We start from the raw sequence: 43,781 nt of genomic DNA, 5'->3' as shown, positions 1-43,781 counted from the left end.
TTTTCATTCGTTATTCTGTGTTAAATTTTTTTCACTTTGCTGAGTTTCCCCTGGATATGTAAATTATGTAATATTAAAGAGACCAGATGTAATACATTTTGCTCTTCTTCTATCCACCTTTGTATTGGCGTGGATGAAAGACATCCAATATTTTGAATATATAAGTTCACTTTTAAAACGAAAACTATGAAAAATGTTCTGATGGGTGTGGCACTCCTGTTTCTTTTAACATCATGTGGTTCCACAATTAATTTTCCGATATCCAGTGTGATACCGTCAGCTGTAATCACAGCCAAAGTAAAACAGGACAAAAGCAATAATTATTCAATATTTGTTAAGGCAGAAAACCTGGCAAGTGCCGATAGGCTATCCCCTCCAAAGGCAGTTTATATCGTTTGGATTGCCACCAGCAGCAACGGGATAAAGAATATTGGACAATTAAAGAGTAAGAACGCTAAAACGGCTACATTGGAAACAGTTTCTTCGTTTGGTCCTACTGAAATAATCATAACTGCTGAGAATCAGTCTGATATATCCTATCCTTCAGGTACAGAGATTTCAAGGGTGGCAGTCAAATAAATGCACTATTGGCCTTTATTAAGATAGGTAAGAATCCTGTTCCTCTCCAGGGAATCCATCCTGACTTTGGTATTCATTTTATCTATCCAGTAGTGCCATTCGTCCTTCGTATATTTTTCAGGAAGAAATAAAGTGTGGCAACCACTGCATTTCTGAATGTACAGCTTTCTTCCAGCCTGTAAATCAGTAATACTGACAGATGCTGTTTCCTGATTCGCTGTAGGAACATATAGAGCAGATGTACATGCAATTGTTACTACTGTCAGGACAAGAATCATGATTGTGATCGTTACCTTAGAATACATAGGAGAAGAGCAATCGAACCTGAACTTTTTCATACTCATTTAAATTTAGGTTGTTATTTGATTCTCCCTTGAAAGATGCTATCTGAGGCATTACAGTTAAATTAACCCAGAAGTTATCATACACATATGAAAAACCAGGCCCGGTAAAAATCGCACTATGTTCAAGTTCATTGTCAACAAAAACATTCCTGTATGCATTTTCCAGGGTGAGTTGAAACTTAGGACTTAATGGATAAGCTAAAGCAAGATAGCCTTCAATCTTATTCTCCTGTTCCCATTTGAGATCATTGCTGATATACCCCGGAGCAAATTCCGCCTCATAAACTAAGTTCGCAGCAATGTTGAGGCTCCCGATTTTCTTATCTACGATAATTTTTCCTTCAAGTTCATATTCGTTGGTTGAAATGCCCACTTCGCCATACAATGCAAGCCCAACCGGGTGTGCAACCGGATCAAGAATTTTAAGTTTCCATTCATTTGAGAAACCAATTTCATTTTCTGTCGATAGCGATTTGACATCGTTTTCGGTAACTGTCTTAGTCTTAGAAGTGATGTTCAAATAAAAAGCAGTCTGTAAATTTTTACCTAATCCGATTTCATATTCTGTCCGGTTATCATACCTGGCATAGTAATCGTCCCTGCCTGTCCGTAATGTGTGCCATGATTCCAACTCACGCTGACCTTTGTTTAAAACTGTACTTTGATAGGTATAAGTAAATAACCTGTCTTGCGCCTGTACTGTATTTATACCCAGGAGAACTGCACCGACCAGGGCAACCTTCTTAAAAACGTGGTTTGCATTCATGTGATTTCTTTTTGATTAAAGTTTGAATGCAAAGGAAGGCGGATAAAAAGGATGCTACAATCCCAATAAGTAGGTATTTTGTCAGTGAAAATCGACCATATTATTTAAAGCTGCATATAGTGTTAAACCTGAAATACTCTTTATGCCCAGTTTGAAGGTAATATTCTTACGGTGTGTGATAGCGGTGTGAATACTAATAAAGAGTTTATCCGCAATCTGCTTATTACTAAGACCTTGTGCGACCATGGTGAGCACTTCTATCTCCCTGGCTGAAAGTTGATTATCGGATTTTATATCAGATATTTTGGTAACGTAATCATTGATCTTCTGTATAATTGATTCTGTTGATTCATAGATATCAATGAATTCATCAAAATAATATTTCAATTCCATGGTCCCAATACCCACCATATAATTACCATTCGTTCTTAGAAGTTTCGCATATCTTTCCAGTTCATCAGTATATTTAGTATCAATAATAAGCAGCAGGTGTTTCCATTCTTTTAATACTGCATAATCAGGAACTGATGCAACAATATCACTTATCCCAATATTCTTTGCTAACAGGATATTTTTCAAGCCCTGTTGAATGATTGGAGAAGCATTTATTATGACAGCGGAACCGTTTTGCTTTATCATAGTATTAGTTAGCTAATAACTTTAAAAGCTTAGGGATCAAAATCTTATCCTCAAACCTCGCATGGTCGAGTTGCTCTTTCTCAAAGTGGGATAAAGTGTGTAACAGATCGTGAATCAAATCCATATTCACATTTTGAGGAATATGCCTGAGAATGATAGTTTTAAGATCACTGATCTCATTCTCAACATTGGTATGTTGCCTGAATAACTTTTTTATGTTCACTGATTTCTCATTCACATAATCCACCTTATTAACTAAAGGGAATATGTCAAGTTCTTCAAAATCAATATGCTGAATAAGTTTTTCTATGTACTGATTTAGATATTTTTCAATGATCAATAACAACTTATCGCCAGGCATTTGATTTTTCAATTGATCAATAAAACCGTATAACCTGGGAATGGTTACCTGCTTGTGATAGGTATGTGTTTGGGTAAGAAATTCTATTAATGGATTTAGTTCAAGGTCTTCAGGTTTTGGGAAGTAAGTTGCTGAAGAATAAGTATTTAAAACAACCAATACGAACCTTACATCTTTGGCATTATCATCACAAACCTGGCGGATGTTTCTTTCTCCCATTTTTGAGCTTAATCCAAGCCTGTGAATAATTGGAAGCAAATCAATATTCCTTCCGACTACATCGGATAACTTGTCGTTTTCGGTTATCATGGGTGGGTATTTTAAACGGGTAAGTTGATTCTTTTTGTTTGAAATGCAAAATTCATAGATTAAACCCAGATTTCGGCATATTGTTAAAATGGAGATACCAGGAAATAATCATTTAGTGTTCATGCCTATGGTGCAGGTCAGGAAAGTGAGGGTGTTCATGTGCTAAGGGATGATGCTTATGCACATGAGAATGCCATTTACCTGCCGGTATTGATAGATCATCATGGTCATGATCGTGGTGTCCATCATTGTGTTGGTGGAAATGGAGGTGTTCCATTTCGATATGTGTGTGCTGATGTTTATGTTTTAACAGGTATATTACGGTAACTGCAAGAGCTAACAGGATCAAAGAGATGACATGAACCCATTGAAATGAATCGCGATAGATTATATAGGATAGAATTACTCCCCAAATTGGGGCAGTAGAGAATAATATTTGTCCGCGGGTTGCCCCAAGATTCTGAGCAGAAGTTACGTATAACATAATACTGAACCCGTAAGAAAATATACCAACCAATAATGCAGGGCCGACAATTCCTAATTTTAATGGTTCGCTTGAAATTAGACAACCAATAGTTAAATTGACTGATCCGGCCACTATTCCTTTTAAGAAGGTTACAGACTGGGGAGAAGCGCCATCAGTAAGGGAAGTAAGATGATTATCAATAGCCCAGCTAATGCAGGCTGCAGTAATAAAAAGAGCTGCAATGAAATTACCTGACCCCTCCCCAAGTGATGTAATTACCCCGGCAACTATTGTTAATATAACACCTATCCATGTATTTCTATCCAGGGTGTCTTTAAAAATCAACACTCCTAAAATAGCAGTCGCTGCAAGTTCCATATTTAACCAGATTGAAACAGATGCCGCATCAGCAGTTCTAAGTCCAAATAGCAAAAGTACAGGTCCAAGAAAACCTCCGAAAAGTATAATTCCGAGTGTTTTTATTTTGCTGCCAGGATGGAATAACATCGACAACCTGTTGTTTTTACGGAAAATAAAAGGAAACATTGCGATGGCAGCACCAAGATAAAGGATGCCTGCCAACTGGAATGAGTTTAAACTATTCAAAAGTAGTTTACTGAAGGGAGTAGCTACACCAAAAAGGAAACCTGAAAGGATGCCTGTAAAAATAGCGAAACGCTTCATATTGTATTATTTAGCTTCTTTCCGGAAAACGTACCATTTTAAGTCAGAAAATGGATAGTTTAGTGTTGAATGCCCTAGTTTTTCAGTAAAAAAATTGAATATTCTCTTTTTGCCAATAATGTCTGGTATCATTGAATCAATTAAAGAGATAGCATGTTTGAGGTTTATCTGTTTTTTAGGATACCCCTTATCAACAAAAAAAAGCTGATGTTGTCTGAAGAGTTCCCGGAGGGAATCGTCGGAGAACCAGTGAATCACTGATGGAGGTGAATATTCATGCCAGTATTTACCTAATAATCGTGCAATCCAGCTATTTCTGTCCCATGATTCGACTAAAACCATACCACCAGGTTTTAATAAGTTGAATACATTTTCAAGTGCCTGATCAATGTTATGGAAATGGCCTATCACTTGAATTAGGGTAATCAGATCATACTTATCATTACCATTGAATGATTCCAGGTTTCCAACCTCAATATTCAGGTCAAATTTTTTGTTACCAAATTCCGCCATTGATTTGTTTGGTTCTATCCCGGAGCATTCCCAACCCTGAAGCTTAAATCCGTTTAACGCAAAGCCAGCTGCACATCCAACATCCAGTATTTTACCCGGAATTTTAAATTTTGAGATCAGCTTTGCGTAACGGATCCCCTGATTTATTAAAATTTCTTCCTCATCCAGATAATTAGGATAGCCATCTTTGCCATCAAAGAAATAAGCATCGGAGTATGTTTTTGAGATATGTAACATAGTGTCATCACTGATCCTGGTATATCGGTGGCCACACTTCGAACATTCAAAAACAGTATATAGCCCTTTCGTGAACAAAGCGGTCTTCGGACTTAAACAATCATTAACAGAGCTACAATCTTTCATACACAGATCTTAGGTTCTTATATTTCAATCATAGGTAATATTGAATGACTTTTTAGATTTCATATTGAGCCAAAATGACAAAACTGTATTCAGTTCGTATTCAGATTTCAACAGCTTATCTATTGCCTGGTAGGTAAAAGACAGCTCCATCAGGTAATTGATCAGATTTATTTCGCCTTTATCCAGTGCTTTTTTCAAAAGCATAGGATTTTGAGAGGATTCAATCAATTGCCTGTATTCAACTGCCATTTTTTGAAGACTTGCCGCTTTATCGTGCTGAAGTTTTAACTGATTATAAAATTGCAATTTGCTGTCAAGCTCCATCCCTTGAAAGGCTATGGTCTGAGCACGGGCATATTTCAACTTGTTTTTGTTTTCCCACAATGGAATTGATACTCCAACAGTAACACCCTGGAAATGTTCACCGGAAAGGTTTTCGCTCATGTACCCGGCTGAAGCTTTAGGAAGGGACTGTGCCTGATTCAGTTTCTGCTGTTTCATACTTACTTCTACCTCCTGTTTCAACCATAGCAATTCTGGATTGATTTGTTCAACTCTGCTATACCACTGATCGAAATCGGTTGGTAGCACCCGGGATGGCAGGTAACTTTGTGTCAAATCAATGGTAATTCCTCCATTCAAAACAGAAAGTTGTTTCAACACAGCATTTCTTTCTATAGTAAGCATTTCAACTACCTTCCTGTAATTCAGCAGGTTAAGCTGAGCTTTATTATGTTCCAGAATGCTGACATCTCCCTTTTCATACAGTCGTTGAAATGCATCTGCGAGGTCTTGTGCGTGTGCCAAACGCTTTCCATTCTCTTCAATTTCAGCATTCGCGTAGATAAGATCAACAAAGATTAAACGGGCTCTAAGCAAAATATCCACCCGTTGCTTCTTATACTCAAGTTCTGCCTGAAGATTGCGTGAATCAGCAATTTGTCGGCGGTACCTATATGCCGTTGGAAAGTCGAATGATTGTTTGATGTTTATATCCGTCCGGTTACCTATGGCATCCCTTCCACCCCAGAGGTAATTATATCCTGCTTCCGGGTTTTGAAGGTAAAGCCCTGTCTGGTTTCCCAGTTTTTCAGCTTCCACACTTTTTCTCAAAGCAGAAAGGGTTGTGTTATTCCTTTCTACCATTGATAAAAGGCTGTCAACAGATATCTGCGCTGTTAATGAAACAGGCAAAATGAAAAGCAGGACACCTATTTTTATGTACTTCTTCATACGTTATCGTTTTTAATAATTCCACGATTGAATAAAATGCTGTACACGATTGGCACAATATAGATATTGAGTAAGGTTGATGTTAACAATCCACCTAAAATTACCTTTGCCATCGGGCTTTGTATCTCATTACCTGATAAATCACCCCTTAATGCGAGTGGAATAAGAGCAAGGGCGGCTGTGAGAGCGGTCATCAGGATGGCGTTTAATCGGTCGGATGAACCTCTTGTAACCGTTTCGTAAAGTCCGATTCCCTGGCTTTGTAGCCGCTGGTAATTGGTAATAAGCAGGATACCATTGCGGGTTGCAATACCAAAGAGTGTTATAAACCCAATAATTGCCGGGATACTCAATACGCCTGAGGTGAAATAGATTGCAAAGACACCACCAATTAATGCCAGAGGCAAGTTAAGTAATACAACGCCTGCCAGTTTGAAGTTTTTAAATTCCTGGAAAAGAAGCAGGAAAATGATAAGTATTGCGAGTATGGAAGTGATAAGCAATGTTTTTGAAGCTTTTTCTTCACTTTCGAACTGTCCACCATATTCAACGCGGTATCCTTCTGGAAATGTAATTTTATCATTTACATTTTTCTGTATTTCCTGAACAACACTGCGAATATCACGGCCTGAAACATTGGCAGAAACAACCACTTTACGCTGAACGTTTTCCCTGCTGATGCCACTTGGCCCGGAAACCGAAACAACGTCAGCAACCTGCTCCAGAGGGACTTTCTTACCATCATGTGTATCAATTAATGACGAACGGATTCCTTCAATGGATTCGGTATAGTCTTTATTAAGTCGTAAAACGAGGTCGAACCTTCGCTGTCCTTCATAAATATCAGATAATTTCTCACCACCAAAAGAGATGTCAACAAATTCATTGAATTGATCGATCGTAATGCCATACTGTGCCAGCATTTCACGATTGGCCCGAATCTGAATCTGTGGGATCTCTACCTGCTGATCCACATTAACATCTACTAATCCTTCAACATCAATAATGGCACTTTTTATTTCATTTCCGAGTGTAAACATCTTATTCAGGTCTGTTCCAAAAACCTTAATGGCGATATTGGCTCTTGTGCCGGAAATCATATGGTCGATACGGTGCCCCAATGGCTGTCCTATTGTTGCCGCTATTCCTGGAACTCCGGCTATCTTTGCCCGAACCTCTGACATAAATTCATCGCGACTACGGTCCTTAAGCTTAAAATTTACGTCTACTTCTGCACTGTTCACTGTTTGCGAATGTTCATCCAGTTCACCACGGCCGGTGCGCCGGGCTGTACTCACCACTTCAGGGATTGATAGTAATTCAGTTTCAACCAGGTTACCTAAACGATTGCTTTCGTCCAGGGATGTTCCCGGTTTGCTGACTACAGATAAGGTCAATGAGCCTTCGTTAAATTCGGGAAGGAAACTGCGGCCCATTGTTGAATACAGGATGAGAGAAACAATAAACAGCCCGAGTGATGAGAATACAACAGCCCGTTTGTGCTTCAAAGCCCAGCCCAGTGATTTATGGTATTGTTCAGTAAGTTTGCGGGTGAGCCATTTATCCTTTTCATTTTTCGCAAGGTATTTCTCATCCGAAAGCAGCATTTTACACAACAAAGGGGTGAGTGTCATTGCCACCACAAGTGAAAGGAACAAGGATACAATAAAAGCAATTCCAAGCGGTATTAGCATCCTGCCTTCCATACCCGAAAGGAAAAATAAAGGCAGAAAAGCCACAATAATGATAAGGGTTGCATTTATAATGGAGGCTCTTACCTCTTTGGAGGCTTCTAAAACTACTATAAAAGCATTCAACCGACTATGAACCGGGAGCTGTTGATTCATGCGGAGTCGTTTGTACACATTTTCCACATCTATAATGGCATCATCAACCAATACACCAATAGCAATGGCCATGCCGCCCAAACTCATGGTATTGATATTCAGGCCCAGGAGTTTCATTACTATGATTGATCCCAACAATGATATAGGAATGGCCAGCACCGAAATTATTGTAGTGCGAAAACTACCAAGGAAGAGAAAAAGAATAATAATAACGAATATTGCACCTTCAATTAAGGCGCTTTGAACATTCTTCACAGAGGTTTCAATAAAATCGGCCTGACGGAAAATTTTAGTATCCAGTTTAACATCGGGAGGCAATGATTGCTGCAGTGTAGATAAATTTTCTTCGATGCGGCGTGTTAAATCAAGGGTGTTAGCATTGGGCTGTTTTGAAACGGAAATGATAACCGCTGGTTTTGCGTTTTCGGCAGCATAGCCCATTTTTATTGCACTTCCTATCTTCACAACAGCCAGATCATTGATCTTTACAGGCCTGCCATTTACCGATTTAATATAGGAGTTGCCTAATGCATCTATATCCGCTGTTCGGGCGATCCCCCTGACAACATATTCGTTGCCATATTGGCGCAAAGCACCACCGGATGAATTTTGGCTTATGCCCTTACAAACTTCAGCCAGTTCGCTCATTGAAACATTGAAATAATTCATTCGCTGTGGATCGGCAAGTACTTGATATTGTTTGTAATCGCCTCCTATAATTGTAACCTGAGAAACCCCGCCAGTTGCCAGAAGCAATGGTTTAATGTTCCAGTCGGCTATAGTGCGCAGGTCCATCATGCTGGTGCTATCAGCCTGCAGACCCAGGAAAAACATTTCACCCATTACACTCGACTGCGGGGCAAGCAAAGGCTGTCCGACACCGAGTGGCATTTGCGTAGTAACGCTGATTAGTTTTTCGCTTACCACCTGGCGGGCTTTGAAAATATCTGTTCCCCAATCAAATTCAACCCAGACAAACGAGAATCCCTGTGATGAAGCCGAACGCACCCGGCGAACATCCGTAGCACCATTCATGGCTGTTTCGATAGGAAAAGTAACCAAACGCTCTACCTCTTCCGAAGCCATACCATGAGCATCAGTCATCACAACTACTGTAGGTGCGGTAAGGTCAGGGAACACATCAACATCCATATTTCTGGCTGTCTGTAACCCGATAACCACCACAACAACAGCACATAACAGTATAAAGTACTTATTGCTAAGTGAAAATTTTAAAATTGCATTTAACATTTTCGTCTCCTTTCTTAATGAACATGTCCTGAATGAGCATCCAAAGCACCTGAAGCCTGGGAAAGCTTAACCAGTGTGGCACCTCTGGTAACGATCCGGTCGTTCATGGAAATACCTTTTATCAGCTCTGTTCTTAAGCCATCAGTTGCTCCCGGAAAAACTTCACGTTTCTCGAAAAGTTCAGGATTTATCTGAACGTAAACGAAATAGTTGCCTTGTTCTTCCATTAAGGCTTCATTGGGGATCGTTAAAGCCTGGGTATTGGCAGTGGTTTTAAGATACATTTCAACGAACCCTCCTGAAATGAAGTTTCCTTTATTATCAATCTGTATACTTACTGGGATCAGATAATTGTCGCTATTTGTATTCCGCCCATACGACAATACTTTTCCATTCAACTGAGCCAATGTAAATGCCTGATCATTATTTGGTATGCGAATATTGGCATCAGATATATTACCCAATAAAGCCGCATATTTTTGCTGCACTTCCGCGAGTAACACCAGGGTTTTGTTTTGCGAAATACTTACAATTGGCTGACCAGCTTCTACATATTGACCGTTTTGGACAAAAAGTTGTTTAATGAATCCACTCATCGGACTACTTATATTTTGTCCCTTTGCACTGAAATTGGCTTTAAGATTGTCGAAAATTGCTTTAGAGTTTTCATATTGGTTTTTTGCCACTAAAAAATCTTTATCAGAAACTATTTTATCCTTTGCAAGCTCTGTCATCCGCTCAAAATCGGCTTTTGCCTTCTCATAATTATTGCGGGCTTCCACAAACCGGACTTCTGAATTATTCTCAGCCATGCTGCTTCCTGAAACAGTGCACAAAAGCTGACCGGATGAAACACTTTTGCCTTCCAGCACATTACTTGCAGAAAATGTTAATATTCCGCTGGTTTTTGCTGAAACCATAATTTCATCGCCCTGCGCTGATTGAACCTGGGCAATGGTTTTAATGACCTGTCCGAAAGGTTCAGAATGGGGCATTTCAGTGGCAAAATCAATTTTCCATGATTGTTCTTTTGTAAATACTGCCGAAAATGGCGAAGATTTCACCAAAGCCTGGGCAGCTTTTACAGCATCTTCTTCTTTAGAAAAAACCGTGATTCCTTCAACCACCAATTGTGATTTTCCTTTACTATTGGAAATATCATAGATAATCTGTCCTTTGCCTGGAGTATCGGGAATAAGGCTAAAGTCGTAGATTCCCTTGCGTGTAGGCTGATCAAGCTTTTGCTTTACCTCCTTATTCCCAATAATGAGCCGGATCGTTATACTTCCATCGATAACTGCTTTAAATTCAGGGATATGCGTAAAATGTGAAAGCACACGGGATTTCTCACCTGCAACAAAAGGTGCAGCTTCGGCAAAAACCTCATAGTCCGGATTATATGATGTTAATTTAAGACTAACCTCATCATGCGAGGCAGCTTCAGAAGCTTTTTTATCATCCTTCTGGTTCTGCGAACAGGCTGAAAGCAGTGTCGCAAGTATGGCAATGATGAAAATTCTTAGATTCATGAGACTAGTTTAATGGTTACAAATCTGTGCATTATGGTCATTCTACGGAATGAGTAAATAATCCTTATATGGGAATACACTCTTGACAAACAAAAGGAGGAAAAATGAAAGGATGGTTGGCTAACAAAACTGACAATACCTGCAAACGCAGGATATTCCTAAAAAAGAAAAAGAAAGCCGAAACCTAGGCAGCAGGAGGACCGCGGAATTGAATATCCCGACTCAAAAAGAAGATAGAAGGTTTCTGATGATCAGTTCGTCGGAATAGGGTGGATTCCGGAATTATATTCTGATGTATATATGGTAAAAAAGCAACTAATTGCTGGCTATGATCAAAATCCAAAAAAGAATCTGAAGCAAGAACTGGGGCTGATCGCAAGGCACCTGAGCGGAAAATGATGACCTGATCTAAAACAAACTTGCTTGTTTTGCCACCATCGTGCTCATGCGAATGACTAGCCGGTGACTCAGAATCGTTGTCATGGTGATGATTAATAATTTCTGCGACAAACTTGCTAACAGCAATATGATGGTGATGTGGAATAATGGCATGCCCAACCAGTATGCAACCGGCAAGAAATATAAAGAACGTCTTTATAGATTTCAAAACCATCATTCTTTCATGATAAAAAGCAAAAGTAAGTAATTGTTCTTCTGTTATTGAGAATGCTTACAGGTCGATTAACAATAAATTAACAAAAAAGAACCATAATTACTCTGATGCATCCATCACCGGCATCATTTTAATACACGGAATGCACCAGGGGGCATTAGACTTAATTAAATTAAAAAAACATTTCATTATCCTATTGGCATCCCTATTTACATATATTTGCATTAAATAATACCTGAAAGTATTAATTTATGTTTATCAGCAAAACATCTGAACACGCGCTTCGTATTCTCACTTATATGGCGCTCAATAGCGAAACAAAGTTTTCAGCCAAGAATCTGTTTGAAGAACTTCATATTCCCAAGCGCTATCTCATGCGTTTACTAACCGATTTATCCAAAAACGGATTTATTAAGGCTACCCGTGGTAGAAGCGGTGGTTACGTTTTTGCCAGGTCACTTGACACAATCTATTTTTCCGAAATTATCGATTCGGTGGAAGGACTTTTATCCTTTGAAGGTTGTGTATTGGGCAATACTGTATGCCCGGTTGATAAACCATGTGCATTACATCAAATTTGGGAAAAACCAAAACAGACCTTTCTCGAAACATTAAAGACAACGACACTTGCTGATTTGAGCCGCAGTAAACAAATCTGATTGCAACAATAATTAGAACCCGTTAATCATTAATCTAAAACGAGAAATTATGGTAGACTCGAACACTGTCCTTCAGGGACAAACATTAATTTACACTTTATATGTGCTTGCGATCCTGGCACTGATGGGATGGTTCGCCTATCGTGTAACCACTAAAGGTCCTTCTAAAGTGAAGCCGGCCTTCTTTTACACTTTTGTGGGATTTCTTATCCTGTTGGGTGTAACAATCCATATGGTTACCCTGCATACCATACCCTGGAAACCAATGGATATGAACAGGGAAAACATCAAAGCAGACAAGGTTTTTGACATCAGTGTTCAGAATCACAAATTTCAGCTACCGGCAGAGAAAATGGTGATTAAGACTAATGACAAGGTTTTATTTAATGTTAAATCAGCTGATCTGACCTATGGATTTGGATTGTTTCGTAACGACAATACCATGGTTTTCCAGATGCAGGTTTTACCCGGGCACAACAATGACATTTTATGGCAGTTCGACAGAGCAGGTGTTTACTCTATCCGTTCAACCGAGTACTCCGGTCCTGCCGGTGTGTTTATGATTGAAAAGGATGTTGTCGAAGTAACAGATTAATTTGAACACTTTAAATAAAAAAACTTGTTGATATGAGCTATATAAATACCTTAATGAATGGAGAACTGGGACTTTTCAAACACACCTCCCTCACTCCTATGCAGAAAATTACCCTTCGTTTTGTCGTTGTCGGTCTTCTTTATTACGGGCTGGTGGTGATCGAAGGGATGATCATGCGTATGTATGCTGTCACACCGATTGACGCAGTTACCACAAATCAATATTTTGCCATACTAACAGCACATCCCCTGGTTGGTATCTTTGGATCCACCTACTCCATTGTTTTTGGTGCATTTTTGTTTCTCGTTCCTTTTCTGATGAATAAACCCCTGTGGAGTATCAAAATGGCCAACTGGACGTTCTGGTGCATTGCCATCGGTACCTTTATTTTCTGGGCAGCCGGTTTTATATCACATTATGCACCGCTTTATACCCTATATTGGCCGCTGCCCGCCGATTTTACACAATTCAGTGTAGTAGGTGGTACCTTTTTTATTTTGGGAATTGCCATAGTCATGGTCGGAACAGTGTTGTTTGTTATAAATATTTTTAAAACCATTGTGTATACTCCTGATGGTTGGCAAAAACAACCTGTAGCTGCTTTAATGGGATCAGCGTTTGGGTACAGTGGATTAAAAAATCTCTTTAAGAAAAAGGAAGACCGGAAAGAACATCTTGTATCACTCCCTGTTGCTGCTATTGCAAGAGGTACAGTAGATGTTGCCCTGAATGCCGCAATTATACTTTTTACAGGTGTACTGATACTTGTTTATATGGTAGGGTCTTTACTCGGATTTGATCTGAAAGAAACAGCCGTTGATGCATTGCTTTACAAAAACTGGTTTTGGTGGGGACTTGACCTTATTGCTGATGGTTTGGTGCTGATATTTGTTGCCGGTACCTGGTACCTGCTTGCCACACTGATCACCGGAAAGAAACTTTTTATGGAAAACTGGGCTCGTGCTGCCTTGCTCCTCGAATTGATTGTATCCTGGACGGTTTGGTCACATCACCTAATGAGTGACCAGGGGCAACCCGGATGGCTAAAGGTTGTTTCAGGAGAAATGGTCACAGCTTTTGAACTAATTACTCAAGGTCTTGCATTTTTCATCACACTTGCTACTTTATGGAGTGCACGACCATTGAAAATGTCGAATCCGTTAAAATTCCTGTTAGGTGGTTTACTTGGATTTGCACTTGCGGTTCCGGCTGGTATCATGCAAGCCGATCTTGGACTCAACAGGATATTGCATAATACTCAATGGATCATCGGGCCACATGTGCATGTAGCTATTCTTGTTGGATTAAGCATGACTTTGTATTCAGCTATTTATTTCCTGTTGCCGATTCTAACAAATGGAGCCAAGCTCTATAGTGAGAAACTTACCAATATTCATTTCTGGTGTCATCTGCTTGGCGGTATCGGAATGGGAGCCTTTATGGGAATGGCCGGATTACATGGAATGCTGCGACGCACTTTATACATCAATGGTGAATTCATGCCATACATGGTGCTGGCTGCAATTTCCGGAGCGCTGCTTTTAATTGCTTTTATAGCTTTCCTATATAACATTATCATGACTGTAGGGATAAACGGATTGCTAGGTATTTTCAAAGCTCCAAAATTAAGAACAACTGATTTGCTGCCTAAAGCATAAGCCGATCACAGAAATTGTTTTTATATTTTCATGGTTTAATAGGAACGGATAAACGCCATCAGGTTTAAGCAGAATTGATAAGAAACTGTTAGAGCCCCTGATTGGATAGTTTATCCGTTCCATTTTCTGAAAAGTATTGCATTCTTCTAAATTCAACCATTCTTGAGTAATAAACCTTTAAGGTAAATCCATATTTTTACAGATCAGGGCAGCAATAGCTTTATAAAACAAGCCCGGTTACCGATAGTGCCAAAAACTATGTTTAAGGATACAGGGTTCAGAATGCAGAAAATTTTGAATCCGACGATAGCGAATTGTTTATAATTACAGAAGATAATAAGGTCTTCTAATATTAATAATTACAGGCTATTGTTTTATATTTAAGTATATTTGTACTTAATACCTTAATCAATATTCATAACCCAAAATTATTTCGTATGAGAAAATCAATTACATTCATTTTCGTTGGCTTTCTGGCCATTTCTTTGGTTATCAGCTCATGCAATTCCGGAGTAAAAGAAAGTAGTAATAACAGTTCAGCCCCTAAAACCACAACTGTTCCTCTTTCCGGACAATCCGGAGTTGAGGATGATGCATCACAAAAAGACGTTGTTAAAGTGGCTGTTGGTTCAGCAGATCACACAACACTGGTAGCCGCCCTGCAAGCTGCTGAATATGTTGATGTATTGTCGAACGCGGGTCCGTTTACAGTTTTTGCACCAACCAATGACGCTTTCAATAAGTTACCGAAGGGCACCGTTGAAGGACTTGTTAAGCCAGAGAAAAAAGCAGATTTGCGAAATATCCTCGAATATCATGTTTATGTTGGCAAACTTGATCAATCATTCTTTAAAGATGGACAAACGCTCGGTATGGTTAACGGGGGGAAAGTCACCATGGGTGTAAAAGACGGAGAAGTTACAGTGAACGGCGCAGGTATTGTTGCTTCAGTACCTTGCAGCAATGGAATAATTCATGTCATTGATGCGGTTCTGTTGCCACCGGCAAGATAGATTGTGAACCAACAACAAAAAAATCCCGGGTTGTATTGATGTTCAATCCGGGATTTTTTAATAGGATCAGCTACTTGTATCACAAATTTTTTCCTTTGAATATCCGTAAAGCGATTACAATAGGAACCAAAACCCAGGTAAGCATTACTGTAACCGCAAGCACTATACCAAAGGAAGATCCGAAAAACTGGTTGAAAATTGCACCAGTGTAACCCATCAATGCAGAAATATCCATCTTTAACAGCACCAGTATGCGAGCGAGATCAACAGGATTAAAGCAACTCATAAATATAGTTAATTTTTCCAATGGATAATCTGAAAAGGCAAACATCACCATCAGTATTATACCATCAAAGATTAACGTGAAATAAAACCATAGCAACACAGAGATTCCGATTCCTCGAGCTTTGTCGCGTGTAAGTACCGATGCCAAAAATGCAAGGGATACAAATACCATAGTTAGAAGAGTACCTGATAATAAGAAATACCAGCCCACAATAGTTGCATCGAAGATTAGTACCGGTAAACCTATCCCTAACCAGAATGCAAGCAGCAGTGAAAGTCCGACACCACAATAGACACCTAACAGAATATTACTGCGTTTCAAGGGTTGCGATACAAGCAATTCAATGAATTCGTAAGAATTAAAGAAGTATATGGTCGTGAATAGAATACTTACTAGGGGAACCACAATTAAAAGCACTGTAAGCAAGCTGCTAAGTCCTTTGGATACATCTTCATTCATCAAGAATAGACCAAAAGAACTTAAAGATAGCAGTACCACATATGCCACAAGTATACGATTTCTTAAAATGTCATGTAAAACATATTTACTAATTTTTCGCATAGCAGATTATTTTAGCAAATGGAACAACGCTTTTCCTAACCTCTCTTCTCCCGATTCGGATTTAATTTCAGCTATGCTTTTGTAAAATAATGCTTCCCCCTCAACAATATAGGCTATGCTGTCAGCAATTTCTTCGACTTCACTCATAATATGCGAAGTTACAATGAGGAGTTTGCCAGCTTCTCTTTCTTTATGAATCTTTTGTTTCAGGATTTCTGAAGCTAATGGGTCAAGACCGGCTGTGGGCTCATCGAGTATAATTACATCAGGATTGAACATGAATGCAAGTGCTGCACTTACTTTTTGCCTTGTACCTCCTGAAAGCACCCGCATTGGTTTGCCAAACATTTCTTCAAGATGAAAAGTAACTATCAGTTCTTCATCAAAGTTATCCTTCAGGCGGATTTTACCCAGGTCTTTCATCATACCGAATAAGTAGCCCATTAGCATGTTATCCGGATAACGGCCGATTTGGGGCATATAGCCTATTCTTTTTTTATACTGCACATCACCTTTAATATCTTTCCCATCGAACAGAATCCGGCCTTCATCAGGTATCACCATACCTAACAGACATTTAATTAAGGTAGTCTTACCGGAAGCATTCGGACCCACCAATGCTACAACCTGATCAAGATTAAAAGTGAGGTTGATTCCTTTCAGAGCCTTGACTTTTCCATACTTTTTATATAATCTTTCTATCTGGATCATTATCGAATTATGTGCATTGAAGGTTCAGTATCATATAAGTTTACATATGACAAGGATGGTAAGGCCTTTTCCGCTTCATCCAGCAATTCTGCCACAAAACTTCTGAGCAGGAAGACAGCTGAAGGAAGTTTCTCGATAATCTGCGAATAGAGGCTAACCGGCCTATAGGGCAGATCGCCCTTCCCGTCGCGATTCAAGTCGTAACCACTGTATTTATCCCAATAGTTACCCTTCAGATAATTGAGATTTTCACTTCCATTTGTTGTAAAATCAAAAGTATTTCCCAAAAAATTATTCAGAAGAAAGGTGTCTTTTTCACAGTTTGCCAACATCCTGACTGCCAGTCCATTATTTAAAAAATTATTACGTTCCACTTTAACTTCATTAGTCCCTTCCATGAAGATCCCTGAAGTATTTTTAGCAAATGTATTGTTTGAGATATAGCTTCGACTGATATCTTTCAACAATAATCCATAAGATGAACTTCCCCAGTTTCTTTCGAAAGTATTGTTAATCATCCTGATATGTTTAGTATACATAACAGCTACTCCACTCCCGTTGTTCCTAAAAATATTATATGCATAGTTGTCGTTATTAGAAAACATGAAATGAAGTCCGTACCGGTGATTGTTCTCACTCAGATTATGGCTGATTTCACAGAATGTTGCAAATTCGAAATAAATGCCATCACGTTGTCCGTATATTTTATTGTTATAAATATTGATATGGTTTGAGTACCATAGATGTATGCCGTTTCCTGACTGTATTACAGAGTTATTACCACGAATAATATTCCCACTGATTGTTCCCCCGTTAACTTTTGCTAAATAGATACCAAAACAGGTATTTTCAAGCAGGTTATTAAGAATTTTAACTCTATCACATTTTTCTACCCGTATCCCAGCCTTATCCTTTATGTTTGAAAACCCGCTATTGCGGATCACAAAGCCGTTAATGGTAACCTGGGGTGCTGAAATAATAATTACATTGCTTTTCTTTTGTCCGTCGAGCACAGGCTTGCCAATACCGATCAGACTGATTGATTTATCAATAAGGATATCTTCAACATAATAGGTTGATTCTGTCACTTTAATGATATCTCCGTTTTGGGCTGAATTCAGTGCTTTCTGAATAGTGTTGATCTTTGTGCCGGATTTAACAGTAATCTCGCGGGCAACAACACTGATGGAAAAAGAAGTAAGAAAAAAAATTATACTGCATGAAACAAAATAATGTAACATTATAGAGTGGAGGAAATTAAATGGTGGGCTTCCTTCATCGAATCGAATACTCAAGCGCTTAGTTATTAGTTTCATTATTATTTAATAAGATCCTTCCAGGACAAAATCTGTCCTCCAAGGCTCGTCTGAGCTACCTTTGCGGATGTCAGGTCCTTAAAAGAAGCGAGGTTACCACCCATAGGACTTTGAATACTATCACCATGCAGGTAAAAAGCAGTTGTTGCATCCACAAGACTTCCTGGTTTGTTATAGTCGCTCATGAAATATTGATCCTTTTCATTTACTCCATTTTTTTTAACATATCGCACAAGACATTCACCTGCATCAAAAGTATAAACCTTTCCTTTTGAAGTAAGCAATCCTGCGGCATACTGTGGATTCATTACTGTCATTCGACAAAGCTCACAATTATCCTTGCCATAATTTATTGGACGCATTTCGTTTTTACAGGAGCCAATAAGCATCAAAAGGATAAGGGGAAAGGAATATATGATTTTTACTCTGAGTTTCATCACAATGCAATTTGTTAATCAAACGTTTTCGGGATTTGCAGTCGGGCTGATTTCGAAGCACAAATTGTCAACCAGTGCTAAACTTGAATAGAAGCACAAAGCTTCTGGTGTGTAAGTCACCCCGCCTGACGCAAAACCAGTGTTAGTGGCGGTGTGCAATCTGATCACCATTCTCATAGTTTGGCTGGGATGTTCATTTAGATAAAACGACTTTCCCTGTCTTATCAATTATTAATTCTTGCTCAAGTCCAGTTTCAGTCAAACTAATCACACCTGCAAAACCATCAACAAATGGTGAAGCAACAGTATATTTTAATGGAATGACCAATTTACCTGTCGTATCAACATATCCACATTTTCCATCCTGACATACGACTGCGAGTCCTTCTGAGAATCCCTCTGCATAGTCATATATATCTTCTGATAATGGAACTCCCTTTTTGCCGATGAAGAAATACTTTTCTTCCTGATTTTGTATTAATAATAGTCCATTTCTAAAATAACCATATTCGGTTGGTTGTCCCCCTTTAAGAGCAAAAATTATTTTCCCGGATTTATCAATACATTTCCAATTGTTTACACCGTCATCATGTGCCATATAAACGACTAGTGCAAGCCCTTCCGAAAATTGATTTGCGATATCGAATTGATAATTAATAACGTTATTACCTTTTTTATCAATATAACCCCATCTACTAACTGATCTTACAGCGCATAAATCATCCGAAAAGTCACTTGCTTCTGCAAAGTAAGGAGGAACAACTTCTTCACCAAAATAATCAACAAACCCAATTTTACCACCTACTTCCATTTTTATTAACCCATCTGAAAAATAATAAGGGGTTGTTAATTTGTCGTACTTGAATTGGGTTAACTCCTTTCCGGCTTTATTTAGCAGAGCCCATTTACCAGATTTATTAACAGTTGTAATACCAATACTATTTTCAAAGGGATTAATATAAGTGTAAATAAAAGGAGTCAATTCGCAACCAGTTCTATCAATTATACCATACCCATTATTTTCTCCCTTTGCAACAACAGCTACACCATTATAAAATCTAGTTCTATCCAAGTACATCGAGTAATACTTCATTTCAATAACGAGTTTACCCGTCTTATCAACAAAACCAATTTTCCAGCCTGACTTTGTTTCTTGACTTACCGCTGCCAGACCTTCTGCGAAGTAATTGGCATCATGATATTTAAACGGAACAATGACCTTTCCATTAAAATCAATGAATCCTGTTTTATCATTTAAACGAGCCTTAATTAGGCCTTCATAGGGATAATCTAAATTCTGATACTTAGGTTCAACTAACACTTTTCCAGAACTAAGTATTTTTATGCCCCATTTTCCATTAGCATCTTCAAATGGAATAGTGTCAGTACTTTGAGAATGTAATTGTGATGACAGAAGGCAGATCAAAAATAGACCGATGATTATTCTCATAGTTTGTTATTTTTTTGTTTTTTAACAACCTGATTGTTTACAATGCTGCTAACACATGTGTAAATGCCAAAGTAAGTGTGTATTAAGGGCGAATGTCAGTATGAGGCCTGTTTGTGTTGTAAACCTGCTCATATAAGGCTACTCCAACAATAACAAGTGCTGCGCAAATCACGAGATATCCACCTATATCGGGAAAAGAGCCAGCAAGAAAGTTCAACAGTTGTTTATATCCAAGCATAGGTGGCTGATAACTCATTCCAGGGACTTTGATTGCCGCATGAGGGTCCAGGTTATGGCCATAATCATAAAGCCATTGATAAAAATCATAAAAGGCAATACCCGCAGCAACTATCAAAGATGTGATCCAGGCCCATAATAATTTTCGTTTGCGAAGGCCGGCCACTAACATGCCAAAAGCAATAAGCAAAGCCAGTACCCATGGCATAATTTTGAATTCCGGAAATTCATCCTTATGAATTAATTTCATGCCTATATAATGATTTAATCCATTTATTTTCTCCACATCACCAGTAATTTTGTTTAGCCAGATTTTCATCTCCAATCCTTCAGGATATTGGGGTGCTTCGAGAATAATTTTCCAAAATGGAAAGAAAAATGCCCCGATCATCAGAGTTGAGCAGATAAATATTATCAATCGTGAACTGTTTTTCATTATCCAATTTAACTTTAAGTGAAATCAAAGCAGAGAAGATCGATATTTAGCTTTCTCAGAAACAAATCTCAACCTTCCCTGCATGATTGTTTTTAATTAAGCCACGGGAGATGAATCATTTTTATTTAGCAGTAGCACCACCAGAGAATGTAAGCGGAACATTAGCCGAAGCTGGAGATACCCTGGCGTAACCTTGCATTTCCTGGTGCAAAGCTGAGCAAAAGTCGGTACAGTAAAAGGGGAACATACCTGTCCGGGCTGGAATCCATTTAAGGGTAGCTGTTTCCCCGGGCATTATTAACAGCTCTGCATTATTGGCACCTTTAATTGCAAACCCATGAGGCACATCCCAATCCTGTTCAAGGTTTGTAACATGGAAGTATACTTCATCGCCAAGTTTGATTCCTTCAATATTGTCAGGATTAAGATGTGAGCGGATAGCTATCATGTAAACATCAACTCTGTTACCATTGCGTACAACTTTCGCTTTAGCTTCCGATTTGGCAACAAAAGGATTACTGTTTTCTTCAATTTTAAAGAATTTTTTCGAATTTTTTACAATCTTATCGGCTGCAATAGCTTGGGCATAATGAGGTTCCCCAATGGTTGGGAAGTCGAGGAGTAAAGTCATCTTCTCTCCACTGATGTCAAAAAGCTGAGCAGATTGAGTTAATTCAGGTCCGGTAGGTAAGTAACGATCCTTTGTAATTTTATTTAATGCTATTACATACTTCCCGCTGGGTTTGCGTGAATCCCCCCCTGGTACACACAGATGTCCAATAGAATAATAAGTTGGAGCACGATCAACAACCACTCTCTTCTCCAGGTCCCATTTTACAATTTCCGATGAAACAAAAAATGAAGTATAGGCAACGCCTTTATCGTCGAATTCAGTATGTAAGGGCCCCTAGTCCTGTTTGTTGAACCTCACCGGCCAGTACCTGATCATATTTCAAAACCGGAATTCCAGAAACTTCTCCCTCTATTGCCTTACTTTCAATGGCTTTTATCATTTTCTCGAATGAGAATACAGGAATTGTAGCCGCTAATTTTCCACTGGCCACAATATATTTCCCATCAGGACTTACGTCACAACCATGAGGTGACTTTGGGCAAGGCATATAATACACCAGGCCTGGCATTTCTTCTGCCAGAATGACAGTTACTTCTTTTTCTTCTTTTGAAGTAGCAGAATGTGATTTTTCATCATACATATTATGCATGTAGCGAGCAGGAATTTTTTTACCTTTTCCCTGTGAAATCAATTCTTCCGCTTTTTTCCAGTTTATTGCCATAACAAAATCTTTGTCATTCTGGCTTGCATTTACTTCAAGGAGGTTATGTGCCTGTTCTGAATTATAACTGGTAAAAAACATCCAGTCATGTGAAACACCTTTGCCTGCATGTGCCAGGTCATAATTGAATCCGGGAACAATAATCTGAAAAGCAACGCTCATCTCTCCACTTTGAGGATCAACCTTTACAAAAGTAGCAGCTCCTTTAAAATTCTCCTTATATGTTTCAATAGGTACATCATCTTTCCCATCAACAGGAATTGAGAATCGGGAATTCCCAACAACATATTCAGTATTCTCTGTACAAAAAGGCGAAGCATGATTTCCACCGGCATTAGGTAATTCAATTATATCAACTGTACGAAATGTAGTGAGGTCAATACGTGCAATACGAGGTGTATTGTTTCCATTTATAAAAATCCAACGACCATCGTCTTCACCATTGGTTTTGCTTAGCTCCGGATGATGGCTGTCCTCCCACGGCACAAAACCAAATGATGTATTAAGCATTGGCCGGGTTTCTTCAGTATATCCCCAACCAGTAGTTGGATCCTGTGAAAACACCGGAATATTTTTCAGAAGACGGCCTGATGGAAGCCCGTAAACCCCGAGCTGGCCACTAAAACCACCTGATGTAAAGAGGTAGTATTCATCGAACTTGCCAGGTGCTACATACACTTTTTGTGCTGCATCTCCAGCCATCATGCTCCCAACTTTTTTAGGTTTACATGATGTGAATGAACCGCCAATCAAAGCGATAAGGGTCATTCCAACCAGTATTAGACTGAATATTTTCATAAGAGTCGATTAATGGGTTAGTACTTTATTGGAGGATTGAGATTCTTACTTATTGTCATTCTGACGAAGATATTCCAGAATATTTCTGGCGTCTTCATCACCAATATTCTGATTAGCCATTGGGGTGAGCATCTCCTCATACAACTTTTTGGCTACCGGATCGGATTTCATCATCAATTCAGGATTCGTTATCATGTTCATGATCCATTCAGGTGTTCTGCGTTGAGTGACACCTTCCAGCCCCGGACCAACGAACTTCTCGGCAGATAACTTATGGCATGTGGTGCATTTGGTGGAGAATACAACTTTACCCAAATCAGCCTTAGCAGGGTCAATTACTTCAAGTTTAACTTCGGTAAACTTTCCTACTCCTTTGCTATCATTATATGCCTTGGTGTCAATAACAACACTGGCAGCTTGAACCTGTGCTTTGTCTGGTGCGTTTGTTTTTGATCCACAGGCATTAAATAATAGGATCACTCCAATTAAGGTTAGACTTCGAAAAGTGAAATTGTAAATTAGATGTCTCATTTTGTAATTTATTGAATTTAGAACTAGGTTAGATGATATCTATTTGCTGAAAATTTAGTGCATCGTACTGGCTCATTTATTATATGAATCTTCAAGTTCATCGATTAGAGCAAGGAAATCGTTCGCTACTAAACCATTTGAGTGGTCAAGTTCAATTTTGTTAAACTCAAGCAATAACAATTCCTGATCGGCAAGTGAAAATACTTTGTCAGCCAAACGGAACAGCACGGTGTTCTCTTTAGCGATATGATTCCTTAGTAATTCAGTATAACCCAGCATATTGCTGATAATGGCATTTAATGCACCCGAATCACCTTGTTTAAACAGTGCAATATGATCCGCCATTCCTTTGACAAAATTCCGACCCTGCATATGATCGTGGAGCATGACGGCTACAGGACCTGATTCGTTCGAAAAACCTTTCTGAACCATCAACGGAAAAAGGAATTTTTCTTCTTTGGCATGATGAAGTCCATCGGCAAATCCACGGATCACTTTTACTATCGTTTCCATGTGTTCTGTATTTGGATCTGTGGATCCAGTGATTTGTTCCATAACTTCTATCAGACGAAGTATATGCACATGATCATTTTCAAGGTTCTCGGTTGCAGTTTTCATGAAAGGAATGCTTTACTCAGCTAGTTTAATTGCTTTTGGGTACAAAATATTATTTTCGAGATGCACATGAATATGAAGATCATTTTCGAATTGTTCCAGCATCTTTAGAGATATCCGGTATGTGTTACATGCATCCGAAGGAATATGATATCTATTTGTCAAAACAGCTATCTTATCCATCGCACCACCTGCAAACTCATGTTCACCCCGCAAACAATTAACTTCCGAAATGATGATTGTTTTAACCTCAGGAGTAGCTGAAACCTCGGCTTTTTTTATAGCAGGAAACACTATTTCTTCTTCTTTTATCAAATGCTGCAACAGCTCTTTCTGAATTTGAGCAAATAACTCAGCAACTTCCAATAACTCAGGATGGTGATCACCATGAACCTGGGCTATTTTCTGAGTATAAAAAGATAATTCAGGCAAGTTTCTTCGGACAAAATTATGATGAGTATTAATTATGTAGTCACTTAAGAAACCAAGTTCCCATTCATTAAAATTTATTGTTCCGCCTAAAGGCCGTTCAGTTAGAAGATTGAGTTGCTTAATTATTGCTGCTAAATCTGAACCCTTTTCCTTGCAGGCCTCAGAAAGAAATTTATACCCTCCACAGCAGAAATCGATACCAGCTTCCTTGAATAATTTTGCAGCACGGAAATCCTTGGCAACAATTTCGCCAATTGTTATTTCTATATTTGACTCAAACTTCATAGATTTAGATTTAAACTTCGGTGACAAATATATATATAAAAACGATTAAAATACAAAAAGGTCTTTTATTATTTAACAAAAATATTTTAATACCTTTGCATAGAATAATTTATCCTTCTAAAGGAAAAAAAATGTTTAATAAAGAAACTGAATATGCACTTAGGGGTTTAGTTTATATTCAGATGCAGAACTCTGATGGCAAAAGGCCTGGTATTGCTGAAATCTCTGAACAAATTGATGCACCTTATTTTTATACAGCTAAAATATTACAGCGATTAGTCAGACAAGGATTTGTTAAATCACAGAAAGGAAAAGGAGGCGGATTCTATTTTGATAGTAAACAGCCTGATTTATCCTTAAAAAAACTGATTATAGCTACAGAAGGAGACAAACTGTTCAATGGTTGTGGTTTTGGTTTGAAACAATGCGATGATAACAACCCCTGCCCTCTTCATGAAAAATATGCTCTAATAAGGGATGCTCTCATTAAATTGGTCACAGAGGAAAATGTACAAAGTCTGGCTCGCGACATACTAAGAAATGGAGAAAAGTATTCACCCAGGCTTAAATAATAAACTGGAATGTAGCCACAATGTCAGAAGAACTTATTCACTTTTCCGAGCATTACCTAAACCTTCAAAATTATAGCACTGGACTAATTGAAGGGAATAATGGTAAAAACCTGTATGAGAAATACAAAGCAGACATTGAAGCAGTTACTTCTTCAGAAACTATGCAATTATTAGACTTTTTGCTTCAGCAATATCCTTTCGAAACTGTCAAGAAGAATGTAGGTAAACTTATCAATATATTTTATAAATCGCTTAAACACCAGAAATGGCAAATGCCTTCCGAAGACCATTTTCTAAGCTATATGATGCAAGAGAACAGAGCTGTGGAAAAGATTATTGCCGTTCTACGTATTAATATAAAAACTTTCTTAAGTTGTTCGGATGAGAACAGAAGCTACAATGCATTACAAATACTGCAGGATATTAAAGATCTGAGAGCTTATGAACTTCACTATGTAAAAAAAGAAAATATTTTATTCCCATATATTGAAAGAACATTCCCTCAATATGGTTGTCTTAAACTGATGTGGTCATTTCACGATGATTATCGCAAATCACTAAATGACCTGGAGAGAATCCTTATAGATTCCCCAACTGAGCCGGCGCAGTTCAATAAAGAGTTAGGGCGCTTGTTTTTTGTGGTACTTCCTGTTATTTTCAGGGAAGAGCAAATAGTTTATCCGGTTGCATACAGGGCTATTCCGGAAAGTGCCTGGCAGGATATGCTTGTACAGGCACATGAAACAGGCTGGTGTTATATAAACCCGCCTAAAAAATCAGAGTTCAATAAAACAGAAAAAACTATTGCATCCGGGACGATTGACCTGGATACCGGAGTTTTAAAAAGGGAACAGATTATCCAACTTTTTGAGAACTTGCCGGTAGATATCACATTCGTTGACGAAGAAGATACCGTTCGTTATTTTTCCGGTGGCAAGCACAGGATATTCCCAAGGTCCAATGCAATTATAGGAAGGAAAGTACAAAACTGCCATCCACCGGAAAGCGTTCATATCGTCAACCAGATCGTTGAAGCGTTCAGGAACGGCAGTAAAAGCGAAGCCAATTTCTGGATAACTATGAAAGGGAAATTCATATACATCCGTTATATCGCTTTGCGTTCATCAACCGGTGAATACAAAGGAACCATCGAAGTGAGCCAGGATGTTACTGATATTAGGTCACTTGAAGGGGAAAGACGGTTGCTAAGCTGGGAGGAATAAAAATTATTGCGAATTGGGTTGTGAAGGTACGTTCATCACCACTTTCTTATTTCTTGTTTTCCTCCTATAAGGTATCCACCATGCAAAAAAATCCGGTAACCAATATCAGCAACGAAGCTAATCCGGTAAGTGGCACAATCAGAATATAAAACGGACCTAAAAGAAATTCCCATATACGACCTGTATGAATTTCCTGGGATGTATTCCAAAGTGAAATGGGGCTCTTTTTGATGACTTCGGCCGGCATTTGAGGGAAGATGCCCGATTCGCCAAGCCGGATCGCACCACCACCATAATCAAATACAAACTGGCTGCCATCTGTCATTCCGATAAAACCGGAAACGGAAATGGCTCCAAAAGGAGATCCATCCCGGCTGGCTTCGGTCAAAGGTAATTTCGTAAAATAATCAATAATGATGCCTTCGTTGGGAATCCATTGATAGATACCGGAAAAACTACCAACCAGGTATCCGCCTGTCGCCACCTTCTCAAATACATTGATTCCCATAACGCTAACAGGAGGCTGAACAGAATATCTCCGTAAAACGGAACCAAATTCATCATCGGAATAGTAAATCCCATCCGATGTTGCAACCACATACCGCTTCAAAACCTCATCATACATCAGATCACGAAACTTGTCGTCCCAGGTGTTAGGGTCATCCAGTTTGGAATATTTGATTTTAGACACTTCGGTATTTGCGATTGAAATAAGGAGAGGCGGACGCAGGAACATGCCAGTTATGCTTGTCAAAAGTAAAACAAGCACTGACCAGTAGCCCAGCCGGTTATGCCATTTCAGGGAAAAACGGTTAACTTTTTTAATTCTGCTTTTCGACGATTCCTTTACCCTCTTCAACAAATGCGGTGCCAGCCAATAAAAGATTCCAGACAGCGTGATGAAAATAAAAATCAGGCCAACCAGGTCGACAAGCAATTTACCCGCTATTCCATATATTTCACCACTATGAATAACCCATATGGTTCGAAATAAACCGACCTTATCGCCTGAATCTTCACCGGCTAAGACATTTATTTTACTGAAATTGAGTTTCTTGTCATTTATATTAGCGATCAACAAATAAGATCTTGTCATCACCAAAAGCGAATCATTTTTCTGAATAATTTTAACGATACGTTCTTCATTTACCGGAATATTGATCTTTTTCCATCCATTATCGTATTCAAAAAGTCCGAAAAGTGTGCCGGCAATCAAACGATGATTTTGAGTGTAAATCAGGGAATATATCTTACGGTTATCAATTCCTTCCGGGAATCCATTATTGAAATCCCTGAAAGAGTTGAAACTGCTGTCGGTTTTCCAGATGCCGATATTTCCAAAAACGAGCAGTGAATCATACGGTAATTTTACAGCAGATTTTACGGCTGCCATATTCCAGTTATTGTACTTGTAATTGCCAGGCAGCCATTTCCTGTTAACATCAACAGAAGAGAATATCCCCCTGTGATTCATTATTATTCCTGAAACCGCGAAGAGTAAAATGAAGAGGGCAAAGATCAAACCCGGCCATTTGTGGTATTTCCTGAACCACTTTAGCATACGGTCTTTCTTTGGTAGAATTTGTGAAGTCATAAATTTTCAGTAGAATTTATTCTGGTTTTTAGATTCAGGCCGCAAATGTAGGCCTTTTGGGAAAAGGTATAATTTGATTTGGACTTATTAAAACGCAAAAACATTGGTGTTTTCAAATGAAGAATCTTTGCTTATAGAATCTTACTTTTATTGTCGCAATTCTCTATTGGAAAATTTCTGTATTTGCGTAATTGCTAATGTTTTATCAAAATCAATAAATTCAAACCTTCTATTCGGTATGTGTTGTCACCGATAAAAAGCCACTCCAAACCCAAATTCAATAATGTCGCGAAACGGGATTGACGAATTCCCGATTTTGCTTTCAATGTAAAGGCCTCTTGTTCCCATACGGGCATAAAATGCGGTACCTGAGGCCGGTGTTTTATTGCTTAATAATTTAGTTTTGATTTCCCCACCAAGGAATATTCCGGCATTTCGGCCAGGCGACCACCAGTAATATTCGTCAGGATAATGCGGAGGTAATGTTATCCAGTATTCATTGCCAAAGGTATGATGGATAAACCAACCAACATTCAACGGTACTATTTCGATGTTTTTGTTGGCCTTAAATCGGAAAAACTTTGCGGTTATCTGCAAGCTGACACTATGTAAATCGTCAATAGAAATACCTTTTGGCACATACCCATAGAAATAGGATACTTCCAGCTTTTCCTTAAAAAAGGAATACCCGACACCAATTGATATCAATCCAATTCCACCGGCAAACTGTAGTTTCACATAATCGGGTAAAAAATTCGCATATTTTGCCGAATCGGTTTTTTGCGAATACTGGGCGCAGGTTTCAGTTGGATTAAACAGGTGAACCAGACTTATTATCAACGCTATTTTAAAATGCCACCGTTTCCACATCGAATTGATTGTTTACTATTGTTATCAGGTTAAATTTCATGTTTTCAACACCATAAACATTTACATAAGTAATGCTATCTTCGTAAGGTTTATATATCTCATGGCCATGTAAATGACCGTGCACTGTAAACAGTACATTGTTGTTGTGTGCCAATGATTTTTGAAATGCTTCTTCTAATGATGTATCAAAGTCGCGATCCATTGGAGGGATGTGAAAAATTACAACTGCTTTCGCAAAATCATTGTTTGGTCTGAGTTGGGCATCCAGCCATTGAACATCGGGCACTTCACCATTAAATTTAAATTCAAGGCCATTTGTGTTTATAAAAATAAATTTCAGGCTGTCGTAAATAAAGCTAAAGTTAAGGTTGCCAAACATTTCAGTATAGGCGATAAGGCCGTTGCCAACCAAATCGTGATTTCCCACAACAACAAAATACGGAACGTTTAATTTCAGCAAAAAAGAGTTACTCCAGGTATATTGTTTAGGCAATCCAAAATCGGCCATATCGCCAACATGAATTACAAAGTCAACAGCAGGATTTTGTTTCACTTTTTTCACAAACGCATCTGTTTGATCGAAAAAGCGGTGTGTGTCGCCGGTGAAGGCAATTGTAAGGGTGTCATCAGGTTGACGATGAAGCAGTTTATCGACATTTTTTTGATTTACATTCCTGTTTTCTTCGCTAAAATCAATCGCATAAGGCGAATAATCAAACATTTCGTCACAGGCGGTCAGCGTAATTAAAACCAAAGTGAGGATGAGCAGTTTATTTTTTATTATCATGATACGGAATTTCTGATTTTCCAGTCAGAACCGCGCAAAGCATAGGAAAGTGGCATATTCGAAAACTCGAGCCAGGTATTTAAATCCTTTGCTTTCTGCATCCAATCATCGGGGTACAATTCCATAATTGTTTGTTCAAATAAATCCCGGTTGTTGTAAAGCTCTGTATATAAAAACCAGGTTGCTTCTGTTAATCTTTCACGCTCCGAAGAAAAATCAAATGTTGTGGATAGTATTAAATCAGTCATTAATCCGACAACGATTTTGTACAGCTTTTCCTTTGAGCGATAATAGTAATGTATGGCCGATTTATTGACACCGGCTTTGCCTGCAATCTGTTGAAGTGTTGTTCCATGGTATCCGTACAAAAGAAAAACAGCGTATGCAGCCTGTACTATTTCATCTTCAGTACTTCTCGTTTTATTTGTCATTGGTGTAAACTTTAAATTCTGACATACTTTTCACAGATACTTTTTCTTTTTTTTTTGCAAGCTGTTAAGTCTTATTTATTTCACATCTTTAAGCTTTAATTCTTATAATCTGGTGTCAAGGCTTCAATTGGTATAAGAAAACCTACCCGGATATGATGGTAAGGAAAATCGCGGATACCATACTGGTACTGACCGAAAAAATTAATTCGCTTATTCTTATGTGTGAGCTGGCTGGAAAAAACCATGGGATGATCGCCGTTGTTCATCCAGCCACTGTATCCGGAAATTGAGTTTTCGAACTCAATATTTTTATTACTCATGATTATTTTAGCTCCATACATTAATGCGTCATTTTGCTTGCTGTTGGTGGTTTCCCAGCATAAAAAGCCAGCGTCAGCAACAATGCGAATCTTTTTCAGCAATGCAGATTCAATGGAAAATGATTTTCCGATTTCAAGATCGAAGTAATAGCCGGGTGTATCAAAATAACGGCGGGCTCCGAAATTATTCCCCGAAGCGGTTTTCAACGTAGAATTTAATATAACAGAAGGCCTTATCTTCTGCTCTTCGAACAAAAGTATCCTGGTTTGAACGTAAACATCGCCATTCGCTGTTCCAACCGGTTCATCTTCCGTGGAGGCGCGTTTGTCGCGGATGTCTATGGTAGTATTGTAACGTTCTGCGGCTGTACCCCAAATCTTAAATGAAACTTTTGAGCGTATAAGGGGAATTTCGGCTTTGATAAAAGGATTTAACGTTCGGTCGCCAAAACCAGAATAGTAATTCCACGAAACAGATAAAGTGGTAAATTCAGCAATTGTAGCATCCGTAAACTCGGGAACCGGAAGTGCGTTTGGCCCGAAATACTCAGGCGAATAGTTTACTGTTTGACTGCTTGAATCAAGCGAAACCAGGATCAGAATTGCACTGATGATTTTTCTGTATTTCTTTAACATCGCTGTATATTGAGTCAAATGTGACAACGTAATTTTTAGTTTTTACCCTTTTCAATTTCGGCCAGGGATGTATTAAAACCTCAATTTTTCTGTCATCAATCCAAACCGAATTACATCCAGCCTATGGCCGAAATACATATTGTAATAATCGGAGCCATGATAATACTGCACAAACAGCCCGATATCCTCCAGGAACTTTGGATGGTAAAAGAAGGTAACACTCAGGTTCAGTCTGTCAGCCGAAAGTGTGTTCCAATAGCTTACATCGCCAAACATCCACGTAGCTTCGCCTTTTAATGATATATCAGCAGTGTTTTTTGGATGCCGGGAGTCCTTGTTTGGCAGTTTAAAAATGGAGATGGCGTTATGCCAGCGGTACCTGCTGTATATACCATGGAGTTCATCGCTGCCCCAGCCCTGCGGGTGAATTTCGATTGATGTTTTGAAAAACTGGTATGCGTTAAAACGGGTATTGATATTTGTTTTAATAATCCCGGTTTCAAAATAATTCCTTGAGAAATCGCCGGATACCAGGTTTACCTCACCCATATCCAGGAAGAAATCTCCGTCCTGACCATTTGAATGATGAGCCAGGCGACCGTATAAACTCAGGTTTTGCGAACTCCCGGGCCCCGTAAGCATATAATAAACTGTTACCTGCGGAATGTAGCTCGGGGTACGGACCGGAAAGGACTTCTCGTTGTACATCCGCAGGATAATCTGAGGTGTTAAAACACCCATTAAACGGGAGTTTTTACTTTTACGGATGTAAAAATTAGGAATAAAATTGGCTTCAAACATCAAAGGCTCAATATTACCAATATCAGTGGGGAAAGTGATATAGCTGCTTCCCTGGTTCACCTGCGATATTACAGTAAGGCCGATTCCATGCAGAGGATCAATTTCCTGCGCAAAACCACGAAAGAGAAGAAACAGAAAAAACAGTATTAAACCCGGTTTCCTTTTCATTTTATCACTTATAAATAAATGATTTTGATTTTTATCGCTTTATCGCTTTGTAAATCGAATGATGCCTTCGAAAATGAAGGCTTGTTGGACAAGCCGATGGATTGGTAATTGGAAAATCCGATTCCTTCTTTTGGCAAAATCATTCCTTTTTTAATTTTACCATCATTGTTTTCATCATGAAGGATATTGACAGCATATTTTCCAGCCGGTAGATTTTCGAATGTTACAGATGAAGCCCCTTTCACTATTTTCCCTGTAACTTTTTTAAGGTACTTTTTATAATGCTCGTCAGGAAATGCGTCTTCCCTGTTGTACACGGCAAAAAAGCACCATGCCACTTGAATTGCGTAATTCCTTTACCTCAATTGTTAAATTGTATGTTTCCTTTTTTTGATTGTGGAAGGAGGAGAAGAGTAGGATAATTAAAGTTAATTGTAGAAGATTGAGGGCTGTTTTCATTATTGGGGGATTAAGAATGGGGGTAGGAGGTATAAGGTATAAGGTATAAGGTATAAGGGGTAAGGGGTAAGGTATAAGGGGTCGGAAGACGGAAGACGGAAGACGGAAGACGGAGGTCGGAGGTCGGAGGTCGGAAGACGGAAGACGGAAGACGGAAGTCGGAAGAGGGGAGTGGGAAATTGGAAGCCTCCCCAAAACCTGGATTTTCGCCTGTAAATTACCGTCCTACTCCAATATCCCACATTTGCCATCCCACATCCCACATACCACATCCTACTCCCCACTCAAATTCGTCTTAGCAACATTACGGCTCACCTTGCGATTTGCTATTTTTTCCTTTATTGTATCCACTATGTAATACATCATTGGGACTAAATAAACAGTCAGGATCATTGACGAAAGCAAGCCACCGATAATAACCCATGCCAGCCCGTTTTTCCATTCGCTGGCTGTACCTTTGGCCAATGCAATGGGCAACATACCTATTGCCATAGCCAGGGTTGTCATTAAAATAGGCCGCATGCGTTCTTTGCCGGCGATAATTAATGCTTCTTTAAAATACTTGCCCTGGGCTTTTAGCTGGTTGGTAAAATCCACAATCAGGATGGCATTTTTTGTTACCAAACCCATAAGCATGATCAATCCGAGTTGCGCAAACAAGGTTAGATCGTTTAACGATAAGTTTAACGCCAGAAATGCTCCGATAGCAGCCATAGGAATGGCAAATAAAGCCACAAAAGGATAAATATAGCTATCATAAAGTGCTATCATAATCAGGTAAATCAATAAAAATGAGATGAGCAGAACCGATCCCAAAGCCCCGAAACTTTCATTCTGTGTTTTAATATCGGCACCCCAGGTCAGTTTTACTCCTTCAGGTAAGGGGCGCGTTTTCAGGAAGCTTATCGCGTCGTCAGCTAAAGTTCCAGAGGGCCTGCCAAACGATTCTGAGGTAATGGTAACGGAAGGTTGCCGGTCCAGTCGTTCGAGCATCGAAGGCGAATTATCCTGTTTCACTTCTGCAAATTGTGATACTTCAATAGGGATATTCATTGGATTTACGATTGAAAGGCGCCGCACATCCTCAAAGTTTCTCCGGTCGAAGTCATCGAGCCATATACGAACCGGGTATTCGGTGCCATTTTCGGTTACGGTGGCATCATCATTACCGGTAATGGCAGTTCGTAGATTTAATCCTACATAGGCCGTCGTTAATCCTAAGCGCTGCATTTTATCTTTCTCAGGGATCACTTTGTATTCAGGGCTTCCTTCTTCAACCGATAACTGAACATTATCGGCACCGGGAATCTTTTCAATAGCTGCTTTCAGTTCATTTCCTGTTCTCATTACCAGGTTCAGGTCGTTTCCGCTCAGGGTAATTTTTATGGGTGACTGTTTGGGTAATAAGCCCAAAACTGCCATTGAAAAGTTAATGCCCGAAAATTCTTTTTTCAGCTCTTCGCGAAGCGATTTCATAAATGCTTCCGTTTTGATGTTCCTTTCCTTTTCCGGCTTTAGCTGAATAGTAAATCCGATATATTGGAAGAGCCAACGCCTAAACTTCCAATGCCTGTACTCGGCCCGGCAATGTTGCTGAAAAGTGTTGCCACTTCGGGTTGCTGCAGGATAAAATTCTCAACCTGCTGAGTCCTGATATTGTTCTCCTGAACGGTGGTTGTTTTATCATATTCGAGGTTCAGACGAAACTTTCCCTGGTCACCGGTCGACATCATTTCCTTGCCAATAATGCCTTGCTTCATCATTACACCAGTCATCACCAAAAGAAAAACAACTATTCCTGTAAAGATAAGTTTATGGCTAAGTACCCATTCCAATTGATGTCCATACCAATCGATAAATGATGTTAATTGCCTTTCGAACCAAAGCAGAAAACGGTTCATGAAGTTGGTGGGTTGTAAGTCTTCCTTTTTCCCAATCCGCGATGCCAGCCAGGGCACCAGGGTAAAGCCTACCAACAAGCTGGTGAGTGTGGAGGTTATTACTACGATGGAGAATTGTTTGAGCATATCGGCCACAAATACCTGCAAAAACAGGATGGGCAGGAAAACAACCACGTCGACCAGGGTAATTGAAATGGCCGAAAAACCAATTTCCATACGCCCTTCCAGAGCGGCATCCCGTTTATCTTTTCCCATATCAATGTGCCGCTGAATATTTTCCAGGATTACAATTGCATCATCCACCAGGATCCCGATTATTAAGGACATGGCCAGCAAGGTCATCAGGTTTAAGGTGAAACCCATCAGCCACATCACGGCAAAGGCGGTAATTAACGAGGTGGGAATTGCGATTAATACAATCAAAGAGTTCCTGTAGCTTCGCAAAAACAGGAACATAACCAGCGAAACCAGGATTACTGCCAGAATGAGGTCATCAACCACTGAATTTACCGCGGCAATGGTCATGTCGGTTGAATCGTCGGCAACTATAAATTTCATCCCGGATTTGGAGTTTGCAGTTTCAATCTGTGCAAGTTTTGCATGAACCAATTTGGATACTTCCACGGCATTGGCGTCTCCTTGCTTTTTCAACAAAAGGCCTATCCCGTTTACTCCGTTGTACCGGCTTACAGAACTTATTTCTTTCACGCCATCGATAACTGATGCCACATCCTTAACGTAAACGGGCGTTCCTGGGGCAGGCATCGCTACCTGAACATTCATAATGTCGTTTACGGTCGAAAATTTCCCTGTTAGGCGGACGGAGTTACTTTCTTTATCGGTTTGCGCTTTACCGGCAGGCAAATCAATTCCCGAGCGGTTAATGGCTTCCACCACCTGGTAAAGTGAAATCTTATACAATTTCAGTTTGTCCTGATCTGCTTTAACCTGGATTTCGCGTTCTTCACCCCCGAGCATGGTAATTTCAGCCACTCCTTTTAATTGCTGGATTTGAGGCAGGATTTCATCTTTCATTTTCTGATAAAACTCCGTGCCGGGCAAATTACTTGTTGCACTAATCGAAATGATTGGCAGATCGTTGGGTGAAACCTTACTCATTACCGGGCTCAGAATATCTGCCGGAAGGTCTTTTTTGATATTGTCGATATAGCGCTGGGCATCCTGCATGGCTATGTTAAGGTCAGTTCCATATTTCAGGTTGGCAATAATAATGGAAGCATTGGGCATGGATTTGGTTTCCAGATAATCCACACCTTCGAGATTCGAAAGCGCATCCTCTATTTTTCTTGAAACAGAAGTTTCCACTTCATTGGGTTCGGCACCCGGGTACATTGTTTTTATTACAACTACAGGCTGGTTAAAGTCGGGCAACAGTTCATACCCCAGGTTTTTAAAACCAATTATACCCAATAAGGCGAATACACTGAAAATAACGATGATCAGCGAAGGGCGGTTGATTGATATTTTTGTAATGTTCATGGCTTGTCAGTTATTGTATTTTTGTAAAATCAGCGCTTTTTCTAATTCCGGATGATGATAAAAGGAGGGAAAGAGCCTTGCAATATTTATCGGTTTCTTTTAGTAGCTCATCAGCGGCTTCTGTTTCCAGAACATGGGCCGCTTTCAGAAGGATGAGATACATTCTTATTTTTCGCACTTCGTTTGCCGAAATAGACAAACTGGAATAATAATCAGGTTTCGAGTTCGCCGACTGAGCATCTTCTATACTGAGGAGTATGGTGTTGCCACTTTTTAGTAGCCGGCTTGAATAATATTCTTCTTTTCTCGCGTCAGCCAGGTAATTGTAGCAATGCACGATCTTAAATGCAAACTCAAAACTTTTTTTCTCAATACCACTCGTACTGTTGTTCATGATTCAATTACCGTTAAGGGTTACATTTGCTCCGTCGAATAAATTTATAAACCCGTTGGTGACAATAATATCACCTGCCACCAAACCCGCTGACACTGCAACTTTATTCTGAATCCTGTTCGCTAGGGTGATGTTTTGCAAAGCCGATTTCCCGTTTTTTACCAGGTAAACCTGTGGCTGGATATAGGATCCAACAATGGCAGAAGCAGGGATAATGATTTGATTTTCAGAATCTGAACTTTTCACCTGAACTTTCCCGAACATTCCTGCCTTGATTTTCAGATCAGGGGTATTGCAAACTGAAAGCTGAACCGGATAACTGTTACCCATATTGGATTTACTTCCCGTCATGGTTACTTTCCCTGTGAGAGGAGTTTCGGAATATACATCGGCTGAAAGAATGTACAACTGGTTCATTTTGAATTGACTCAATTCATTTTCGGGAACATTGGCCGTGAACTTCAACAGCGAAATATCAGTAAGCTGGAGTAGAGGAACACCAGGTGCCGCATAAGCGCCAACCTCTGTAAGTTTGGCGGTTACAATTCCGCTAAAAGGAGCTACAATAGTGGTTTTGCTGATTTGTTCGAGCAAAGTTGCTCTTTGAACCTTGGCTGATTTCAGCGCTAACTCCGATTTTTCCAGCTGTACTCCCTGGATGGCATCAGCCTTTGCCAGAACGGTATAACGCTTTACATCAGCTTCTAATCCTTCAATCTGAATTTCGACAGTCTGATGTTGTAACTTCAGCAAGTAGTTATCCAGTTGAATTAATTCCTGGCCAGCCCTTACGGAGCTTCCTACATCAACCTTTATTGAATTGATTTTTCCCTGTATATCAGCGCTGAGCCGGGTCTCTTTATTGGGTTCAAAAGTACCGGCATAAAAAATACTATTAGAAGCGCCTTCCGGTTTTATTGTTAGGGTCTGCACGCCAATTGCCTGTTCTTTATCGTATTGAAGAACCCTCTTTTTAGTGGTTTCTTTATTGCCTTTCAGGCGGATGATAACTATGGCAATTATGGCTATTGCTACAACTATATAAATAATCTTTTTCATCTGTTTTGATTTATTGTTAATTGTGAATTTTTAAATCGTCATTTGTAAATAGTAATTTCTTATTTCTTACTTGTGATCAGGTTTCCTGTCACCCTTTTGTATTCAAGTTTTGCCCTGCGAAGATTTATTAATGCAACAATGTAGTTTTGCTGGGCTTCGCGCAGGAATTGTCGGCCAGAAGCAAGTCGGTAATGGTTGCTAAACCTTGCTGATTTTGTAACATGGTGTTGTTATAAATCTTTTTAGCAAGTTCAATTTGAGTATTCACAGTAGCTATAGTTGTGTTTGCTATGTTTAATTGCATTTCGGCATTCACCAGGTCAAGGTTGGCCTTTTCAGTTAGTATTTCCTTTTGAATGATGGTCCTGTTCACTTCAATCTCTTTTCCATCAATTTTATGGCGGGTGACCATTCCATTAAAAAGAGGAACCGAAAGCTGAGCGCCTACATAACCTATCGGATGGAAATTAAAAAAGCTGTTTGAGCCGTTAGTACCGAAGCCGTTTGTGCCATATAATCCGTAGGTATTCACCGAAGGCAAACGGGAATTTTTAAGCCCACTTAACTCCGAAAGACTAAACTCCATCTTCTTGTCAATCAATGAAATATCTGTGGTTGTTTTAAGCTTAAAAGCAGTTTCATTTATGGATGTTTCGTTTATCTGAACCTGGATGGAATCGGAAATTGGCTTTCCCATCAGGAATTTAAGCGCGTTTAACACCTGCTGTTGTTGAGAAAAAATTGTGCTTCTTTGCGTGGTTAACTGTTCCAGTTGCAGTTTCAGCCGGTCAACGTCAGTGCCTTTGGCTAACTGTTGCTGGTAAAGCAAGGTTGTGGTCTGCACCAGTTTGTTGGTATTGATGATATTGCTATCCATAAAAGCCAGCTGAATTAACAGCACCTGTGCATTGTAGTAAGCATTGGAAACTTCCATTACTGCATCTTCATCCGTTTTACGCTTTTGTATTTCCGACAGTTCGGCGGCAATGCGGGTACTTTTAATTGCGCTTAGAGCTGTGGGATTAAAGAGTGGCATGGCGAACTGCAGGTTGGCGTTTAGGTTCCGGGGCACTCCAAACTGAATTTCTTTATAGGTACCTTCCGGTCCGCCAAAAGCTGCCTGGGGCATTATCTGGTAGGGAAGATCAGTATAATAACGATAGTCGGCAAACCCGTTGAGTTTAGGCAACAAAGTGCTTTTAGCTTCGCGGTTCTTTTCATTGGCAATCAAGCCATCCTGCCGGGCTAATTGGATGTTTCGGTTGTAAATCAGCGCGGTGTCAATGCATTGGTTTAATGAGAGAGTTTGTGTTTGCGCAGAAACAACCATTAGCAACAGCACACCTGTTAAAAGGACTCTGTAAAATTTTGTTTCTCTTAGCTTTTGCCTGTACTTGAACATGTGTTTGATTTTTTAAATTGTTGTTTTCGTTTTAGTCCGCATTATTTTTACTTTTCAATAGTGTAATATCTCTGACAAGAGACTCCGCAAGCCTTTGTTCGTTCATGAGCAATCGAAACTCACCAGGATTCTGTTTACCAGATATCTGGTTTTACTTCCGGCCTGAAAATATTTTTCATGTTTCCCTTTGTTTATAACTTGGGCAAAAAGAAAATTTTCCGCTCTCTTTATTATTCTCCCCCATTATAACCAGTATTTCAGAATCCCTTTCTGCCAAATGTTTGTCAAAGATCAGTACCAGGTAAAAAGGACTCTGCTCGGATAATTGATTCAGGTTTTTAAAGAGGGCTTGAAGTTCATCCTCCGGTGAGAGGTTGCTTATGGCCACATCTTTTATCAGCTGCATTATTTTTGTTTCCAAACTGACTAACAACATAATCGGAATATCCTTGTCTCTTTTTAAGTACATGGAAAGCTCCGCATGAGATATTCCCATTTTCAGTTCTAATTCTTCTATTGATAATTCATTTATCCCTGATTGAAGCACAAGTCTTCCGGCAGCTTCGATTATATCTTCTTTTTCTAAGTTCATGGATTGTGAGAGTCAGTAAATGTTCACTAACTAAGTTAAACAAATTTTTTTGAGTATTATTTGTTGTTTTTTGAAATCACAAAGAAAGCAAGTATAATAAACACAACTGTAACAGTCATTCTGAACAACATTGCCCCAATGGTTTTAGATTCATAGATGCCACCTGAGTTTACATGAATAAACAGACCTATAAAAGCGAAAAACAGGACTACTGCTGATATGCCAAGTGGCTTTATAGTCCAATTTTTATTCTTCATAAAACCATAAGCAGCAATAAGATACATGATGCTACTAAGAAAATTTGCCCAAACAACAAGTAAAACATAATTTCCCTCTTTTGCCCTTATGCCAAACAAGTCGAATATCACAGAACTGCTAAGGAACAAGGTTAACAAACCAAAAGCGGCTAACAGTGTGGCTATTATATATAGAAGTGCCTTTTTCATGCCTGTTTGTTTTAATAAGTGTAAGAATAGATTGTACCATATTATCCCCACTCCTTTTAATGTCAAATTCGAAATTAGCGATCCGCCATTTGAACATCTGGAGCTTGAATGTTCCCATGATAATATGCATAAGTTCGTCTGTTGTAATTGCATTTGTGAATATGCCTTTTTGCTGACCTTCCATAATCACAGGCATAGGGTGTTTGATTTTAATATTCATGAGTTTAAGCAGTGCTTCGTTGATAACCTGCTTTCCTCCATAAAGTCCATCTGAAATACAGCAACGACAAAATGAGGGTTCAGTTTAAAACCGAATTGTTCTGCAAACAGTGCTTTGAATTTTTCCTCAGGAGTCAATGAACTATCGAGATTTGCTAATCGCTTGTCAATGTTGTCAGCCAGGTAATTAAGCATAGCAATGATAATATCTTCCTTACTTTTAAAATGCCTGTAGATGGCACTTTCGGAAAACTGCATTTCTTTGGCCAGGTTTTTTATCGTGAGCCCGCTTACACCTGAGGCTGTAAGTATTTTTCCGGCTGCTTCAATAATCTCTAACTGGCGGGGTGTAATATCCATTTTGATTGGTTTTTTATATTGTAATGTGTTTCTGCTAAGTTCTTAATCGAATGTAGCCTAAAGGACTTTAGTCTGACTTGTTGGCCTTGGTGCTTTTACAACCAAAATTCTTGCTAAACTGTCGGAACTATTGCTGATGTAATGTACAATATCGGCTGGGCTTTCGACAAGTGTATCCGCTTCGCACACTTCGCTTTCCGGAGTTTTATGCGGTTTCAGGCTTTCGCCGGGCTGTAAAGCCATAAGCATTGCCTGTGCCGATTCCTTGTTGTACATTTCCCTGACGTCAATTTTGTGGGGAGTATCTTTAACTATCTGATGCTGGTATTTGGTGATTATCATTTTGTAAGGTTTTTATGTGATTATTGATAAATAGTAAGTGAGTGTTCGCTCACAAAGGTAGGCTATTTAATACAGCGAATGCAAGTTTTTTGAAAAATAAGATTCAAAAACATAGTTAAGTAGTTGTTAATGAAGAACATGATAAATATTTTATTTTCAAAAAACGCTATATTTATTAGTAAATATTAAGAGAAATACTAATTCTAAATATAAGAACACTGTAAAAGCAGAAACTGAAAAGTCATGTGAATACGGAATAATCCCAGCTCCGTAGGGTTTCGTTACCGGTGGTCAACAATAGCCTGAATTTTAAAGTCAGTTTATAGAAATCCAGAATAAAATTTCCTTTTTGCCAATAATTGAAAAATACAGGGAAAGGTTGATACTAACCCAAGGTTAAAACAAAGTTGCATAGATGCAAAAATATTTCAGTAAGACTGATATTGATAAATCTAATTAAGTATATTTGTACTTAATCTATTTAATCAACTAATAATTAATATTGCAGACCGTATGAAAAAAACTATTTCACTGATTATCGGTAGCTTAATGATTGTATCAATGGCAATTATTTCATGTAACTCAGGAGGGAACGGTGGAAACACCTCCGCTGCTTCAGCAGAAGGTGCAAATGCACCAATAGGTGGACAATCAGCCGTTCAGGATGATGCATCTCAAAAGGACATTGTAAAGGTTGCAGTGGGTTCTGCTGATCACACCACGCTGGTGGCCGCACTGCAGGCCGCTGAATATGTAGATGTGCTTTCAAATGCAGGACCATTCACTGTTTTTGCTCCAACCAATGCAGCTTTTGACAAATTACCGAAAGGAACAGTTGAAGGCTTGTTGAAACCTGAAAGCAAACCTGATTTGCGTAATATTTTAGAATACCATGTATATGTTGGAAAACTTGATCAATCTTTTTTCAAAGATGGTCAGATGCTTGGTATGGTGAATAGTGGAAAAGTTACCATGGGTGTTAAAGATGGAAAAGTTACAGTGAACGGAGCAAATATTGTGGCTTCAATTCCTTGCAGTAATGGAATTATTCACGTGGTAGATGCTGTTTTGCTGCCACCGGCAAAATAGATAATTCCTTTTTTATAAAGTAAAATATCCCGGGTTGAGTTAGGAGGCAAGCCGGGATATTTCATTTTTACTGGTCACCTTTGGACTATTTTGGTTTATAAATTTTTTCGTTTAAATATTCGTAAGGCAATAAAAATAGGAAAAGCAACCCATACGAGCATCACGGACACGGCAAGAGTTATTCCAAAGGACGATCCGAAAAACTGGTTGAACACGGCACCCGTATAGCCCATAAGTGCTGAAATGTCCATTTTAAGTAAAACCATGATACGGGCCAGGTCGACAGGATTGAGACAACTTAGAAAAATGGTTAGTTTCTCCAGGGGATAATCCGAAAAGGCAAACATTACCATTAATAAAATACCATCAAAAATCAGGGTAAAATAAAACCAGAGTAACATCGAGATTCCGATACCACGGGTTTTGTCGCGGGTAAGTACAGATGCCAGGAAAGCTAATGAAACAAAAACCATTGTTAACAGACTGCCTGAAAGAAGAAAATACCACCCAACAATTGTTCCGTCGAAAATGATAACCGGCAACCCAATCCCAATCCAGAATGCCGCAAGTAGCGAAATTCCAACACCGGCGTATACACCAAGCAGAATGTTGCTGCGTTTCAGTGGCTGGGCTACCAGCAACTCAATAAATTCGTATGAGTTAAAAAAGTAAATCGTTGTAAACAAAATACTTACAAGAGGAACCACTATCAAGAGAACAGTCAGAAGGCTGCTAAGTCCTTTTGAAACATCCTCATTCATTAAAAACAATCCGAAAGAACTCAAAGACAAAAGCACAACATAAGCCAGCAATATGCGGTTCCTGAATATATCGTTAAATGCAACGTACTTAATAATCTTGCTCATTTTATTTCTGTAGTAAATGGAACAAAGCTTTACCCAACCTGTCTTCGCCTGAGTCGGATTTAATTTCGGCAATGCTTTTATAAAACAAGGCTTCCCCTTCAACGATATAGGCTATGCTGTCAGCAATTTCTTCCACTTCGCTCATGATGTGCGAAGTTACAATGAGAAGTTTGCCGGCTTCTTTTTCTTTATGAATTTTTTGCTTTAGGATTTCGGATGCTAAGGGGTCGAGACCTGCTGTAGGCTCGTCGAGAATAATAACTTCAGGATTAAACAGGAATGCCAGTGCTGCACTCACCTTTTGCCTTGTACCTCCTGAAAGGGCCCTCATGGGTTTGCCGAACATTTCTTCAAGCTTAAAAGCAGCGATTAACTCTTCGTCGAAGTTCTCTTGTATGCGTCTTTTACCCAGATCTTTCATCATTCTGAATAAGTAGCCCATACGCATATTGTCAGGATAACGTCCTATTTGTGGCATGTAACCTATTCTTCGTTTATACTGTACATCACCTTTAATATCTTTCCCATCAAACAGAATCCGGCCTCCATCTGGAATCACCATTCCTAACAGGCACTTTATTAAAGTAGTTTTACCGGAAGCATTCGGACCAACCAAAGCTACAACCTGATCGAGGTTAAAAGTGAGGTTTATTCCTTTCAGGGCCTGAATTTTTCCGTACTTTTTCTGTAAGTCTTCTAACTGGATCATGGACGTATTATGTGCATCGAAGGTTCATTATCATATAAATTTACATACGACATAGACGGTAAGGCTTTTTCCGCTTTGTCGAGCAATTCCGCCATAAAACTCCTGAGAAGGAAAACAGCTGAAGGAAGTTTCCGATAATCTGTGAATAAGGCTTACCGGCCTGTAAGGAGATCGCCTTTTTATCACGGTTCAGGTCGTAACCACTATATTTATCCCAGTAGTTGCCTTT

At 39.2% G+C, this 43,781-nt stretch carries 42 protein-coding genes and 4 pseudogenes; 8 read left to right on the top strand and 38 right to left on the bottom strand.

What is annotated here, in order from left to right; all coding sequences use genetic code 11:
• Positions 1–186 precede the first annotated feature (186 nt).
• Positions 187–579 carry a hypothetical protein gene (locus IPH84_14725; protein MBK7174448.1) on the top strand — a complete coding sequence of 131 codons (393 nt, stop codon included), beginning with the start codon at positions 187–189 and terminating at the stop codon, positions 577–579.
• A 5-nt stretch (positions 580–584) separates the two neighbouring features.
• Here the strand turns inward: IPH84_14725 and IPH84_14720 are convergent, their stop codons facing one another.
• The 10 genes from IPH84_14720 to IPH84_14675 all read right to left on the bottom strand — a co-directional run bounded on the left by IPH84_14720 (position 585) and on the right by IPH84_14675 (position 11,491).
• Entirely contained in the window at positions 585–917 is a 333-nt protein-coding gene (locus tag IPH84_14720) for a hypothetical protein (GenBank protein ID MBK7174447.1), read from the bottom strand.
• Positions 874–1,689: a hypothetical protein gene (locus IPH84_14715; protein MBK7174446.1), complete on the bottom strand. Its 816-nt coding sequence runs from the start codon at positions 1,687–1,689 to the stop codon at positions 874–876. Before IPH84_14715 ends, IPH84_14720 begins: the two co-directional genes overlap by 44 nt.
• A gap of 81 nt (positions 1,690–1,770) precedes the next feature.
• Positions 1,771–2,328, bottom strand: coding sequence for a helix-turn-helix transcriptional regulator (locus tag IPH84_14710; GenBank protein MBK7174445.1), 558 nt, complete (start codon positions 2,326–2,328; stop codon positions 1,771–1,773).
• A 4-nt stretch (positions 2,329–2,332) separates the two neighbouring features.
• Positions 2,333–2,998 carry a hemerythrin domain-containing protein gene (locus tag IPH84_14705; protein MBK7174444.1) on the bottom strand — a complete coding sequence of 222 codons (666 nt, stop codon included), beginning with the start codon at positions 2,996–2,998 and terminating at the stop codon, positions 2,333–2,335.
• A gap of 112 nt (positions 2,999–3,110) precedes the next feature.
• Positions 3,111–4,148, bottom strand: coding sequence for a DMT family transporter (locus tag IPH84_14700; GenBank protein MBK7174443.1), 1,038 nt, complete (start codon positions 4,146–4,148; stop codon positions 3,111–3,113).
• Positions 4,149–4,154: 6 nt separating this feature from the next.
• On the bottom strand, positions 4,155–4,898 hold the full coding sequence (locus IPH84_14695; GenBank protein ID MBK7174442.1) for a class I SAM-dependent methyltransferase: 744 nt from the start codon (positions 4,896–4,898) through the stop codon (positions 4,155–4,157).
• Between the two features lie 150 nt (positions 4,899–5,048).
• A complete protein-coding gene (locus IPH84_14690) occupies positions 5,049–6,257 on the bottom strand; it encodes a TolC family protein (GenBank protein MBK7174441.1) in 1,209 nt (402 codons plus the stop codon).
• Positions 6,254–9,355, bottom strand: a complete 3,102-nt coding sequence (locus IPH84_14685) for an efflux RND transporter permease subunit (protein ID MBK7174440.1) — start codon at positions 9,353–9,355, stop codon at positions 6,254–6,256. Before IPH84_14685 ends, IPH84_14690 begins: the two co-directional genes overlap by 4 nt.
• A 14-nt stretch (positions 9,356–9,369) precedes the next feature.
• The gene (locus IPH84_14680; GenBank protein MBK7174439.1) at positions 9,370–10,884 is read right to left on the bottom strand and encodes an efflux RND transporter periplasmic adaptor subunit; all 1,515 of its coding nucleotides are present in this window, start codon (positions 10,882–10,884) and stop codon (positions 9,370–9,372) included.
• Between the two features lie 184 nt (positions 10,885–11,068).
• Positions 11,069–11,491, bottom strand: a complete 423-nt coding sequence (locus tag IPH84_14675; GenBank protein ID MBK7174438.1) for a hypothetical protein — start codon at positions 11,489–11,491, stop codon at positions 11,069–11,071.
• Between the two features lie 257 nt (positions 11,492–11,748).
• Between IPH84_14675 and IPH84_14670 the strand changes: the two genes are divergently transcribed.
• The 4 genes from IPH84_14670 to IPH84_14655 all read left to right on the top strand — a co-directional run bounded on the left by IPH84_14670 (position 11,749) and on the right by IPH84_14655 (position 15,422).
• Positions 11,749–12,156, top strand: coding sequence for an Rrf2 family transcriptional regulator (locus tag IPH84_14670; GenBank protein MBK7174437.1), 408 nt, complete (start codon positions 11,749–11,751; stop codon positions 12,154–12,156).
• 49 nt (positions 12,157–12,205) lie between these two features.
• Positions 12,206–12,751, top strand: a complete 546-nt coding sequence (locus tag IPH84_14665) for a cytochrome C oxidase subunit II (protein MBK7174436.1) — start codon at positions 12,206–12,208, stop codon at positions 12,749–12,751.
• 32 nt (positions 12,752–12,783) lie between these two features.
• The gene (locus IPH84_14660; protein ID MBK7174435.1) at positions 12,784–14,409 is read left to right on the top strand and encodes a cbb3-type cytochrome c oxidase subunit I; all 1,626 of its coding nucleotides are present in this window, start codon (positions 12,784–12,786) and stop codon (positions 14,407–14,409) included.
• 437 nt (positions 14,410–14,846) lie between these two features.
• Entirely contained in the window at positions 14,847–15,422 is a 576-nt protein-coding gene (locus IPH84_14655; GenBank protein MBK7174434.1) for a fasciclin domain-containing protein, read from the top strand.
• A gap of 79 nt (positions 15,423–15,501) precedes the next feature.
• On the opposite strand, the gene IPH84_14650 is transcribed toward IPH84_14655, so the two are convergent.
• From IPH84_14650 to ric, 10 genes and pseudogenes are all read right to left on the bottom strand, one after another.
• Positions 15,502–16,269, bottom strand: coding sequence for an ABC transporter permease subunit (locus tag IPH84_14650; protein ID MBK7174433.1), 768 nt, complete (start codon positions 16,267–16,269; stop codon positions 15,502–15,504).
• Between the two features lie 6 nt (positions 16,270–16,275).
• On the bottom strand, positions 16,276–16,980 hold the full coding sequence (locus IPH84_14645; protein MBK7174432.1) for an ATP-binding cassette domain-containing protein: 705 nt from the start codon (positions 16,978–16,980) through the stop codon (positions 16,276–16,278).
• The gene (nosD, locus tag IPH84_14640) at positions 16,980–18,221 is read right to left on the bottom strand and encodes a nitrous oxide reductase family maturation protein NosD (GenBank protein MBK7174431.1); all 1,242 of its coding nucleotides are present in this window, start codon (positions 18,219–18,221) and stop codon (positions 16,980–16,982) included. The genes IPH84_14645 and nosD overlap by 1 nt, the downstream gene beginning before the upstream one ends.
• A gap of 77 nt (positions 18,222–18,298) precedes the next feature.
• Entirely contained in the window at positions 18,299–18,733 is a 435-nt protein-coding gene (locus IPH84_14635; protein MBK7174430.1) for a nitrous oxide reductase accessory protein NosL, read from the bottom strand.
• A gap of 193 nt (positions 18,734–18,926) precedes the next feature.
• Positions 18,927–20,183, bottom strand: a complete 1,257-nt coding sequence (locus tag IPH84_14630) for a WG repeat-containing protein (protein MBK7174429.1) — start codon at positions 20,181–20,183, stop codon at positions 18,927–18,929.
• Between the two features lie 82 nt (positions 20,184–20,265).
• The gene (locus IPH84_14625; GenBank protein MBK7174428.1) at positions 20,266–20,856 is read right to left on the bottom strand and encodes a hypothetical protein; all 591 of its coding nucleotides are present in this window, start codon (positions 20,854–20,856) and stop codon (positions 20,266–20,268) included.
• A 121-nt stretch (positions 20,857–20,977) separates the two neighbouring features.
• A pseudogene (gene nosZ / locus IPH84_14620) lies at positions 20,978–22,949 on the bottom strand (Sec-dependent nitrous-oxide reductase).
• 45 nt (positions 22,950–22,994) lie between these two features.
• Complete coding sequence (locus IPH84_14615; protein MBK7174427.1) at positions 22,995–23,480, bottom strand: c-type cytochrome; 486 nt, start codon at positions 23,478–23,480, stop codon at positions 22,995–22,997.
• Between the two features lie 72 nt (positions 23,481–23,552).
• The gene (locus IPH84_14610; protein MBK7174426.1) at positions 23,553–24,098 is read right to left on the bottom strand and encodes a hemerythrin domain-containing protein; all 546 of its coding nucleotides are present in this window, start codon (positions 24,096–24,098) and stop codon (positions 23,553–23,555) included.
• Between the two features lie 12 nt (positions 24,099–24,110).
• The gene (gene ric, locus IPH84_14605) at positions 24,111–24,812 is read right to left on the bottom strand and encodes an iron-sulfur cluster repair di-iron protein (protein ID MBK7174425.1); all 702 of its coding nucleotides are present in this window, start codon (positions 24,810–24,812) and stop codon (positions 24,111–24,113) included.
• Positions 24,813–24,832: 20 nt separating this feature from the next.
• Here ric and IPH84_14600 point away from each other — a divergent pair, with 20 nt between their 5' ends.
• Complete coding sequence (locus IPH84_14600) at positions 24,833–25,384, top strand: Rrf2 family transcriptional regulator (protein ID MBK7174424.1); 552 nt, start codon at positions 24,833–24,835, stop codon at positions 25,382–25,384.
• Positions 25,385–25,404: 20 nt separating this feature from the next.
• Positions 25,405–26,607, top strand: coding sequence for a DUF438 domain-containing protein (locus IPH84_14595; protein MBK7174423.1), 1,203 nt, complete (start codon positions 25,405–25,407; stop codon positions 26,605–26,607).
• Positions 26,608–26,671: 64 nt separating this feature from the next.
• Here the strand turns inward: IPH84_14595 and IPH84_14590 are convergent, their stop codons facing one another.
• The 15 genes and pseudogenes from IPH84_14590 to IPH84_14520 all read right to left on the bottom strand — a co-directional run bounded on the left by IPH84_14590 (position 26,672) and on the right by IPH84_14520 (position 40,888).
• A complete protein-coding gene (locus IPH84_14590) occupies positions 26,672–28,201 on the bottom strand; it encodes a PepSY domain-containing protein (protein ID MBK7174422.1) in 1,530 nt (509 codons plus the stop codon).
• A 246-nt stretch (positions 28,202–28,447) separates the two neighbouring features.
• Positions 28,448–29,041, bottom strand: coding sequence for a hypothetical protein (locus IPH84_14585; GenBank protein MBK7174421.1), 594 nt, complete (start codon positions 29,039–29,041; stop codon positions 28,448–28,450).
• Positions 29,042–29,048: 7 nt separating this feature from the next.
• Positions 29,049–29,858: a metallophosphoesterase gene (locus IPH84_14580; protein MBK7174420.1), complete on the bottom strand. Its 810-nt coding sequence runs from the start codon at positions 29,856–29,858 to the stop codon at positions 29,049–29,051.
• Positions 29,855–30,289, bottom strand: a complete 435-nt coding sequence (locus IPH84_14575) for a TetR/AcrR family transcriptional regulator (GenBank protein MBK7174419.1) — start codon at positions 30,287–30,289, stop codon at positions 29,855–29,857. The genes IPH84_14580 and IPH84_14575 overlap by 4 nt, the downstream gene beginning before the upstream one ends.
• Before the next feature lie 95 nt (positions 30,290–30,384).
• A complete protein-coding gene (locus IPH84_14570) occupies positions 30,385–31,245 on the bottom strand; it encodes a hypothetical protein (GenBank protein ID MBK7174418.1) in 861 nt (286 codons plus the stop codon).
• A gap of 72 nt (positions 31,246–31,317) precedes the next feature.
• Entirely contained in the window at positions 31,318–32,139 is an 822-nt protein-coding gene (locus IPH84_14565; GenBank protein ID MBK7174417.1) for a hypothetical protein, read from the bottom strand.
• Positions 32,140–32,222: 83 nt separating this feature from the next.
• Positions 32,223–32,673, bottom strand: a pseudogene (locus IPH84_14560) (DUF2141 domain-containing protein).
• Between the two features lie 273 nt (positions 32,674–32,946).
• Positions 32,947–36,074 (bottom strand): annotated as a pseudogene (locus IPH84_14555) (efflux RND transporter permease subunit).
• 10 nt (positions 36,075–36,084) lie between these two features.
• On the bottom strand, positions 36,085–36,468 hold the full coding sequence (locus tag IPH84_14550) for a four helix bundle protein (protein MBK7174416.1): 384 nt from the start codon (positions 36,466–36,468) through the stop codon (positions 36,085–36,087).
• Positions 36,469–36,471: 3 nt separating this feature from the next.
• Positions 36,472–37,548 (bottom strand): efflux RND transporter periplasmic adaptor subunit, encoded by a 1,077-nt coding sequence (locus IPH84_14545; protein ID MBK7174415.1) that lies wholly within the window; start codon positions 37,546–37,548, stop codon positions 36,472–36,474.
• Positions 37,549–37,654: 106 nt separating this feature from the next.
• Positions 37,655–38,929: a TolC family protein gene (locus IPH84_14540; protein MBK7174414.1), complete on the bottom strand. Its 1,275-nt coding sequence runs from the start codon at positions 38,927–38,929 to the stop codon at positions 37,655–37,657.
• Positions 38,930–39,104: 175 nt separating this feature from the next.
• Positions 39,105–39,521, bottom strand: coding sequence for a hypothetical protein (locus tag IPH84_14535; GenBank protein ID MBK7174413.1), 417 nt, complete (start codon positions 39,519–39,521; stop codon positions 39,105–39,107).
• Between the two features lie 56 nt (positions 39,522–39,577).
• Complete coding sequence (locus tag IPH84_14530; protein MBK7174412.1) at positions 39,578–39,967, bottom strand: hypothetical protein; 390 nt, start codon at positions 39,965–39,967, stop codon at positions 39,578–39,580.
• Positions 39,897–40,546, bottom strand: a pseudogene (locus IPH84_14525) (TetR/AcrR family transcriptional regulator). The gene IPH84_14530 and the pseudogene IPH84_14525 overlap by 71 nt, the downstream one beginning before the upstream one ends.
• A gap of 57 nt (positions 40,547–40,603) precedes the next feature.
• On the bottom strand, positions 40,604–40,888 hold the full coding sequence (locus IPH84_14520) for a cupin domain-containing protein (protein MBK7174411.1): 285 nt from the start codon (positions 40,886–40,888) through the stop codon (positions 40,604–40,606).
• Between the two features lie 513 nt (positions 40,889–41,401).
• On the opposite strand from IPH84_14520, the gene IPH84_14515 reads away from it, so the two are divergent.
• The gene (locus tag IPH84_14515) at positions 41,402–41,977 is read left to right on the top strand and encodes a fasciclin domain-containing protein (protein MBK7174410.1); all 576 of its coding nucleotides are present in this window, start codon (positions 41,402–41,404) and stop codon (positions 41,975–41,977) included.
• Positions 41,978–42,072: 95 nt separating this feature from the next.
• Here the strand turns inward: IPH84_14515 and IPH84_14510 are convergent, their stop codons facing one another.
• The 3 genes from IPH84_14510 to IPH84_14500 all read right to left on the bottom strand — a co-directional run.
• Entirely contained in the window at positions 42,073–42,843 is a 771-nt protein-coding gene (locus IPH84_14510; protein MBK7174409.1) for an ABC transporter permease subunit, read from the bottom strand.
• Position 42,844: 1 nt separating this feature from the next.
• Positions 42,845–43,552 (bottom strand): ABC transporter ATP-binding protein, encoded by a 708-nt coding sequence (locus IPH84_14505; GenBank protein ID MBK7174408.1) that lies wholly within the window; start codon positions 43,550–43,552, stop codon positions 42,845–42,847.
• A 40-nt stretch (positions 43,553–43,592) separates the two neighbouring features.
• Positions 43,593–43,781, bottom strand: a 189-nt coding sequence (locus IPH84_14500; protein ID MBK7174407.1) for a hypothetical protein, incomplete at its 5' end; no start/stop codon positions are given.

The organism is Bacteroidales bacterium (genome assembly GCA_016707785.1).
GTDB lineage: Bacteria > Bacteroidota > Bacteroidia > Bacteroidales > UBA4417 > UBA4417.
This window is presented reverse-complemented; position numbering and strand designations above follow the sequence as displayed.

Coding starts and splice junctions, on each gene's coding strand:
- IPH84_14610 (MBK7174426.1), bottom strand. CDS start 24,098: ATGAAAACTGCAACCGAGAACCTTGAAAATGATCATGTGCATATACTT.
- IPH84_14530 (MBK7174412.1), bottom strand. CDS start 39,967: ATGAAAAAGGCACTTCTATATATAATAGCCACACTGTTAGCCGCTTTT.
- IPH84_14570 (MBK7174418.1), bottom strand. CDS start 31,245: ATGTTAAAGAAATACAGAAAAATCATCAGTGCAATTCTGATCCTGGTT.
- IPH84_14635 (MBK7174430.1), bottom strand. CDS start 18,733: ATGAAACTCAGAGTAAAAATCATATATTCCTTTCCCCTTATCCTTTTG.
- IPH84_14540 (MBK7174414.1), bottom strand. CDS start 38,929: ATGTTCAAGTACAGGCAAAAGCTAAGAGAAACAAAATTTTACAGAGTC.
- IPH84_14630 (MBK7174429.1), bottom strand. CDS start 20,183: ATGAGAATAATCATCGGTCTATTTTTGATCTGCCTTCTGTCATCACAA.
- IPH84_14660 (MBK7174435.1), top strand. CDS start 12,784: ATGAGCTATATAAATACCTTAATGAATGGAGAACTGGGACTTTTCAAA.
- IPH84_14700 (MBK7174443.1), bottom strand. CDS start 4,148: ATGAAGCGTTTCGCTATTTTTACAGGCATCCTTTCAGGTTTCCTTTTT.
- IPH84_14580 (MBK7174420.1), bottom strand. CDS start 29,858: ATGATAATAAAAAATAAACTGCTCATCCTCACTTTGGTTTTAATTACG.
- IPH84_14625 (MBK7174428.1), bottom strand. CDS start 20,856: ATGAAAAACAGTTCACGATTGATAATATTTATCTGCTCAACTCTGATG.
- IPH84_14510 (MBK7174409.1), bottom strand. CDS start 42,843: ATGAGCAAGATTATTAAGTACGTTGCATTTAACGATATATTCAGGAAC.
- IPH84_14595 (MBK7174423.1), top strand. CDS start 25,405: ATGTCAGAAGAACTTATTCACTTTTCCGAGCATTACCTAAACCTTCAA.
- IPH84_14720 (MBK7174447.1), bottom strand. CDS start 917: ATGAAAAAGTTCAGGTTCGATTGCTCTTCTCCTATGTATTCTAAGGTA.
- IPH84_14710 (MBK7174445.1), bottom strand. CDS start 2,328: ATGATAAAGCAAAACGGTTCCGCTGTCATAATAAATGCTTCTCCAATC.
- IPH84_14670 (MBK7174437.1), top strand. CDS start 11,749: ATGTTTATCAGCAAAACATCTGAACACGCGCTTCGTATTCTCACTTAT.
- IPH84_14655 (MBK7174434.1), top strand. CDS start 14,847: ATGAGAAAATCAATTACATTCATTTTCGTTGGCTTTCTGGCCATTTCT.
- IPH84_14665 (MBK7174436.1), top strand. CDS start 12,206: ATGGTAGACTCGAACACTGTCCTTCAGGGACAAACATTAATTTACACT.
- IPH84_14685 (MBK7174440.1), bottom strand. CDS start 9,355: ATGTTAAATGCAATTTTAAAATTTTCACTTAGCAATAAGTACTTTATA.
- IPH84_14615 (MBK7174427.1), bottom strand. CDS start 23,480: ATGAGACATCTAATTTACAATTTCACTTTTCGAAGTCTAACCTTAATT.
- IPH84_14550 (MBK7174416.1), bottom strand. CDS start 36,468: ATGAACAACAGTACGAGTGGTATTGAGAAAAAAAGTTTTGAGTTTGCA.
- nosD (MBK7174431.1), bottom strand. CDS start 18,221: ATGTTACATTATTTTGTTTCATGCAGTATAATTTTTTTTCTTACTTCT.
- IPH84_14535 (MBK7174413.1), bottom strand. CDS start 39,521: ATGAACTTAGAAAAAGAAGATATAATCGAAGCTGCCGGAAGACTTGTG.
- IPH84_14515 (MBK7174410.1), top strand. CDS start 41,402: ATGAAAAAAACTATTTCACTGATTATCGGTAGCTTAATGATTGTATCA.
- IPH84_14590 (MBK7174422.1), bottom strand. CDS start 28,201: ATGACTTCACAAATTCTACCAAAGAAAGACCGTATGCTAAAGTGGTTC.
- IPH84_14705 (MBK7174444.1), bottom strand. CDS start 2,998: ATGATAACCGAAAACGACAAGTTATCCGATGTAGTCGGAAGGAATATT.
- IPH84_14575 (MBK7174419.1), bottom strand. CDS start 30,289: ATGACAAATAAAACGAGAAGTACTGAAGATGAAATAGTACAGGCTGCA.
- IPH84_14650 (MBK7174433.1), bottom strand. CDS start 16,269: ATGCGAAAAATTAGTAAATATGTTTTACATGACATTTTAAGAAATCGT.
- IPH84_14680 (MBK7174439.1), bottom strand. CDS start 10,884: ATGAATCTAAGAATTTTCATCATTGCCATACTTGCGACACTGCTTTCA.
- IPH84_14645 (MBK7174432.1), bottom strand. CDS start 16,980: ATGATCCAGATAGAAAGATTATATAAAAAGTATGGAAAAGTCAAGGCT.
- IPH84_14715 (MBK7174446.1), bottom strand. CDS start 1,689: ATGAATGCAAACCACGTTTTTAAGAAGGTTGCCCTGGTCGGTGCAGTT.
- IPH84_14505 (MBK7174408.1), bottom strand. CDS start 43,552: ATGATCCAGTTAGAAGACTTACAGAAAAAGTACGGAAAAATTCAGGCC.
- IPH84_14695 (MBK7174442.1), bottom strand. CDS start 4,898: ATGTTACATATCTCAAAAACATACTCCGATGCTTATTTCTTTGATGGC.
- IPH84_14520 (MBK7174411.1), bottom strand. CDS start 40,888: ATGATAATCACCAAATACCAGCATCAGATAGTTAAAGATACTCCCCAC.
- ric (MBK7174425.1), bottom strand. CDS start 24,812: ATGAAGTTTGAGTCAAATATAGAAATAACAATTGGCGAAATTGTTGCC.
- IPH84_14690 (MBK7174441.1), bottom strand. CDS start 6,257: ATGAAGAAGTACATAAAAATAGGTGTCCTGCTTTTCATTTTGCCTGTT.
- IPH84_14725 (MBK7174448.1), top strand. CDS start 187: ATGAAAAATGTTCTGATGGGTGTGGCACTCCTGTTTCTTTTAACATCA.